The organism is Terrabacter lapilli (assembly GCF_039531305.1).
GTDB lineage: Bacteria > Actinomycetota > Actinomycetes > Actinomycetales > Dermatophilaceae > Terrabacter > Terrabacter lapilli.
On sequence record NZ_BAAAPU010000007.1, the window covers coordinates 697034 to 753728 of the forward strand.

A 56695-nucleotide genomic window follows, 5' to 3' on the forward strand; every position below is an offset into this window, starting at 1 on the left:
CGTCGAGGAGCTCGGACCGCAGAAGGTCAACGTCATCGCGGTCCCGGGGTCGCTCGACCTCTCGACCCTCCAGCGGCTCGGCGTCGCCCGGGTGTCCTACGGTCCGTGGAGCCAGAACGTCGCCCTGACGGCACTGGCCACCCTGGCCGAGGACGTGTATGCCGGCGGCGCCCTGCCGGAGGGCACGCGGAGGCTGAACTGACCTCTCCTGCACACGTCGGACTGCTTAGGGTGGAGGGACGCTGACCGGCGCAGGTGACCGGCGACCAGGAGGGGCCGTGCCCGAAGGAGACACCGTCTGGCGGACGGCCGACCGCCTGCACCAGGCGCTCGCCGGTCGCGAGATCGTCGAGTCCGACCTGCGCTGGCCCGAGATCTCGACCGCCGACCTCACCGGACGGAGCACGGTCGAGGTGGTGAGCCGAGGCAAGCACGTGCTGCACCGGGTGGAGGGCGGGCTCACCCTGCACTCGCACCTGCGGATGGAGGGGCAGTGGCGCATCGAGGCCACACCCGGGCTGCCGTCGCGGTGGCGTCGCAACCCCCAGCTGCGGGCCCTCGTCGCGGCGGCCGACTGGACCGCTCTCGGGCTGCGGCTCGGCATGCTCGACCTCGTCCCGACCGCGCGGGAGCACGAGCTCGTGGGCCACCTCGGGCCCGACGTGCTCGGCCCCGACTGGGACCTCGACGTCGCGGTCTCCAACGTGTGGACCAGCGGTATGCCGATCGGGCAGGCCCTGCTCGACCAGCGCAACCTCGCCGGGGTGGGCACGATGTGGTGTGCCGAGACGCTCTTCCTCGAGCGTGTGCCGCCGTGGACCCCGGCCGACGAGCTGGGCCGCGAGACGGTCGAGCGCATCGTCGCGCGGGCGCACCGGCTCCTCGACAACGGCCGCCGGCACGCCGTCCAGTCGAGCACCGGCAGCTACCGCCTCGACGAGGCGCACTACGTGCACGCCCGCAGCGGGCGGCCCTGTCGTCGCTGCGGGGCGACGGTGCGCGTCGCCATGATCGGCGAGCCGACGAAGGAGCGCACGATGTTCTACTGCCCCGGCTGCCAGGGCGGCCTGGGGCCCACCGACGACGGACGCACCCAGGTGCCCCTCGGCTCGACCCGTGGCGCGGCCCGCTCGCGCCGCTCGTACTGAGCTCCGGCCCGGACCCGCCCGCCGCTCGTGCCGCTCGTACCGGCCTCGTACCGGCCTCGTACCGGCCTCGTACCGGCCTCGTACGCCGATCGCCTGCGGCTGTCGGTGGCCGGTCCTACCGTGGTCTGCACCCAAGTTGGCTCAGAGAGGAGCACCCGATGGGATCCCGACTCAACCCCTACATCGGCTTCAAGGACAACGCGCGGGAGGCGATGGAGTTCTACCGGTCCGTCTTCGGTGGCGAGCTGAACGTGTCGACGTTCCGCGAGTTCGGTGACAGCGGCCCCAACGCCGACGGCGTCATGCACGCCCAGCTCGAGACCCCGAGCGGCTACACGATCATGGCGTCCGACACTCCCGAGGGCATGCCCTACGAGGAGGGCTCGCGCATCACGGTCAGCCTCAGTGGTGACGACAGCGAGGAGCTGCATCGTTTCTGGGACGGGCTCGGCGAGGGGGGCACGGTGACCATGCCGCTCCAGAAGCAGGCGTGGGGCGACGAGTTCGGCATGGTCAACGACAAGTTCGGGGTCGGCTGGCTCGTCAACATCGCCGGCGACCACTCCCAGGACGGCGCCACCGGTTGACGCGCCCGGCGCCGCCTCAGGCCGAGGCGGCGCCGAAGTGCGACCGGAGCTGGCGGGCCAGCTCGTCCGCGTCGATGAGGCTCGAGTGCGTGCCGGCAGTACCGCACGCCCACGCGCCTGCGACGGCTCCGGCCCGCGCCGCGGCGCGGGCGTCGCCGCCGCCGAGCCAGGCGTGCAGGAAGGCGGAGACGTAGGCGTCCCCGGCGCCGTTGGAGTCGACGGGCGGCCGGCCTTCGATGTCGATGGCCGGCACGGCGAAGGAGCCGCCGTCGCGCACGGTGACGCGGCTGCCGCGCGCGCCGTCCATGACGACGACGATCCGGGCGCGGCCCGCGTCGAGCACCTCGGCGACGACGGCGTCCTCGATCCCGTCGAGTCGTGAGCCCGACACGAAGACGAGGTCGGCGGCATGCGCGAACGGGCGGTGGTGCGGGTTGTGCCCGTCCCAGTCGTGCAGGTCGGTCGAGGTGGTGATGCCTGCTGCCCTGGCGTCCTCGAGCGCGTGCACCGTCCACGGCATGATCGAGGCGTGGACGTGGCGGGCCTGCGCGAGCGGCCCGCGCCACAGTGCAGCGTCGGGGACCAGGTCGTAGGGGTGGCGTGGGTCGTAGAGCGACATGCGCCGGCCGGCTGCGTCGACGAGGTTGACGGCTCGGCGGGTGCCGCTCGGGTGGACGACGCTCTCGAAGCGCAGCTCCTCCTCGGCGAAGCGGCGCTGCAGCATGCGGCCCTCGTGGTCGTCGCCGATGACGTCGACGAAGCAGGTACGCAGGCCGAGGCGGTGGCAGCCGAGGGCGACGCCGCTGCCGGTGTGGCCGACGACGGTGTGGATCGGCGGCACGCCGTGCGAGTCGGCGAAGGGCACGGGCAGCGCCTCGACGCGCACGATGGTGTCGACGCCGGCGCCGCCGACGACGAGGACGTCAGTTGGGTCGGTCGCTTTCGCGGTCGTCATCACGCGGCTCATTGTGCCCGGCCGTGACGACGGGGACGGCTCAGGGCCGGGTGACGCTCAGCAGGCCGAGGCACATCTCGTCGGTCGTGCCCTCGCCCCACACGACGTAGCGCTCCGGCAGCCCCTGCAGGTCGGGCAGCCTGTCGCGCCAGGCCTGGTCGTGGGTGCAGGTGATCCGGACCGAGTCGCCCGGCTTGATCGCGGTCGCAGGCACGGGGACCGCTGCCTGGTTGTCGAAGTCCCACACCTTGATGTCGAGGAGCGTCCGGGCCCGGGCCGTCCCGGGGTCCAGCTCGATGCGCAGCGAGGAGCCGAGCAGGTGCATGTGCCCGGCGACGGCGCGGATCGTGGCGGCCTGCTCGACGCGGCGGGTGCACGACTGGGTGGGTCCGGGGGTCGGGATGAGGGTGCCGTCGCACGCCAGGAGCAGGCCGTTGACGATCGGCGCCGACATCGGACCGAAGCGTCTGGTGACGTCGGCGACGGCGGTGGCGCGGTCGCAGAGCGCGCCGGACTTCCCCGGACGGCAGGGCAGCTCGACCGGTGCGGGGTAGAGCATCGTCTCGAGCGCCTTGAGCCGGGTCGAGGACGAGAGGCGCAGCTGCACCTTGGTGCGGTCCGGCGTGGTCCCGTGCCGCAGGTTGTAGTGCACCTGCATCACGAGCAGCGAGCCGCGCTCGAGGGGGATGCCCACGTCGGCCGGGAACACGTTCGCGCGCCCACCCGGCGCCCAGGCGCCGACCCACGGTGCGTCGTCGAGGCCCGCACCCCCGGTGCCCAGTCCGGTGCCGCCGAAGCAGGTCCACCCGTTGCCACCGCTCTCGGCGTCGCGGGCGCGGGCAGAGGCCGCGGCCGACGGAGGGACGCGGAAGAGGATGACGTGGTGCACCTCCTGCGGCTGGCCCGGGACGATGTCGAAGCCGGTGACGAAGGCGTCACGGGAGATCCTCGGGTCGAGCACGAAGCACCGGTAGTCGTCGGTGCCGGTGGTCGGCGCCTTCGGCGTGTAGTCGACCGGCGCCGCGACGGTGCGCATCGACTCCCCGGCGCGCAGGGCGGCGGGGGCGGGCGGCGCCGGCGTCACCGGCCCGGCCCCATGCCCCGCCATGGCACCCGTGCTCGGACCGCCGGTCGGGTGGACCGTCGACCCGGGGGCCGCCGCGTGTCCGGTCGAGTGACCCTCGAGCCGCGCCCGGGCGGTGGGATTCGGCGTGCCGCATCCGGCGACGAGCAGTGCCAGCGCGACGACCGCCGAGGCGAGCGCCGGCGTGGCCCGGGCTGCGCCACGGGCACGTCGAGTCCTCATCCCGTCAGTCTAGGAACCCCGACGCCGTCCCGAAGGGCTTGTCGAGCGTTAGGCGGCCGGCGCACCTCAGGAGCCGTCGGGCGCCCGGCTGACCGGTATGCGCCGGGCGTCGGGAGCGCTCGTCCGCTCGGCGTTGGCCTCGGAGTCGGCCAGCTCCTTCTGCGACTCGCGCTCGGCCTCGACCCGCGCGACGTACCGCGAGACCTCCGACTCGACCCGCTCGGCGTCCCAGCCGAGCACCGGCGCGACGATGTCGGCGACGGCGCGGGCGCTGTCCACGCCCCGGCTCGGCGTCTCGATCGAGATGCGGGTGCGGCGGGCCAGCACGTCGTCGAGGTGCAGCGCCCCCTCGTGCGTGACGGCATACAGCGCCTCGACCTTGAGGTACTCCTCGGCGCCGGGCAGCGGCTCGTAGAGCGAGCGGTCGTCCTCCGCGAGCGCGAAGAGCTCGTGGACGAGCGAGCCGTAGCGCTCGAGCAGGTGGGTGATGCGCCAGACGGGCAGGCCCTGGTGGCGGGCGAGCCGGTCGATCTGGTTGACGAGCGCGACGTAGCCCTCGGCGCCGGAGAGCGGGATGAACTCGGTCACGCTGTCGGACACGTCGCCGCCGATGTCCTGGCGCGCGGCGTCGACGGCGTCGGCTGCCATGACCCGGTAGGTCGTGTACTTCCCGCCGGCGATGGAGACGAGGCCCGGCTGCGGGCGCGCGACGGCGTGCTCGCGCGAGAGCTGGCTCGTGTCCTCGCTCTCGCCGGAGAGCAGCGGCCGCAGGCCGGCGTAGACACCCTGGATGTCGTCGTGGGTCAGCGGCACCTTCAGCACCGAGTTGATGTGCTCGAGGATGTAGTCGATGTCGGCGCGCGTCGCGGCGGGGTGCGCGAGGTCGAGCTCCCAGTCGGTGTCGGTGGTGCCGACGATCCAGTGCGTGCCCCACGGGATGACGAAGAGCACCGACTTCTCGGTGCGCAGGATCAGCCCCGTCTCGGAGTTGATCCGGTCGCGCGGCACGACGATGTGCACGCCCTTGCTCGCCCGGACGTGGAAGCGCCCGCGACCTCCGGCCATCGTCTGGATGTCGTCGGTCCACACGCCGGTGCAGTTGATGACGACGGAGGCGCGGACCTCGACCTGCTCGCCGGTCTCGACGTCCTCGACGACGGCGCCGACGACCCGCTCGCCCGCGCGCAGCAGCTCCACGACCCGGGCCGAGGAGAGCACGGTGGCGCCGTATGCCGCCGCGGTGCGGACCGTGGTCAGCGTGTGCCGGGCGTCGTCCGCCTGGGCGTCGTAGTAGAGGAGGCCGCCGGTCAGGGCCTCGCGCTTGAGGGCAGGGGCGAGCCGCAGCGCGCCGGTGCGGGTCAGCTGCTTGTGACGCGGCACGGAGCGGGCGCCGCCCATCGTGTCGTAGAGGGTCAGGCCGGCGCTGACGTAGGGGCGTTCCCAGCCACGGCCCGTCAGCGGGTAGAGGAACGAGACCGGCTTGACCAGGTGCGGTGCGATGCGGCTCAGCATCAGCTCGCGCTCCTTGAGGGCCTCGCGCACGAGGTCGAAGTTCATCTGCTCGAGGTAGCGCAGGCCGCCGTGGAACAGCTTCGAGGAGCGTGAGGAGGTGCCGGAGCCGAAGTCGCGCTGCTCCACGAGGGCGGTCGACAGGCCGCGGGTCGCGGCGTCGAGGGCCACTCCGCCGCCCGTCACGCCCCCGCCCACGACGAGCACGTCGAACTGCTTGGTGGCCAGGCGATTCCACGCCCGCGCCCGGTACTCCGTGTCCAGCCGCACTGGGCTCGTCATGGGTGTCCCTTCACGTCGCTGCCGAGACAGCCACTCTAACGAGCGGCGAGGTCCTCGCCTCCGCGGCTGTCCAGCCCTTCGGCGCCTCCGCGCGCGCTGATGGACGTGCGCTCGCTCCTGCGGACGCGCCGGTGGCCGAGGCGGCGTGCCGGGGTGCTCGTCCGGGTCTGCCACTAACGACCCTTACGACCCGTGTCAAGCAGGCTTGCCCGACATTTTCCGCGTATTTAGTACTCCCTCCCTTTGCCGGTGTTTTACTGATTGCGGGGCAAAGTCTTAACGACTTTTGGGGGATTCATGAACGTGCTTTTGCGCGCTTCCGCATGCCGTCGGGCGCTTGGGGGGTCCGTCGCGACTCGGGTCTGGATAGCGCTGACGGGCCTGCTCGCCGCGCTGACCATCGGCGTGGCGCCGCCGGCACACGCGGCCCTGACGTGCCAGGACAACGTCGCGCTGAACGTCGCTGCGCACGAGGACGACGACGTGCTCTTCATGAGCCCGGACGTCCACAACGACCTGGCGGCAGGCCGCTGCAGCGTCACGGTGTTCGTCACGGCAGGCGACGCGGGCCTGGACCAGGCGTACTGGCTCGGTCGGGAGGCCGGCGCTCGAGCCGCCACGGCCCACATGTCAGGCGTCTCCGACACCTGGACCAGCGAGACCGTCCAGATCAACGGCCAAGCCCTCCTCGAGGACACCCTGGTGGACCGACCGTCGGTGGCGCTGCTCTTCCTCCGCCTGCCCGACGGGCACGACGGCACGGGCTACCCGAGCACCGGCGGAGAGAGCCTGCAACGCCTGTGGCAGTCCGCCATCCCGGCGATCCACGCGATCGACGGCAGCGCGACGTACTCCCGCGAAGGCCTCGTGGCCACGTTGGCCGCCATCATGACGACCTTCCGTCCGACGGTGATCCGCACGCACGACTACGTGAGTCCCTACGACTCGGGTGACCACAGCGACCACCAGACGGTGGGCTACCTGGTCCGCGCGGCGCACTACCGCTACAGCTACCCGCACCAGCTCACCGGATACCGCGGCTACGGGGTCAGCGACCTGCCGCCGAACCTGAGCCAGTCGGATGCGACCGAGAAGCTGGCCACCTTCCTCGCGTATGCCCCCCACGACCCGGAGGTGTGCCAGTCGGACACCGAGTGCCTGGCCAGCGTGTGCGGCCCGTGGTTCAGCCGCGAGTACACCGTCGGCTCCGAGTTCGGTGGGGTGCAGAACGCGGCGCGCCTCGGCTCGGTCACGGCGTCGTCGCAGAGCAGCGCGACGGGCCAGTCGGCGGCCAAGGCCGTGGACGGCGTCGTCGCCGGCTATCCGGGCGGGGCCACCAACGAGTGGGCCACCCTCGGAGGCCGAGCCGGCAGCTGGCTCCAGGTCGCCTGGTCCAACCCGAACACGCTGCAGAGCGTCGTCCTCTACGACCGGCCCAATCTCGACGACCAGGTCACCGCCGGGACGCTCCTGTTCAGCGACGGCAGCACCGTCCCCATCGGCGCCCTGCCCAACGACGGCAGCGCCATGCAGGTGCGCTTCGCGTCTCGCCGCGTCACCAGCGTGCGGTTCCGGGTCGATGCCGTGAGCGGCAGCACGCACAACATCGGGCTCGCGGAGCTCCAGGCCTTCACCACCAACGTCGCACCCCTGGCTGCCGTGACGGCCTCCTCGGAGAACGCGGCCACGGGCCAGACCGCCCAGAAGGTCATCGACGGCTACGCGCTCGGCTACCCGACGGCGCCCGGACGTGAGTGGGCCACCGTGGGCGGCCGCAGCGGCAGCTGGCTGAACCTGCAGTGGACGGTCCCCGTCGGGGTGAGCCGCGTCGTCCTCTACGACCGCCCCAACAGCGACGACCAGGTCACCGCCGGCGTGCTCCGGTTCAGCGACGGCAGCAGCGTGCCCGTCGGCGTGCTGCCCAACGGCGGAGGGCAGCTGGTCGTGAGCTTCCCGGCCAGGACGGTGACGAGCGTGCGGTTCGAGATCACCGGCGTCAGTGCCACCACCCGCAACGTCGGGCTGACCGAGCTGCAGGTGGAGACCGGCTGACCCGGCCGGCGGCTCCGGTCAGCCGAGCGCGGCGATCGCGGCGTCGTAGTCCGGCTCCTGCCCGATGGCCGGGACCAGCTCGGTGTGCAGCACCGTGCCGTCGGCGTCGACGACCACGACCGCCCGGGCCATGAGTGCCGCGAAGCCGCCGTTCTCCATGCGCACGCCGTAGTCGTAGCCGAAGCCGGACCGGAACGTCGAGGCGGTGACGAGGTTGTCGATGCCCTCGGCGGCACAGAACCGACCGAGCGCGAAGGGCAGGTCGGCCGACACGCAGACGACCGTCGTGTTCTCGAGGCCGGCTGCGATCTCGTTGAAGCGCCGGACGCTCGTGGCGCAGACGCCGGTGTCGACGCTCGGGAAGATGTTGAGCACCACCCGGCTGCCGGCCGGCAGGACGACGTCGTCGCGCAGGTCGGTGCCGGTCAACGTGAACGCCGGTGCGGGCGTGCCCACTGCCGGGAGGTCGCCGACGGTGTGGACGAGGGTGTCTCCGAGGGAGGTCGTGGCCATGGCTGTTTTCTACACCGTCGCGCGACCCCGCCCGTGCGCCCCCGTAGGTTGGGCGCATGAGTGAGTCGCCTGAGCCCGGGGGCGGCACGCGCCTGGTGATCAACCTCGTCGGTCTCATCGGCATCGTCTTCGGCGTGCTGCCGATCGTGCGCTACCTGCTCGACCTGTCGATCTTCGAGCTGACGACGGCGCCCTACGACTGGCTGCGGCTCGAGGGCGCGGCCCGCTACCTCCCGCCCGCCATGGTCCTGGTCGCGTGCATCGTCGTGGCCTACGTCCTGGAGCAGCGCGCCCAACGGGACTGACGGGCCGCCCAGCCTCGACAGGGCAGGACGCTTCCCTCGGCGGCCCGTGATGTGATGTGGGCATGTCGGTCCGGGCCCCCCTCCTCGCCGCGCTGCTGCTCGGCTCGAGCCTGGCGATGGCCCCAGCACCCAGTGCGCAGGCCGCGGACCCCGTCACCCCGCAGGCCACCACGGTGCCGGTCGGCGCCGAGCCCGACGGCACCCCGGTGCGCCTCGACGTGTCGGTGTGGCCGCAGACGGGCGGGAAGCACCCGGTGGTCCTGCTCGCCCACGGCTTCGGCGGCACCAAGGACTCGGTCGCGAGCGAGGCGAACGACCTGCACGACCGCGGCTACGTCGTCATCGCGTGGAGCGCCCGCGGGCACGGCGCGTCGGGGGGACGCATCCACCTCAACGACCCGGCATACGAGATCGCCGACGCGAGAACGCTGCTCGACTTGGCCGCCAAGCGCAGCGACGTCGAGCTCGACGCGCCCGGCGACCCGCGGGCCGGCGTCATGGGCGCCTCCTACGGCGGGGCGCTCGGGCTCATGCTCGCCGGCGCCGACCGCCGCATAGACGGCGTCGTGTCGGCCATCACGTGGAACGACCTCGCCGCCGCGTTCTTCCCGCAGGCAGCCGTCACCCGACCGCCGACGACGGCAGCCGGGCGCGCCTCGATCGACGTCCCGGGGCCGTTCAAGCAGGTCTGGGCCACCAACTTCTTCCTGTCGGCGCTGCGCGGCAGCCAGGGCGCCGGTGCCGGGGCGGGGCAGTGCGGCCGGTTCGACCCGAGCATCTGCCGCCTCTTCGTGCAGGCCTCCGAGACCGGCGGGGCCTCGCCGCAGCTGACCGCGCTGCTGCGCGCCCACAGCCCCAAGCCGACGATGAACCGGGTCACCGCCCCCACGTTCCTCGTGCAGGGCATCGCCGACTCGCTCTTCGGCCTCGACCAGGCCGACGCCAACGCCTCGGCGCTCGCCGCGACGGGGACGCCGTATGCCGTCCGCTGGAGCGACGGGGGCCACGACGCCCCCAGCTCCCACCAGGACGAGGAGCTCGAGGCGTCCTACACCTGGCTCGACCACTACGTGCGCGACAGGGCGCCCAAGGACTCGGCCCTGCCCACCGCGGCCTTCACGTACCCGACGCCCGCCCCCCGACCGGGCCAGCCGACGACGCTGCACACGCTCCCGGCATACCCCGGGCTCTCGGGCGCGGCGCTCCAGACCCGCTCGCTGCCGCTGGCCACCGGCTCCGGGGCGCTCGTGCACCCGCCCGGCGGGCAGCCGGCCTCGCTCATCGCGGTGCCGGGGCTGGCCTCCCTCGGGGTGAGCCTCTCGACGTACCAGATCGCCGCGCTGCCGGGGCAGTCCACCGCGCTCGACACCGCCCCGATCACCGAGCCGACGACCGTCGTCGGCTCCCCGACGATGCGGTTGACCGTCACCTCCGACGCGCCCGAGGTCACGCTCTTCGCGTCGGTGTGGCGCGTCACCGGGGGCTCGACGACGCTGACCAACCCGCTCGTGGCGCCGTTCCGGGTCCCGGTGACGCCGGGTCGGCCCACCCCGGTGACCATCTCGCTGCCGGCGGCGACCTACGAGCTGCCGGCCGGCACCCGGTGGCGCGTGCTCCTGACGAGCACCGAGTCGACCTACGCCAACTCGCGCGTGCCGAGCACCATCCGCGTCACCGACGCCTCCGCGCTCGTGCTGCCCGTCGCGGTCGGCGCGACGGCCGGCGGGACCGCGGCCGGAGGCCTCGACACCGAGACCCTCCTGGCGTCCGGCGCCCTCGTGCTGCTCCTGGCGGCCGGGCTGGCCGGCTGGCTCGTGCGCCGGCGGCGCCGCAGGCACCTCCCGGCGCGGCCCGACCTCGCCGACGTCCCGCTCGTCGTCGAGGGGCTCGTCAAGACGTACGCCGACGGGCACCGCGCCGTCGACGACGTCTCCTGGCGGGCCGAGAAGGGCCAGGTCGTCGGGCTGCTCGGCCCCAACGGCGCGGGCAAGACGACGACCATGCGGATGGTCATGGGCCTCATCTCGGCCGACGCCGGCTCCGTCCACGTGCTCGGCCAGCAGGTCACGGCCGGCTCGCCGGTTCTCGGCCGCGTCGGTGCGCTCATCGAGGGCCCCGGCTTCCTGCCGCACCTGACCGGCCGGCAGAACCTCGAGGCGTACTGGTCCGCCACCGGCCGCGCGCCCGAGGACGCCCACGTCGAGGAGGCGCTCGACGTCGCGGCGCTCGGCGGCGCCGTCGACCGCCCGGTGAAGTCCTACAGCCAGGGCATGCGCCAGCGCCTCGGCATCGCCCAGGCGATGCTCGGCCTGCCGGAGCTGCTCATCCTCGACGAGCCGACCAACGGCCTCGACCCGCCGCAGATCGCGGCGATGCGCCCGATCCTGCGGCGCTACGCCGAGAGCGGTCGCACCGTCGTCGTCTCCAGCCACCTGCTGGCCGAGGTCGAGCTGACGTGCACCCACGTCGTGGTCATGCACGCGGGGCGGGTCGTCACCTCCGGCCCGGTCGCCGAGCTCGTCGACAGCGACGACACGACGATCCTCGACCTGCCGGAGGACGTGGACCACGACGTCGTACGCGCCGGCGTCCACGCTCTCGAGGACTCCGACGGCGTCCTCGAGGTGCGCGTCGACACCCCGAGCCGGCTGGTCGTGGTCGCGTCCCGTGGCCGGGCCGAGGTCGTCGCCGCTGCCGTTGCGGCCCGGCTCCCGGTCGTGGGCGTCAGCAGCCGCCGGCACCTGGAGGAGGTCTTCCTGGGGGTCATCTCGTCGGCCAGCGCACCGGGACCCGAGGGCGCCGACGGCGAATCCGGTGACGAGGCCTCCCTCGTCGAGCGACTGAGGCAGGTGAGGGTGCGATGAGCGGGACGGTCGTCTCTGGCGAGACCTCGAGCACGATGCCCACCGGGGTCCGGCAGGTGCGCGAGCCGCTGTCGTGGCGGTCCGAGCTCCGGCGGCAGTGGGGACGGCGGCGGACGCTGTGGGCCTTCGGACTGCTCCTCGCGCTGCCGCTGGTCCTCGTCGGCTCCTTCGCCTTCGGGCAGCGCTCGAGCAACAGCCGCGGCAGCGCCACGAGCCGCATCTTCGACCTGGCCCAGAGCGGCGCCGCCAACTTCAGCCTCGTGCTCGTCTTCCTCGCCTCGGAGCTGCTCCTCGTGCTCCTCGCCGCCCTCTTCTGCGGCGACGCCGTCCCCGCCGAGGCGTCCTGGTCGTCGCTGCGCTACCTGCTCATCGCGCCCGTGCAGCGGGCGCGGCTGCTGACGAGCAAGCTCGTCATCGGGGTGGCCTCCACGCTGCTGGCCACCGTGCTGCTGCCTGCCTGGGGGCTGGTCGTCGGGGGCATCGCCTACGGCTGGGACCCGCTGACCAACCCGTTGGGCGAGAACCTCACCTGGGGCCAGTTCCTGCCGCGCCTGGCGCTGGCGATGGCCTACATCTTCGTCACGCTCCTGCCGATCGCGGCCATCGCCTTCTGGATCGGCACCCGCTCGGACGCGCCGCTGGCGGCCGTCGGCGGAGCCGTGCTCGTCAACATCCTCTTCAGCATCCTCGACCAGCTCGACGCGCTCGATCCCTACCGCAACGCCTTCCCCGGCCACTACTCGCGGTCGTGGCAGGACGCCCTGGCCGTCTCACCGGACTGGACCGACCTGCTGCACGGCACGCTGTGGTCGCTCGTGTGGGCGGTGGCCTTCACGATGCTCGCCTACCGCCGGTTCCGCCGGTCCGACATCCTGAGCTGAGCTGAGCTGAGCTGAGCTGAGCTGAGCACGGAGCCCGGCCACCCGGCGACTCGTTCCCACGGCGAGGTGACGTCGACCACACCCGCTGCGCAGGGGACCGCCGAAGTCCGCCCATCTCGCCGAAGTCGTTGACTGGGTCGAGGGGCCCGGCGAGGCTTGCAGCAAGGCCTCCCTGAAGGGCAGGGAGGTGCTCGGTCGGCCCACGCCAGACCGACCGGGCGACCTTCAACACGGAGATCGTGATGTCGAAGGCTGGGCCCTCGGGCCTCGGTGCGGAGCCAAGCGATCCGATGCCGTCGCAGGGTCCTCTGATGACGGTCCTGCGTGCCTTCGCCGCCGCCCCGGCGGACGAGGAGACACCGCGCCTGGCGATCTCGCAAGCGGTGGCCGCGCTGCACGCCGCCGGCGGCGTCGTTGCTCTCGTGCACGGGGACCGGGTCGAGCCGTTGGCCAGCCAGGGTTTCACCTGGTTGCAGCAGGCGGCGTGCGGACCGTTGCGGGTGGGCGACCTGTCGCTGCCGCTGACCCGGGCAGCGACGACCGGGGAGCCGGTGTGGCTGGCCTCGCGGGCCGAGGCCGAACGGCAGTTTCCGCGCCTCCTGGAGCTGGTGTCCCGCGACGAGCGGGCGTGTGCGGTGGTCCCGTTGCGAGCCGCGGGAGCCCTGCTCGGCGTGCTCGGAATCAGCTGGGACGAGCCGCACGAGTTCAGCGCGTCCGACCGTGAGCTGCTGCTGGCGTTGGCCGACATCTGCGCCCTGCACCTGCGGCACTGGCGGTTCGACGTCGGTGTCGACACCGGCGAGGGAGCTCCCCGGGGGGCTCCCGGGGCAACCCCCGAAGGGGCATCCGCTGCCCAGCTGCCTCCATCGGCGGTCGCACTGGCCCCGCTCGTCCAGGCGTTGACCGGCTCGGACTCCATCGAGGACCTGGCCCGGGCCATCGCCGAGCAGGGCGCCGCTGCCGTCGGAGCGGCGTTCTCCAACATCGCAGTGCTGGAGCCGGGCGCAGCCGGCGGCACGGCTCGGCTGTACCACCTGTCCAGCCTGGTGCCGCAGGTCGCCGAGCGGTACCAGACCATCTCGGTCGACGGTTCCACGCCCCTGGGCGCGGCCATGTCCGGGCGCGGCGAGGTGTGGCTGGGCGACCTGACGCAGATCGGGGCGCAGTTCCCGGCTCTGCTGGCCGACACCGCGGCCGCGGGGCTGGCCGCGACGGCGTCACTGGCGCTGGTCGGCCGGGGAGGCCAGGTGATCGGCGCGCTCGGCCTGGGCTGGGAGAGCCCACAGGCCTTCCCGGCCGCGCAGCGTGACGAGCTGCGGGCGGTCGCCCAGCTCGTCGCGGACGCGCTCGTGCGAGCGCAGCTGCTGGCGACCGAACGGGCAGCGCTGGAGCGGTCCGAGCGGCTGCACCGCATCCTCACCGCACTGGTCGCCTCGGCGTCGCTCAGCGAGGTGACCAGTGCGGTGCTCGTCGACGGCACGGCTCCCTACGACGCGGCCGCCGCACGCCTGGCCCTCGTCGACGACCAGCACCCCGACGCGCTCGTGACCATCGCCGCCGTCGGAATGCCCGACGAGCTCGAGTCCGTCTGGCGGCCCGCCCCGGGCGCGGCCCCCTCGCCGCTGTCCGACGCACGCCTCAGCGTGAGCACGGTGTACCTGCCCTCTCTGACCGACCGCGTCGTGCCCGACCCGGACGCGCGGGCAGCGCTGGCACGAGCCGGATTGCGCTGTTGGATCGGGCTGCCGCTGCGCAGCGGGTCACGCACGCTCGGGGCCCTCGTGCTGGCCTTCTCGGAGGAGGACGCCCTCGGCCCCACCGACCTGACGGCGCTGTCCGACCTGGGCGCCGCGCTCTCGGAGGCCATCAGCCGCGCCGTCGAGCGCGACAGCGACCACGACCTGGCGGTGCTGGTGCAGCGCAGCCTCCTGGCCGAGCCCCTGCCCGAGCTCTCCGGGCTGCAGGTGAGCGCGCGGTACCTGCCTGCCGACGCCCGCTACGGCATCGGCGGCGACTGGTACGACGCCATCCCGCTCACCGACGGCCGCACCCTGCTGATGATCGGGGACGTCGCCGGTCATGACGCGAGTGCGGCCGTGGCCATGGGCCAGATCCGCGCCGCGGCCCGGGCGCTCGCACCCACCCACGGTCCGGCGAGACTGCTCGAGGGGCTGGACCGGTTCGTCACAGCGACCTCCGCCCAGGCGATGGTGACGGTCGCGGCCGTGCTCCTGCACCCGCGAGCGGGCAGCCTGACCTACTCGCTCGCAGGTCATCCGCCCCCGCTGCTGCGCAGACCCGGCTCACCGGCGACCCCGTTGGACCGTGTGGACCCGCCCTTGGGTGTCCTGGTCGCCACCCGCGCGCAGCACACGGTCAAGCTGGCACCGGGCAGCACCCTGGTCCTCTACACCGACGGCCTGATCGAACGACGCGGTGAGTCCATCGACGCCGGGCTGCAACGCCTGGCCGCCGTCGTGGACGACAGCCCCGCGGCCACTGCCGACCACCTGTGCGCCTCGCTGCTCAACAGGTGCCTGCGCAACGTCCCGCGGCGGGACGACACGGCCGTCATCTGCGCCGTCATGCAGCCGACCGGGGCACGCGTGCAGCGGTCTAGAACTTCGCCGCCTCCGGGATGATGCGCTCGCCGATGAGCTCGAGCCAGTCGGTGCGCGAACCGTCGGCGACCCGCATCTGCACGTGCGTCACGCCGAGGCCGGCCAGCTCGCGCAGGTGCTCGAGGGTGGCGTCGACGTTCTCGCCGTCCGGGCCCGGGTCGACCGGACCCATGACCGTCTTCTCGATCTCGTCGTAGTCGCGGCCCAGGGCCTCGCAGTGGCCGCGGAGCACGTCGAGCTTGTGGGCCAGGTCGGGGCTGTCGAAGAGGTTGCAGGCCTGCGCGTACTGCGCCACCATGCGCAGCGTCTTCTTCTCGCCGCCACCGCCGATGAGGATCGGCGGGTGCGGGCGCTGCACCGACTGCGGGGAGTTGAGGGTGCGTCCGAGCGAGTAGTGCTTGCCGGCATACGGCTCCTCGCTGTCGCTCCACATCTGGAGGCAGATCTGCAGCGTCTCCTCGAGGCGCTCGAAACGCTCGGCGGTGGGCGGGAACGGCAGGCCCAGACCGACGCACTCCTCCTCGTTCCACGCGGCGCCGATGCCGAGCATCGCGCGCCCCTTGGACAGCACGTCGAGGGTCGTCACCTCCTTGGCGAGCAGGCCCGGCTCGCGGTAGATCGCCGCCGTCACCCACGCGAGCAGCTGGACGCGTTCGGTCACCGCCGCGAGGAAGCCGAGCGCCGTGTAGGCCTCGAGCATCTCGTTCTCCCGCGGGCCGACCGGTCCGATCTGCCACACGTGGTCCATGACCGAGAGCTTGGTGAAGCCGACGTCCTCAGCGGTCTTCGCGGTGCGGACGAGGTCGTCGACGAAGGTGCTGGAGCCACCGCTCCAGGTGAAGTCAGCCAGGTGCAGTCCGAGGTCCATGCCCTGCACACTACGTCCGCCGCCCGGGGCCCCGGCACCCCCTGTCCATGCTTCCGGCACACTGGCCGGGTGACCCCGCAGCCCCGCCCGCTCCACCCGTCCCGGCGCTCGCAGGTGCCGCCGTTCGAGGTCATGGACGTGCTCGACCGGGTGGCGGTGCTGCGCGCCGAGGGCCGCGACGTCGTCTCGCTGTGCGCCGGCGAGCCGTCGGGCGGTGCGCCCGCCCTCGTCTCCGAGGCCGCGGCCCGCATCCACACCTCCGGTCGGGCCCTCACCTACACCTCGGCCCTCGGGATCCGCGAGCTGCGCTCCGAGATCGCGATGCACTACGGGCGGTGGTACGGCGTCGACGTCGACCCCGCACGCGTCGCGATCACCACGGGGTCCTCGGGCGGCTTCGTGCTGGCCTTCCTCGCCGCCTTCGACGCCGGTGACCGGGTCGCCCTCGCCCGCCCCGGCTACCCGGCCTACCGCAACATCCTCACCTCGCTCGGGTGCGAGGTCGTCGAGATCGACTGCGGTCCCGAGACGCGCTACCAGCCGACGCCGGCGCTGCTCGACGCCGCGCACGAGGGCGGCCCGCTGGCCGGGCTCATCGTCGCCTCGCCCGCCAACCCGACCGGCACGATGGTCGACCGCGCGGAGCTGGGCGCCATCACCGCGTGGTGCGCCGCCAACGGCGTGCGTCTCGTCAGCGACGAGATCTACCACGGCGTGACCTACCCGGAGCCGGGCGCCCTCGACCCGCGCGGGGTGTGCGCGTGGGAGCTCGCGGACACCTCGGTCGTCATCTCGTCGTTCAGCAAGTACTGGGGGATGACCGGGTGGCGCCTCGGCTGGATGCTGCTGCCCGAGGACCTCGTGCGCCCCGTCGACGCGCTCGCCGGCAACGTCGCGCTGTGCCCTCCCGCTCCGGCGCAGTATGCCGCCGTGTCGGCCTTCGCCGAGGAGTCCTACCGCGAGTGCGACGAGGCCGTCGCCGAGTTCGCGCGGACGCGGAAGCTGCTGCTGGACAACACCGCTCGCCTCGGCTGGGGCGAGTCGGCGCCGCCCGACGGCGCGTTCTACTACTGGGCAGACCTCGGGCTGCAGCTGGAGCGCTGGGGTAGCTCGGCGGCATACGCCCGCGCCCTGCTCGACGACGCGGGCGTCGCGATCACGCCCGGGGGAGACTTCGACGACCGGTCCGGTCGCCGTTCGGTGCGGCTCAGCTTCGCCGCGGGCACGACAGCCGTCGCCGAGGCCCTCGACCGCATCGAGGCGTTCAACGCGCGCTGAGGCCGCCGGACCTCACACCCTGCCGGGCCCGCGCGTCTACCCGGTGTGAGCGACCACGTCACCATCGACCCGGCCATCCTCTACCTGGGCACGCCCGTCGTGCTCGTCTCGACGACCAACGAGGACGGCAGCGCGAACCTCGCCCCCTTCTCCTCCGCCTTCTGGCTCGGCCACACGATGGCCCTCGGGATCGGGCTTGCCTCGCAGACCCTCGCGAACCTGCGGCGCACCCGGGAGCTCGTCGTCAACCTGCCGAGCGCTGCGGACCCGGCGCAGGTCGACGCCGTCGACCGCCTCGCCCTGACGACCGGCGCCGAGCGCCTGAGCCCGTGGAAGGCAGCGGCGGGCTACCGGCACCACCGGGACAAGTTCGGCCTCGCGGGCCTCACGCCGGTGGCCTCCGACGTCGTCACCGCGCCGCGCACCGCGCAGTGCCCGGTCGCGCTCGAGGCGTGCGTCGAGTCGGTGCACGAGACCGACCACGCGCTCGTCGTCGCCCAGGTCGTACGCGTGCACGTCCACCCCGGGATCCGGGCCGTGGGGCACCCCGACCGCATCGATCCCGACCGGTGGCGTCCGCTCCTGATGAGCTTCCAGCGCTTCTACGGCCTGGGGGGTGAGCTGCGACCGTCGCGCCTGGCGACCGTCGACGAGGAGCACTACCGCTGACGCCCGATGAGGCCACCGGGCGCGCGCGGAGCCCCCGGCCTCCCGGGGGCTCCGGTCTCACCCTCACCTCTTCTCACCTGGCTAGATGATGAGCGCTACCGCTGCGACCACGGCCCCAGCGAGGCTCAGCGAGCCGAGCAGGAAGCTCACCACGGCACCGGCCGTCCAGACGCCGGAACGGTCGCGGATGCTGGCGCCCAGCAGGCCGAACCCGACGGCGAGCAGGACGCCGCCCACGATCCAGCTGCCGAGGTACCAGCCTGCGGCCAGGCCTGCCCACAGCCAGGCGGACGACACGAAGTACGTGTAGGCGCCGAACGCTGCGACCAGGGCCCCGATGACGATGAGCGTGTAGTCCACCGTGCGGTTGCGGTACAACCGGGGAAGACCGTGCTCGGTCTGCGTGCTCTGCTTCTGAAGGAGCTGCGACATCGTCTTCACCTCCTTCCTTCTCACTTCCAGTCTCGTCCTCCCAGCGCTCGGCACCAGAGGCTTTGGTCCCGATTCGGGCGGGAAAAGGGCGGTGCCGAAGCCACGGTCTCGTGGCTTCGGCACCGCCCCCGGGGAGGACGCCCGCGGCGCGTGCGGCTCAGGCTGCGGCGGTCACCACGGCCTCGTCCGTGGCCGGCGCGCCGGCGGGTGCGGGGACGGTGTCGCCGGTCCGCTCCACGACGGGCCGGGCGCGCAGCACCTTGTGCAGGCGCCAGGCGCCGTAGGTCGCCACCAGGCTGATGGCCAGGTGCAGGCCGAGGAACCCGCCCGCGAAGCCGAGGCCGAGCAGGGCGCCGGCGACGAGCGGCCCGAGGGCCGAGAAGGTCGTCTGGATCGCCGTGAACGTGCCGAGCGTCGTGCCCACGAGGCCCTTGGGGGCCAGGCTCGCCGTGAGCGGGTTGAGCACCGGCGCGTACATCGTCTCGCCGACGGCGAAGATGCCGAACGTCGTGACGAAGAGTGCCGACGCCACACCCGGCGACACGAGCTGGGCGGTCGAGAGCACGACCCACGACAGCGTCCAGATGCCGCCGACGACCATGAGCAGCGCGCCGGCCGGGCGGTGCGCGGTCAGCCGGACGACGACGACCTGCAGCAGGACGATGACGACGCAGTTGACGGCGGCCGCGAGGCCGATGGCCGACGCCGGGGCGTCGAGCACGGTGAGGGCGTATGCCGGCAGGCCCGACTCGAACTGGGCGTAGAAGCCCAGGGCGAGGGTGACCGTCACGACGGCGGCCCACCGCAGCGCGGGAACGGCGAAGACGCGGCGCAGCGCCTCGACCGTGCTGACGCGCGGCTCCGCCTCGCCGGCGGCGACCTCCAGCTCTTCGTCGGCGGGTGCGCCGATGCCGGCGACCCGGATGATCCCGGCGGACAGGGCGAACCCGACACCGGCGGCGACGAACGCGAGCGTCATGCCGTCGACGCGCGAGAGGTCGATGAGCTGGCCGGCGACGAAGGCACCGACCGCCATGCCGATGGACTCGGCCGTGAACTTGTAGGCGAAGACCTTGCGGCGGTCCGCGTGCCCCGCCCAGCGCAGGACGAGGACGGAGGCCGCCGGGGTGGAGGCCGTCAGGCCGAAGCCGAAGACGAACATGCCGACGAGGAAGGTCGAGGCGTCGTCGGCCCAGACGAGGCTCGCGACGCCGGCGGCGGCGAGCAGCTTGGCGAGGACGGCGACGGTCACGGGGTTGAAGCGGTCGCTGAGGCGCCCGGCGAAGGGCGCGGCGACGAGCGCACCGACGGAGAACAGGCTGCTGGCCAGTGCGGCAGCGAACGCGCCCCACCCGCGGGTGTCGGCCGCGTACGCGTACTGGTAGGGCAGCACGGTGCCCCAGCCGAGCATGCCGATGGACGACGCCAGGATGAGCAGCTTGGTGCGCATGGTTTTCACACCCTTTCTCAGGGTTGGGTTGCTTGGGGACGTCGGAGTCAACACGCCTTCGATCTCGAATATTTCGGATTCGAAGTTCGACTTCGAAAGAGTAGCACTCGCCCCGATCGGTGCCACAATGCGTTTCCATGGCAGCGAAGCGACGACGGACCGCACAGCAGGAGCACGCGGCAGACGTCGCCACCTACGTGGCCGCCGGCGGCGAGGAGTCCGTGCAGCGCGTCATCACGGCGCTGTTCTCCGTGACCAAGAAGCTCGACCAGTGGTACGTCCGGCAGTTCGCCGACCTCGACCTCACCCAGGGGGAGTGGGCGGTCCTCGCGGCCCTGGCCCGCGCCGGCGACACGTGCCTGACCCCCAGCCAGCTCGCCGACCTCTCCAACGTCGCGCCGTCGTCGATGACCCACCGCCTCGACAAGATGGCCGCCCGCGGCCTGCTCCAGCGCCGTCCCGACGAGTCCAACCGCACCCGCACCCTCGTCTCCCTCACCCAGGACGGGTGGGCCCTGTTCAGCGCCGCCGTCCGCGAGTCCAACGTCGTCGAGAGCGACACCCTGCGCGGCCTCTCCGACGCCGAGCGGCACGAGCTCGCCCGGCTGCTCGAGATCGTCATCGCCGGGCTGGACGACATCGACGCCTGAGCATCCCGGGCGTAGCGTCCCGGGCATGGACAGCCACCCCTCCACCCGCCCGAACGGGCGACCCGTCGCCCTCGTCACCGGCACGTCGTCCGGCATGGGCCTGCACACCGCCGTCGAGCTCGCCCGGCGCGGCCACACCGTCGTCGCCACCATGCGTGACACCGGCCGGGACGCCGCGCTGCGGCAGGCTGCGAGCGAGGCAGGCGTCGAGCTCGACGTGCGCCCGCTCGACGTGACCGACCACGAGGCCGCCCGGGCCTGCGTCGACGGCGTGCTCGCCGACCACGGCCGCATCGACGTCCTGGTCAACAACGCCGGCCGCGGCGCCGTCGGGACGGCCGAGCAGCTGACCCTCGACGAGGTCCGCGACCAGCTCGAGGTGAACTACCTCGGCCCCGTCGCCCTGACCAAGCTCGTCCTGCCGCACATGCGCACCGCGGGCGCGGGCCGCGTGCTCACCGTCACGAGCGTCGGCGGCGCCGTCGGCCAGCCCTTCGCCGACGCCTACTGCGGCGCGAAGTTCGCCGTCGAGGGCTTCATGCAGTCCCTCGCCGTCGTCGTGCTCCCGCACGGCGTGCGCGTCTCGGTCGTCGAGCCGGCCGCCGTCGCGAGCGACTTCGTCGCCAACGTCGCGCGCCCCGAGGACGCCTCGACAGGCGCCGACACCGACGACCCGTATGCCGCCCAGCTCGCCGCGTACCTGGCGCGGTCCGCGGGCGCGTTCGCCAACGCCCAGTCCTCGGGGGACGCCGCGGCCGCCATCGCCGGCGCGGCGACGGCGGAGGACTACCGCTTCCGCTGGCAGACGTCGGAGGGGGCGACGGCCTTCGTCGGGATGTCGCTCGCCGACACCGACGGCAGCCGGGTACTGGGCGCCACGCGGTCCTGGATCGAGCAGCCCGCGAACTAGAGTCGGGCGGATGAGCTTCCCCAGGCCCGTGCCGCGGATCGGCGACCCGACCTCGGCGGCCGAGAGGGCCACGGCACCGGACGCCTGGGCCCTTCGCGACGACATCGCCTCGCTCGAGCGGGTCGTCGGCGCGCGCCGCGACATCCGCCGCTTCCGGCCCGACCCGGTCCCCGACGAGGTCCTCACCGCAGTGCTCACGGCCGGGCACCGCGGCCCCTCCGTCGGGCACTCGCAGCCCTGGCGCTTCGTCGTCGTGACCGAGGCCGCCACCCGGGACGCGGCAGCGCTCATGGCCGACCGCTGCCGGCTGCGCCAGGCGGCCGGCATGGCGGAGGAGTCGGCGCGCGGGCTGCTGGACCTGCGCCTGGAGGGCATCCGCGAGGCCCCCGTCGGCGTCGTCGTCGCCTGCGACCGCCGTACGCCGGCCGCCGGGGTGCTGGGCCGCGCCACGTTCCCCGACGCCGACCTGTGGTCGTGCGCGGCGGCCATCGAGAACATGTGGCTGACCGCCCGCGCCCACGGGCTCGGGCTGGGCTGGGTCACGCTGTTCGAGCCCGCGGAGCTCGCGGCGCTGCTCGGCCTGCCCGAGGGCGTCGAGACCCTCGGCTGGCTCTGCCTCGGCTGGCCCGACGAGCGGCCGCCCGAGCCCGGCCTCGAGCGCGCCGGCTGGAGCAGGCGCCTCCCGCTCGAGGAGGTCGTCATGCGCGAGCGCTGGACCGAGCGGGACGCCCCGACCTCCCACCTGCGGGCCCCGGCACCGGCCCGGCTCGTGGCCGCCCGTGACCGCTCCGACGAGCTGCTCACCGTGCCCGGCTCGCTGGGGGTGCTCGACACGGTCCTCGACCGCATCACCGCGCTGCCCGCCGTGGACGGGCGGGGCACCCTGCTCGTCGCGGCCGCGGACCACGCCGTGACGGCATACGGCATCTCCGCCTTCGACCCGTCGGTCACCACCGACGTGGCCCGCGCGACGCGGGAGGGCACGTCGATGGGCGCCGTCGCCGCGCGCGCCGCCGGCCTCGAGGTGGAGCTCGTCGACGCCGGGATCGGCTGCGCCAGAGGCGATCTCGTCACCACGGACGCACTCGACGAGCCGACGTATGCCGCCCTGCTCGCCCACGGGCGCGAGCGCGGTCACGCGCTCGCGGGCGACGGCCCCGTGGCCCTCGGCGAGGTGGGCGTCGGGAACACCACGGTGGCGGCTGCCGTCGCCGCAGCCCTGCTGGGACTGCCTGCCGAGGACGTCGTCGGCCGCGGCTCCTCGGCCGACGCGGCCATGGTGGAGCGCAAGCGTGAGGTCGTGGCACGGGCGCTGGCGCGGGTGGGCCGGGTCGACGGCGCGGAGGCGCTGCGGCGCCTCGGCGGGGGAGAGCTCGCGACCCTCACCGGCGTGGTGCTCGGAGTCGCCGAGGCGGGAGGGGTCGTGGTGCTCGACGGGCTCGCGACGTCGGTGTGCGCGCTCGTGGCGACCCGCCTCGAGCCGGCGGTGGCGGCCCACCTCGTCGCCGGCCAGCGATCGCGTGAGAAGGGCCACGCCGTCGTGCTGCAGGAGCTCGGGCTCGAGCCGCTGCTCGACCTGCGCATCCGCGCAGGTGAGGGCGTCGGGGCGGCGCTCGCGACCGGTCTGGTCAAGGACGCCCTGGCCCTGCGGAACGGCGTCGCGCGCACGTCCTGATTTTGGATCTGCTCGGCGACTTCCCTAGTTTGGGACGGTTGTCTGTCACCCGACACTGCCCTCACGAGGGGCTGGGAGAAACACATGTCCACTCAGACCCAGGACCGCCCGCCGACCCCGCCGGCGGGCTCGAGCGCTGACGACCGGGCCTTCCTCGGGCACCCCCGAGGCCTGTCGACCCTCTTCTTCGTCGAGCTGTGGGAGCGGTTCTCCTACTACGGGATGCGCGCCATCCTGCTCTACTTCCTCATCGACACCGCGGCCAAGGGCGGCCTCGGCATCGACGAGACCACCGGCACCGCCGTCGTCGCGATCTACGGCGCGTCGGTCTACCTGCTCTCGATCATCGGCGGCTTCACGGCCGACCGCCTCTTCGGGGCCCGGCGCTCGACCCTCTACGGCGCCGTCGTCATCATGGCTGGCCACGTGTGCCTGGCCATCCCGTCGTCCGGCAGCGCCTGGCTCGGCATCGCGCTCGTCGCCCTCGGCACCGGGCTGCTCAAGCCGAACGTCTCGGCCATGGTCGGCACGCTCTACAAGCCGGAAGACGCCCGCCGCGACGGCGGCTTCTCGATCTTCTACATGTCGATCAACATCGGCTCGTTCTTCTCGCCGCTCGTCGTCGGCTGGCTCCGGGAGCACTACGGCTACCACGCCGGCTTCTCCGCAGCAGCGGTCGGCATGGCCATCGCCATCACGTGGTTCGTCCTCGGCCGCAGGAACCTCTCGCCCGTCGTCGACGACGTGCCCAACCCGCTCTCGCCGCAGGAGCGCGGCCGGGTCGCCGGCCTGGCCGTCGGGGCCGTCGCCGCGTTCGTCGTGCTGGTGCTGCTCGCCGGCCTGTGGCGCGACGCGCTCCTCGACCAGGTCATCGACGCCATCTCGATCGTGGCCGTGCTGACGCCGGCCGCGTACTTCGTGATGATGTTCCGCAGCCCGAAGGTGGAGCGCCAGGAGAAGTCGCACCTCGCGGCCTACCTGCCGCTGTGGATCGGCGCGATGCTCTTCTGGATGATCTTCGAGCAGGCTGCGGGCAAGATGGCCCTCTTCGCCGCCGAGAACACCGTCAAGGAGGCCGGCGGCATCACGGTCAACCCGGAGTGGTTCCAGTCGATCAACCCGCTCGCCATCGTCCTGCTCGCGCCCCTCTTCGGCTGGATCTGGACCAGGCGCGCCGGCCGCTTCCCGTCGACCCCGATGAAGTTCGTCCTCGGCGTCGCGCTCATCGGCCTCTCGGCGCTCGCCATGGCGTGGGCCTTCGCCACCTTCTCGGGCAACGCCGCGCCGGTCTACGTCCTCGGCTCGATCTTCGTGCTCCAGACCGTCGCCGAGCTCTGCCTCTCGCCGGTCGGGCTGTCCGCCACGACGCGCCTCGCGCCTCGCGCCTCGCGCCTTCGCCAGCCAGGCCATGGCGCTGTGGTTCCTCGGCAGTGCTGCCGGCCAGGCCATCGCGGCGCAGCTCATCCAGGCGATGGGCGGCCTCGGCAACGCGGCGTACTACGTCGTCAACGGCGTCATCACGCTCGTCGTCGCCGGCGTCCTGTTCGCGCTCGTGCCGTGGATCCGCCGCCGGATGGCGACGGCCGAGCTGCACTCCACCGAGCGCGAGTTGGTGCACGCGTGATCATCAGCCTCGGGGGCGCCACCCCGTCGGTCGACGAGACCGCCTGGGTGGCGCCCGGCGCCGACCTCGTCGGGGCCGTCGAGCTCCGTGCCGGCTCCAGCGTCTGGTACACCGCCGTGCTGCGCGCCGACTTCGACCCGATCGTCCTCGGCGAGCGCAGCAACCTGCAGGACGGCGTCGTCGTGCACACCGACGCCGGGCACCCGACGACGATCGGCGCCGGCGTCTCGGTCGGCCACCGTGCGGTCCTGCACGGCTGCACGGTCGAGGACGACTGCCTCATCGGCATGGGCTCGGTCGTGCTCAACGGAGCGCACATCGGGGCCGGGAGCCTGGTCGCCGCCGGCGCGGTCGTGCCCGAGGGCGCGGTCATCCCGCCCCGGTCGCTCGTCGCCGGGGTGCCGGGGAAGGTCCGCCGCGACATCGACGACGCGGGCCTCGACCGCATCCGGGCCAACGCCGACGTCTACGTCGACCTCGCCCGCCGCCACCGCGAGGCCACGGGCGGCGCGGGGCGCGGCTGACGGCATACGCCCTCGGGTCGCCCTCGGGGCGCCTGGGGTCAGGGCCCCTCGCGCAGGACCGCGACGTCGCTGACCATGACGACGTGGGCGTGCATGGCGGCGGCAGCCGCCTCGGGGTCGCCGGCGCGGATGGCGTCGGCGACGGCGCGGTGGCCGGCCAGTGAGTCGCTGGGCCGGCCGGGCTGGGAGAGCGACTCGATGCGCGTCTCGCGGATGAGGTCTCGGATCTCGTCCATGAGCCGGGCGAGCAGCAGGGAGTGTGCGGCCGCCGTGACGGCGCCGTGGAAGCGCTCGTCGCCCTCGACGCCGCGTCCGCCGGCCTCGACCTCGGTCGCCATCGCCGTCAGCGCCTCCTCGATGCGGGCGAGGTCCTCGGGCGTGCGGCGCTGGGCGGCGAGGGCGGCGATCTTGGTCTCGAGGGCGTCGCGGGTGTCGATGATCTCCGGCAGCCGGTTCGCGTGCGCCCGGATGGCCTCGACGATGCGCCGGGGCCCGGGGGCATCCGACAGGACCGTGCCGTCGCCGTGCCGCACGCTGACGACGCCGATCACCTCGAGGGCCACGAGCGCCTGGCTCAGGGTCGCGCGGCTCACGCCGAGGCGCTGGGCCAGCTCGCGCTCGGGCGGCAGCCGGTCGCCGGCCTGCAGGCCGTTGGCATGGATCCACGTCGTGATCTGTTCGGCGACCTGCTCGTAGAGGCGGGTCCGCGTGAGGCGAGGGAGCCCGGTGGCGGTCATGCGCACATGCTATTGACAGTCGACGGATTGACCTATTGGCTAGGCCACTGAGCCAGCGTCGCCGGCTCGGCGGCGAGACACGGCCCGCGCGGCGGCGTCCTGCTGACAGATCCCCGACCTTCCCGCGATGGTGACCGTATGACCGCTGAACCGACTGCCGCCCCCGGTGCCCTGCCTCGCACCGGACCGCTCTCCGACGTCCTCGTCGTCGACCTCTCGCGGGCCCTCGCCGGGCCGCACGCGACGATGATGCTCGCCGACCAGGGCGCGCGCGTCATCAAGGTCGAGGCGCCGGGACGTGGCGACGACACCCGCGGCTGGGGACCGCCGTTCGTGGGGGAGCAGGGGCGGCAGGAGTCGACGTACTTCCTCTCGGCCAACCGCAATAAGGAGTCGATCACGCTCGACCTCAAGGACGAGGCGGACCGCGACGTGCTCCTGGCCCTGGTCGACCGGGCCGACGTGCTCGTCGAGAACTTCCGCACCGGGGTGCTCGAGCGGCTCGGCCTCGGCATCGAGTCGCTGATGCAGCGCAACCCGCGCCTGGTCGTCCTGTCGATCACCGGGTTCGGCCACGACGGTCCCGAGGGCGGACGCGCCGGCTACGACCAGATCGCCCAGGGCGAGGCGGGGCTCATGTCGCTGACCGGCTCCGGACCGGATGACCCCCAGCGCGTCGGGGTGCCGATCGCCGACCTGCTCTCGGGGATGTACGGCGCCTACGGCGTGGTGGCCGCGCTCAACGAGCGCCACCGCACCGGGGTCGGGACGGTGGTGCGCACCTCGTTGCTCGCCTCGGTCGTCGGCGTGCACGCCTTCCAGGGCACCCGGTGGACCGTTGCCGGCGAGGTCGGCCGATCGGCCGGCAACCACCACCCGTCGATCGTCCCCTACGGCCTGTTTCACTGCCGCGACGGCTCGGTGCAGATCGCGGTCGGCAGCGAGGGGCTGTGGCAGCGGCTGTGCGCGGCCTTCGGCCTCGACCCGGCTGCCGAGGGCATGGCCACCAACCCCGAGCGTGTCGCCAACCGCGAGCGGGTCATCGCGGCCGTCCAGGCGGTCTTCGCCGACTGGGACGCCGAGCCGCTGCTCGCCCGCCTCGCCGAGGTCGGGGTGCCCGCCGGCAAGGTGCGCACGCTGGACGAGGTGTACGCGTGGGACCAGACGGCGAGCCAGGGACTGCTCGTGGGCGTGGAGCACCCGACCCTCGGGCACCTGACGCTGCCCGGACCGCCGCTGCGCTTCTTCGCCGGCGACGGCACGGAGGTCACCCGACGCGACCACGAGGCCCCGCCGACCCTCGACGAGGACGGCGCCGCCATCCGCGCCTGGCTGAAGGAGGAGTGATGGCCCGGCGACCGTGGACCGCCCACGAGCTGCTCGACCTCGTCCTCGACGCCGGTTCGTTCGAGTCGTGGGACGAACCGATCGACATCAGCGGGCAGCCGGAGGCCTACCGGCTCCAGCTCGAGGCCGCTGCCGCGAGGGCCGGCACGGACGAGTCGGTGCTGACCGGGCGAGGGCTCGTGCGCGGACGCCCGGTGGCCGTCGTCGTCAACGAGTTCCGCTTCCTGGCCGGGTCGATCGGGCGGGCGGCCGCCCAGCGGATCACCGCGGCGGTCCGGCGGGCGACGGCCGAGGGACTGCCGGTGCTCGCGTCGACGGCGTCCGGCGGCACGCGCATGCAGGAGGGCACGCCCGCGTTCGTCGAGATGGTCGAGATCTCGCGGGCGCTCATGGCGCACCGGGCCGCGCGCCTGCCCTATCTGGTGCAGCTGCGGCACCCGACGACCGGTGGCGTGTACGCCTCGTGGGGCTCCCTCGGGCACGTGACCGTCGCCGAACCGGGCGCCCTCGTGGGCTTCCTCGGGCCGAAGGTCTACGAAGCGCTCAACGGGGAGCCGTTCCCCGCCGGCGTCCAGACCGCCGAGAACCTCGCGGCCAAGGGGGTGCTCGACGCCGTCGTGGCCGCCGAGGACCTGCCGATGCTCGTGGACCGCGCGCTGGGGGTGCTCGTCGACGGCCCGACGCTGCCGCGGCTCGACCGCCGGGACGGCGAGCCCAGCCGGCACCTGACGGCCTGGGAGTCCATCGAGGTGACGCGCCGTCCGGACCGTCCCGGGGTGCGCGAGCTGCTGCGTCACGGCGCGAGCAGCACGTTGCGTCTCAACGGCACCGACGAGGGCGAGCGCGACGCGACGATGCTCGTGGCCCTGACCCGGCTCGACGGGCAGCCGTGCGTGCTCGTCGGCCAGGACCGGTCGCGCCAGTCACCGACGACCCCGATGGGTCCGGGCGCGCTGCGCGAGGCACGCCGCGCCATGCGGCTCGCCGAGGAGCTCGGCCTGCCGCTGGTCACCGTCATCGACACCCCCGGAGCCGAGCTCTCACAGCACGCGGAGGAGGGCGCCATCGCCGGTGAGATCGCCCGCTGCATCGCGACGCTGACGACGATGACCGTGCCGACCGTCTCGGTCGTGCTCGGGCAGGGCTGCGGCGGAGGGGCGCTCGCGCTCCTGCCCGCGCGTGAGGTCATCGCGGCCGAGCACGCGTGGCTCTCTCCGCTGCCGCCAGAGGGGGCCAGCGCCATCGTGCACGGCGACGTGGCGCACGCCGCGGAGATGGCCGAGCTGCAGCAGGTGGGGGTGCTCGACCTCGCTGCACGCGGGATCGTCAGCCGCATCGTGCCGGAGCCCGCCGACGACACCGCCGTCGGCCTCGCGCTCGCCGTCGTCGCCGAGTGCGCGGCGGCCCTGCGCCGGCAGACGCACCCCGAGGAGCAGGAGCGGGGCGTCCTGGCCGCGGGAGGTCCCTTCTCGCGCTCCCCACGACACTGAGTCGCGTGGCGGGTCACTGACGTGGCGAGCGCCGGGCCGCTCGGGGTCAGCGGAAGCGGGAGGCGAACTCTCCGGGCGTCATTCCCGTCGCGGCCCTGAAGTCGCGAGTGAAGTGCGCCTGGTCGGCGTACCCGAGCTCGGCCGCGATGCCGGACAGCCCGGACACGGAGTCGCGCAGCCGGTCGGCGGCCTCCTGCAGCCGGCGGCGACGGATCAGCCACTTGGGCCCCAGACCGATCCGCTTGTGCAGCAGGCGTTGCAGCGTCCGCTCGCTGATGTCGAAGCGGTCGCACAGCTCGTCGACGCGCAAGAGCTCGGGTGAGCTCTCGACGTGGTCCACGATCGCGTTGACGAGGAGTCCCTCGTCGTCGACCGGCAGCAGCCTCCGCAGCGCCTCCTCGAGGGCCTCGCGAGCGCAGGCCTGCGCGTCGGGGGAGTGCGGGTCGGGGCCCATCGCACCGCGGATGCCTCGCGTCACGGCCGGGCCGTCCAGCGTCGGGAGCACGCCCAGGTCGACGAAGCGGTCGGTCATGCGGCGCACCGGCTCGCCGGTCACCAGCCACCCGGCCGCGGGCTGGAGCATCAGCCCGACGGCCCAGCCGCGCCCGGTGAGCATCGTGTGCGACAGCCCGGACACGACACCGTAGAAGCGGGCGTAGGTGTCGGAGACGACCACGAGGCACACGGGATACTGCAGGACCCGCTGCACGGAGTCGCGCCCCTCGGGCACGTCCCAGACCGGGATCCAGAAGCGTCGCGCCAGGTCGGTGAGGTCCGGGGAGACGTGCGCACGGGCGATCGACCACGTGCGGTCGGCGGGGTCGACGAGGTGGGCACGCTCGATGTCGTCACGGGCCGCCGTGCGGCGCGGCCCCGGGGACGTCGTCACCTGTCGGAAAGTATCAAGACCGACCCACAGGAGGGTCCCTAACGTCGAGGCCATGACCACGTCCACCACCACCGACGTCCTCGCCACCTACGCCCGACTCGCCGACGCCTTCGGCTCCGTCGTCGACCGCGTCCCCACCGATCGCTGGAGCTCCCCGAGCCCCTGCGAGGGCTGGAGCGCCCGCGACGTCGTCGCCCACGTCGTCACGAGCCAGCGCGGCTTCCTCGCCCAGCGCGGGGTCGACGCCACCACGTCCCACCCCCTCGACGTCGACGAACCGACCGACACCGAAGCAGACCCCCGTGTCGCCTGGCACGCCCACGACGACCGGATGCGTGAGCTGCTCGCCGACCCGGCAGTCGCAGGTCTGGAGTACGACGGCGCCTTCGGCCGCACCACGGTCGGCCGGACCGTCGTCGCCTTCCACGGCTTCGACCTCGTCGTCCACCGCTGGGACGTCGCCGTGGCCGCCGGCCTCGACGAGCGCCTCACCGACGACGAGCTCGACATGCTCGAGCGGTCGGCCGACGGCTTCGGCGACCACCTCTACGACGACGGCGTGTGCCAGCCCGCCCTGCCCGTTCCCGAGGATGCCGACCGGCAGGAGCGCCTGCTCGCCCGCCTCGGCCGGCGGACGCCCGGGAGGGGGTGACCCGTCACCTCGCCCAGAGGTACTCGACCTCGGGACGACCCGCGCCGGCATACCTCGACCGGCGCACCGCGACCCGGCTCTCGCAGAGGTACTCGGCGTAACGGCGGGCCGTCACCCGGCTGACCCCGAGCGCCTCGCCGAGCTCGGTGGCCGAGCGGCCCCCGTCGGCCTCGCGAAGCACCCGCGACACCCTGGCGAGCAGCTCCTCGCCCATGCCCTTGGGCAGCCGCGCCTCCCCGGCCACCCGCGCCCCGGCGAACACCTCGTCGACCTCGGCCTGCGTGCCGACCTGGGTGCCGCCGGTGAGCTGGTCGCGGTAGGACCGGTACGCGAGCAGCCGGTCACGCAGCGTCGCGAAGACGAATGGCTTCAGGAGGTACTGCACGATCCCGAGCGACACGGCGGCGCGGACGATCTCGAGGTCGCGCGCCGAGGTGACGGCGATGACGTCGGCCCGGTGTCCCGCCGCCCGCATGGCGCGGACGACGTCGAGACCGTGCCGGTCGGGGAGGTTCATGTCGAGCAGGACGACGTCGATCTGCTTGTCCTGCAAAGTCTTCAGCGCTGCCTGCGAGGTGCCGACCGTCGCGACCACCTCGAACCCGCCGACGCGGCCGACGTATGCCGTGTGCGCCTCCGCCGCGACCGGCTCGTCCTCGACGACGAGGACCCGCAGCACCCCGGCGCCCGGTGCGTCAGTCATCGGCGGACCCGACCGCGCCGCTGCCCACCGTGCTGACCGGGCCGACCGGCAGCCGCACCGTGAACGTGGCCCCGGGCGGCCCTGACACCTCGAGCTCCCCGCCGAGCCGCTCGACGGTCTGGGCCACCAGGGCGAGGCCGATGCCGCGCCGTCCCGCGCTGCCCTGCTCCTTCGTCGACCAGCCTCGCCGGAAGGCGTCCGCGACACCGCCCGGCGGGAGTCCCGGCCCGTCGTCGGCGACTTGGAGGACGGCATACGCCCCCTCGACGCGGGCGTCGAAGCAGACGTGCCGGTCGTGCCCGAGTGCGCCGGGCCCGCCGGCCACCGCGTCGAGCGCGTTGTCGATGAGGTTGCCCACGATCGTGACGAGGTCGCGCGTGGGTGCCACACCCTGCGGCCAGTGCGCGCCCGGCTCGATCTCGAACCCGATGCCGCGCTCGTGCGCCTCGGCGGCCTTCCCCAGCAGCAGCGCGGTGAGCGCCGGTTCGTCGACCGACCCGACGACCCGGTCGGTGAGCAGCTGGGAGACCTGCAGCTCCTCGGTCGCGAAGTCGAGCGCGCGGTCGGTGTGGCCCAGCTCGATGAGGCTGACGATGGTGTGCAGGCGGTTCGCGGACTCGTGCGCCTGCGAGCGCAGGGCCTCGGTGAGGCCGCGCGCCGAGTCGAGCTCGCCTGTCAGGGCCTCGAGGTCGGTGCGGTCACGCAGCGTCGCCACGTGCCCGAGGAGGCGCCCCTCCCACCGAGCCGGACCGCGGTTGAGCACGAGGACGCGGGCGTCGGTCACGTGCAGCTCGTCCTCGTGGACGGCGTCGTCGGTCAGCGCCGACGTCAGGGCCGGCCCCAGGCCCAGGTCGGCGACGCGCCGGCCCACCGCGTCGGGAGGCAGGGCGAGCAGCCGCGTCGCCTCGTCGTTGGCCAGCCGCAGCCGGCCGTCGAGATCGGTGATGACCAGCCCCTCCGACACGCCGTGCAGCACGGCGTCGTAGTACTCGTACATCTCGCGCAGCTGGCGCTCGCCCAGCCCGTGCGTCTGGCGGCGGATGCGCCGGGCCACGAGCGCGGTGCCGAGCCCCGACAGCAGCGCCGCCACGAGCCCCGCGAGCAGCAGCCCCGGCAGCTGCGCGCGGACCCGCTCGCCGACGGCCGCCTTGCGGATGCCGACCGACACAAGAGCGACCACCTTGCCACGGTCGGTCACGGGCACCACGACGCGCGACGACGGCCCGAGCGTGCCGGTGTAGTCCTCCTCGACGACGCCACCGGCCAGCGCCTCCTCGGTGTGGCCGATGAACGTCCTGCCGATCTGGGCCGGGTCGGGGTGCGTGTAGCGGATCGCCGAGGGGCTCATGACGACCACGAAGTCGGTGCCGGACTCGACCCGGACGCGTTCGGCATACGGCTGCAGCACCGCGGAGGGGTCCGGGCCCTCGACGGCCGTGACGACGCTCGGCGTCGCCGCCACGGTCCTCGCCACCGCGAGGGCCCGCGCCATCGCCTGCTCGTCGCCGGCGCGCTGCGCCTGGCCGTAGGCCCCGACGAGGCCGGCCCCCACGACGAGCACGGCCACGAGCACCTGCAGGGCGAACGTCTGTCCCGCCACGCTCCAGCGCGCCGGTGCCCCGAGCACCCGCCCCGCGGCACCGCGCGTACGCGAGGGCGAGCTCAACGGCCCGGAACCGGCCGCGAGAACTCAATGAACACAAAGGTGACCCTAGTCACCGTGGGCGGCAGTCTCGTCACGTTCCCCGGTCCCGTCCATGACGACGCGGACCCAGCCAACGGAGGTCACCGTGAGTTCCACCGCCGACAGCGCCGTCGACGCCCGCCCGGGCACGACCCCGAAGCGCGACCGCACCCATTTCCTCTACATCGCCGTCATCGTCGCGATGGTCGCCGGCATCCTCGTCGGCTGGGCCTTCCCCGACGTGGGCAAGAGCCTCAAGCCCCTCGGGACCGGCTTCGTCGCCCTCATCAAGATGATGATCACACCGATCATCTTCTGCACCATCGTCCTGGGCATCGGCTCCGTGCGCCGCGCCGCCCAGGTCGGCAAGGTCGGCGGCCTGGCCCTCGGCTACTTCCTCACGATGTCGACCGTGGCCCTCGCCATCGGTCTCGTCGTCGGCAATCTCGTCAAGCCCGGTGCCGGACTCCACCTCACCGACGCCATCGCGAAGTCCGGCCAGGCGCAACTCGGGACCAAGTCCGAAGGTGCCGTCGACTTCGTCCTCGGCCTCATCCCCGACACGCTGGTCTCGGCCCTGACCTCCGGCTCCGTGCTCCAGGCCCTGCTCATCGCGCTGCTGGTCGGCTTCGCCCTGCAGAGCATGGGCCGCGCGGGCGAGCCGATCCTCGTCGGCATCAAGCACCTCGAGCGCCTCGTCTTCCGGCTCATGGCGATGGTGATGTGGGTCGCCCCGATCGGCGCCTTCGGCGCCATGGCGGCCCTCGTCGGCGCCACCGGCATCGGCTCGCTCAAGAGCCTCGGCCTGCTCATGCTCGCCTTCTACGCGACCTGCGCGATCTTCGTCTTCGCCTTCCTCGGCAGCATCCTCAAGGTCGTCACGGGCATGAACGTCTTCTCGCTCTTCCGCTACCTCGGTCGCGAGTTCCTCCTCATCCTCTCGACGTCCTCGTCCGAGTCGGCCCTGCCGCGCCTCATCGCCAAGATGGAGCACCTCGGCGTCTCGCGCCCGGTCGTGGGCATCACCGTGCCGACCGGCTACTCGTTCAACCTCGACGGCACCGCGATCTACCTCACGATGGCGAGCCTGTTCATCGCCGAGGCGATGGACAAGCCGTTCAGCATCGGCCAGCAGATCGGCCTGCTCGTCTTCATGATCATCGCCAGCAAGGGCGCGGCCGGTGTCAGCGGGGCCGGCCTGGCGACCCTCGCCGGTGGCCTGCAGTCGCACCGCCCCGACCTCGTGCCCGGCGTCGGCTTCATCGTCGGCATCGACCGCCTCATGAGCGAGGCACGCGCGCTGACGAACTTCGCCGGTAACGCGATCGCCACGGTCCTCATCGGCACGTGGGTCGGCGAGATCGACCGCGACAAGGCCGCGCGCGTCCTCTCCGGCCAGGACCGTTTCGACGAGTCGAGCATGCTCGACTCCGAGAACGGCCCCGAGCCCGCCGCGGTGCCCGCTACGCAGACCAGTGGAGGCGCCGGCAAGGAGCCGGAGCTCGCCGGGGTCCGCTGACCCACCCGCACCACCGCTCCTTCGAAGGGCCACGGACCGTATGCGGTCCGTGGCCCTTCGCCGTGGCCCTTCGCCGTGGTCCGTCGCCGTGTGCAGTCCGTCACTCCCAGCCTGCTCCCGGCCTGCTCTCGTTTTGCACTCGACCGCCGACCTTCGACACAGTGGTTGCTTCCGCAACTGTGAGTGACACGTAACGTGAGGAGACGGACGGCGCCTTCGTCGGGTGCCGTCCATGACGTATGAGTGAACTGACCAAGAGTCCCGACGACACCCTGCACCCCGCTCTCGAGCCACCACCGGTGAACCACGAGGACGCCCCGCCCTCCCGGGTCGACAAGGTCGTCTTCGGTGTCGCGGCCGGCGTGGCCATCGCCTTCGTCCTGTGGGGAGCGCTCAGCACCGAGACCCTCAGCGCCAGCGCCTCCGCCGGCCTCGACTTCGTCGTGCACAACACCGGCTGGCTCTTCTCGCTCGTCGCGTCGGGCTTCGTCGTCTTCGTGGTGTGGCTCGCGGCCAGCAAGTACGGCAACATCCCGCTCGGCGGCGACGGCGAGGCTCCCGAGTTCCGCACGTCGTCCTGGGTGGCGATGATGTTCTCCGCCGGCATGGGCATCGGCCTGATGTTCTACGGCGTCACCGAGCCGCTGACCCATCTGGTGAAGCCGCCGCCCGGCACCGGCGCCCCCGGCAACCCGGCGGCCGTGCAGACCGCCATGGCCACCACGATGTTCCACTGGTCGCTGCACCCGTGGGCCATCTACGCCGTCGTCGGCCTCGCCGTCGCGTACGGCGTCTTCCGCAAGGGCCGTTCGCTGCTGATCAGCTCGGCGTTCGCCCCGCTCTTCGGTGAGCGCCGTGCCAACGGCCCGGCCGGCCGCGTCATCGACATCTTCGCGATCTTCGCGACGCTCTTCGGGTCGGCGACCTCGCTCGGGCTCGGCGCGCTGCAGATCGGCTCCGGCCTGCAGCTCGTCACCGGCATCGGGAAGATCGGCAACGCGGTGCTCATCGCGATCATCGTCGTGCTGACGATCTGCTTCATCCTCTCGGCCGTCTCGGGCGTCGCCAAGGGCATCCAGTGGCTCTCCAACGTCAACATGGTCCTCGCCCTCGCCCTGGCGCTCTTCGTCTTCGTCGTCGGCCCGACCGTCTTCATCCTCAACCTCGTCCCGACCACCATCGGCTCCTACTTCAAGGACCTCGCGATGATGTCGGCGCGCACCGACGCCGCGGGCGGCGACGGGATGAAGGACTGGCTGGCCGGCTGGACCATCTTCTACTGGGCCTGGTGGGTCAGCTGGACGCCCTTCGTCGGCATGTTCATCGCGCGGATCTCGCGCGGCCGCACCATCCGCCAGTTCGTCTCGGGCGTGCTGCTCGTGCCCTCGGTCGTCTCGCTCATCTGGTTCGCCATCTTCGGCGGCGCCGGCATCTCGCAGCAGCAGAGCGGCAAGGACATCGCCGCCCAGTCGACGCCGGAGGGCTCGCTCTTCGCGATGCTCGGCAACCTGCCCTGGCCGACGCTGACGGCGGTCATCGTCATGGTGCTCGTCGCGATCTTCTTCGTGTCGGGCGCCGACGCGGCGTCGATCGTCATGGGCACGCTGTCGGAGAAGGGCACGCTCGAGCCGTCGAAGAAGACCGTGATCTTCTGGGGCGCCGCCACCGGTGCGGTCGCCGCGATCATGCTGCTCATCGGTGGTGAGGACGCCCTCTCGGGCCTGCAGAACGTCACGATCGTCGCGGCGCTGCCCTTCCTCGTCATCATGGTCGGGCTGGCGGTCGCGCTCGTGAAGGACCTCTCGCGGGACCCGCAGATCGTGCGGCGGCAGTATGCCGTCGCGGCCGTCGAGCACGCCGTCGTCGCGGGCGTCAGCGAGCACGGCGACGACTTCGCCCTGACGTTCGAGGAGACCGCTCCGGGCGAGGGCGTCGGCGAGCTCGTCCCGACCGAGCCCGTCGAGGCCAAGGACGTGGAGACCGACGACGTCGAGACCACGCACGACCACCAGACCGTGGCCGACGTCGTCGACGACGAGACCTCCAAGGTCGGCGCGTCCATGCGGCTCTGACCGCACCCGGCTGCAGTCGAGCGCCGCGCCATCCGCCCCGGCGGACGGCGCGGCGCTTCGTCGTTCAGGCGTCCGGGCCCTTCGCCGGGGCGACCAACGTGACCCAGCGCTCGTCCACCCGGAAGCCCAGCGTCTCGTTGGCCGCGATGATGCCGCGGTTCTCGTCGGAGCCGCCGGTGCGCACGTCGGTGACCCCGCGCTCCATGAGGCCGAGCAGCGAGGCGGCCTTCAGGGCCGTGGCCAGTCCCTGTCGACGCCGGTGCGGGGCGACGACGGTGAAGTCGACCTCCGCCCACGTCGGGTCGGCCTCGATGTCGACGAAGGTGATGGCCACGAGGTCACCCTTGTCGTCGAGGACGCCGAAGGCGGGCCGTCGCACCGTCGGCGTCGCGGTGTGCGGCGTGAGTGCCTCGTGGGCGGTCGCGACGCTGCCCGGGTAGTCGCCGGCGGTGGCCGCGTCGAGCGCCAGGACGGCGGGGACGTCGTCGGCCGTGAGCTCGCGGCAGGTGTCCGTGCTCGCCAGGCGAGCCATCGCGTCCCGCCAGCCCTGCGTATGCCGTGGCGTCAGCTCCACGTGAGCCGCCCAGGACCGCGCGGTCACCGTCCACCCATCGTCAGCGAGCCGTTCGCATCGCGGGTCGTCGGCACGGAGGACGGTCACGTCGCTGGGCACCGGTGCAGCCTGCCACAGCAGGTCCGGACCACGGGTGCCCCGTGAAAACGCGCTGAGCCTGATACGACCGCCCGCGGCTGCCCAGCCGTCTCGACCGCAGCCTGGTTCCGACCGTTCCAGGAAGGGGACTGGGAGAAGCATGCGAGCGAGTAGGCGTCGATGGGTCGCCAGCGAGTGGGGAATTATTTGCCTTGACGGTTAATTAACTCTCTGGTTCAGTAAGACCATGACTGCGATGACCGCCGAGCGACTGGACGCAGCGTTCATGGCGTTGGCCGATCCGACCCGCAGAGCGATCGTGGCTCGGCTGGCCCGCGGCGACGCCACGGTCACCGAGCTGGCCGAGCCGTTCTCGATCTCTATGCCGGCGATCTCGAAGCACCTGAAGGTCCTGGAGCGCTGCGGCCTGATCACCAGGTCTCGGCAGGCCCAGACCCGTCCGTGCCACCTCGAGCGTGAGCCCCTCGATGCGGCCATCGACTGGATCGAGACCTCACGTCAGCTGTGGAACGCCCGCTTCGACAAGCTCGAGGCCCACCTTCGCACCGTCCAGGCCACTCCACCCACGAAGGGCACTTCCCGATGAACGATGGCACCGTCACCCACACCCGAGTCTTCTCCGCACCCCGTGAGCTGGTGTTCCGGTGCTTGCTCACCCCCGAACACCTCACGCGCTTCTGGGGACCGGCCGGCATGAGCGCCCCGCTGGACGGGATCACCGTCGACCCTCGACCGGGCGGCGTCTTCGAGACCGTCATGGTCGCCGACGACGGCACCAGCCACTACACCATGCGGGCGATCTTCGACGAGATCCTCGAGCCCGAGCGGATCGCCTGGACCGAGCTCGGGAGCGGCCTACGTTCCGTCTCGACCTTCACCGACCTCGGCGACGGCCGCACGGAGGTCACCATCGTGCAGAGCAACATGCCGAAGGCCTTCCTGACCCCCAAGGCGCAGGCCGGCTTCCGGACGTCACTCGACAAGCTGGAGACCTACCTTCGAGCCGTGCCCGCGGCCCCGGCATGAGCGCCGCCGCGACCGAGGTCGCCGACGAGGTCGCCGCAGAGCTGTCCGAGCTGGCGGACCTGCTCGCGGACCTGCCTGCCGCCGCATGGGACGAGCCCTCGCTGTGCCCCGGGTGGCGCGTTCGAGAGGTCGTGGCCCACATGACCCTGCCGATGCACGCGTCAGCGCCGGTGGTCGTTCTCGGACTGCTCAGAGCCCGCATGCGGTGGGACGTACTTGCGGACCGACGTGCCCGGCTCGATGCCCGACAGACCCCTGAGCAGCTCCTCGATGCCCTGCGCGCCCCGCGCATGCAGGCCTGGACCCCGCCCGGCGGCGGTGCCACCGGCGCCCTCGTCCACGCGGTGATCCACGGACTCGACATCACCGAGGCTCTGGGCCTTCGACGCCGCCCACCGGTGGCCCGCACCCGCCTGGTCCTCGACGGGCTCACCGCGCCACGGAGCCTTTCTCACTTCGGCGTGGCTCTCCACGGGCTGCAGCTGCGGGCCCAAGACCTCGACTGGTCCTACGGGACCGGGCGCGTCGTCCGCGCCCCGGCAGTCGACCTCGCGCTGGTCCTCTCCGGTCGCCGGTCCGCGAGCCCCTGAGCCTTCCGGTCGGCTGCACAGTCGGAGACGGGTCCGCGAATGCACCTGTCGACGCAGGTGCCACCCGGGCCTCGGAGGCTCCGAAGGCTCAGTCCGGTAGGCCCCAGAACGCACCGGAGAGCCCGACCCCCTGCAGATATTCGGCCGCTGCAGTCGGGTCGCGCCGCACATATCCGCGCTCGAGGCGACCGGCGTACCAGCCCGAAGCCAGGCGCCACAAGGTGGGCAGATCCATCACGTACCCTCGCTCGCTTCCCGAACGGCTCAGCCAGGCGGTGACGCAGTCCTCGGAGCAGAAGATCCGCTGATGTCCGCATGTGTAGATGACGTCGTCCCACATGTGGGTTGTCGGAACCAGGAAGTGCGCGACCTGATCGCCGGGAGGTGGCTGCTCGTTGTCGACTCGCCAGGCATGGGCGCGACCGCATGCAGGACAGGTCGTGGCCACCACCATCGGACCTTGCTCGGGCAACAGGTGCGGCAGCGCGAACGAGTCCCAGGCGCAGCCGCCCCAAACCCGGGGCGGTCAGCGACGTCTGGACGCGTGGGGTCACGACAGCAGGATCTTCCTGACGTGCGGCTCGGCGGCGTGCGCGCCGGCGCCGATGAAGGCCTGTTGGACGATCTCGTCCACCCGGTCCTTGGCCATCAGGTCATTGCCCATGACCTCGTGCTCAGCCGGCCCGGGACGAAAGACCACGACCTTGGTCCCCGTCCGGCGGAGGGCGTTGACCTCCTGGCGCGCGATGCGGCCGGCGTGCCACCTGGACGCACCGTACAGGTCCCACGGGAGACCCGAAGGCCCGGACATGGGGGAGACCACCACGACCAGGTCGAGCTGGAGCTCGCGCAGGATGGCGGCGTTGGTCGGGGAGTGCGAACCGCCGTCGATGTAGCTGTCCCTGCCGATGGTCACCGGCGCGAAGTACCCCGGGAGGGCACACGAGGCGGCGATGGCCAGATGAAGCGGTGCCTCGGGGCTGCCGGGTCGGCCGAAAACCACCCGTCTGGCGTCATCCCGGCGGACGGCGCACACCCAGAGGGGCTGCTCCGGCCAGGACCGGCCCTCGGCCTCCTGAAGCATCCTCAGCTGCTCGACGATGTCGTGATCCCCGGGTGCGAGGAGAGCAAGGGCGGCGACCCGGGGGCGAAAACGCGTCGGGCGGACGGCCGCACGGAGCAGCATCCTCCAACCGGGCAGGTCCGGACGGCGGCGAAGGACGTCCAGCGGGCGGAACGGCGGGAACTCCGGGAGGTCCGTCCCGGCGATGTGGTGCAGCACCCGGCCCTCGGCGGACAGGGGGGCGCGGACCGTCCACGCGGCCAGCTCCGCGGCCGGGATGCCGGCTCGCAGCAGCATGCCTGTGATGGACCCGGCCGAGGTCCCCACGATCACGTCGGCCTTCCGGGGGTCCCAGCCGAGGTCGTGCTCCAGCATGGCGAGGACGCCTGCGTGGTACGCCTGCCCGACGACGCCCCCTGCGCCCAGGACGAGGCCGATGCCGCCCATGCCCTCAATCTTGACCGGTATGCCGACTGAGGGACAGGGGTATGGGGGACTCTGTGCCCACCCCCCCGCGGGCCACCGCCGCTCGGGCTGCCCAGACGTCATCGGTGACTCGAGGTGCCTTGGCACATCCCGCCGGGTTCCGCCCGTCCGCGGAGTCGGCCGATCACGCACCTCTCTTCGTCGGAGCGCTGCTCTCGTACCGCGGAGTGGCCTCGGCGAGCAGGGCGGGGCTGACCTGCGCCAGAACCGCATAGGCGCGCTCGACGGGAACGTCGACGATGTCGTAGTGCTGTTCGCCGGCAGCGGTCGTGGCGACGAGCGTGGCGAGGCCGGCACGGCGCTGGAAGAAGGACCGCCGCACGGTCCAGCCGATGATCCCGTCCCGGTCGAGCACGACGCGCTGCCGGTCGAGCGAGCCGTGTCGGGTCACGAGGTGGTCGGCCGTGACCGCGTGGCCGAGCGACCGGTAGCGGTCCCGCCCGAGGGCCACCGCACCGATCAGCAGCAGCGGGACGACGACGAGGAGCGAGCCGTGCCAGTCCCAGAGGAGGCGGGCCGCCACGAGGCCGGCGGAGGCCAGCGTCGCGGGCACGAGCGTACGCGTGAGGCGGCGACGCGCTGCCGCGTGGCCGTGCGCGGTGAGCGCGCCCTCGACGGCCTCCCTGTCGGGCCGTATGCGCAGGGCGACGGAAGTCACGACGTCCGCTGGAGCCGGCGGGCACAGCCAGTCCGAGCCGCCGCGCTCGCGCAGCAGGCCGGTGGTGACCACCTTGAGGCGGCGCGCTCCGGCCAGGCGCAGCCCCAACGGCTCGTCGATCCGGATGCCGCGCACGCGGGCGGCGTCGATGGTGGTCTCCCGGCGGGTGAGGAGGCCTCGGCGGGTGTGCATCGTGCCGAGCCGGTTGCGGGTCAGGCGGAAGCCCCAGAAGGTCAACAGGTAGGCCGCGACCGCCAGGGCGGACACCGCGCCGAGCAGGAGCAGCACGTCGGCCCACCAAACCAACCCTGCGACCCACCCGGCACCCGCGCGGAAGACCGAGCGCTCCTGCGCGTACCGGGAGAACCCCTGCGAGGCGAAACCCACGATCGCCGCAGCGCTCGCGAGGCCGGTCAAAGTCAGTGGTGCGTAGCGCAGCCAGGCCGGGTCGAGACGCACCAGCAGCTCGTCGCCGACCGGTGCCGACGCCTCGACCGGGGCGTCGGCTGCGGGAGCGTCGACGCGGTGGAGCAGCTCCGCGCGGAGTCGGCGGCCGTGCTCGGCGCTCAGCGAGTCGAGGACGAGCCGCTCACGGCCGCCCCCGGCTGTCGAGATCTCCACCTTCGCGAGGCCGAGGAGCTGGTGGTACGGCCGGGCCGTCAGGTCGACGGTGCGGACCCGGTCCAGGCGTGCCGTCGTCGTCTGCCTCGTGAGGACGCCCCGCCGCAGCTCGACCTGCCCGTCGGCGATCCGGTACCGCGTCGTGAGCCAGCGCAGGACGCCGTAGGCGACGATCACCGGCACGGCGTACAGCTCCCACCGGTCGTTGTCGTCCGAGCCCGACCGGAAGAGGAGGACGGCGAGCAGCGCCGGGAGGAAGCGGACCAGCGTCTCCAGCGGGTGCACGAGCAGCATGCGGGCATCGAGTCGTCGCCAGGGGTCGGCGGTCCCATCCGCCTCCGAGGGGGCGATCTCCTCCAGGCTCTCGCGTGCGTCCGCTCCGTCGCTCACGTCGCGTCGTCCCGCTCGGCGACGGCGGCTGCCGTCAGGGCCTCGACGAGCTGCTCGGCGACCGGGAGGTCGAGCCCGTGGATGCGGATCGGCCCGGCGGCCGAGGCGGTCGTGACGGTGACCGACGCGAGGCCGAGCAGCTGCGCGACAGGACCCCGTTCGAGGTCGACGGTCTGCGCCCGGTTGAGCGGGGCGATCCGACGCTCCTGGCGCAGCCAGCCGCTCTGCGTGTAGACCGCGCGAGGCGTCGCCTCCCAGCGGTGCACGCGGTAGCGCCACTGCGGCATCCCGACGGCGTAGGCGGCGCCCGCGACGAGCCAGACCAGGGCGACGAGCCAGTGCGCGGTGCGCGACGGTGGGTCGTCCACGACCCACCAGACGACCTGCGCCACCAGGAGCACCGCGAGCACGCCCACCGCCTGGATCGTCCACAGCGCCAGGGCGCGTCGGCTGACGCGGTGGGCGGGGTCCCGGAGGACGGGGCTGGCGGGGTGGGGCACGACGAGGGGTTCCACGAGGCAACGGTGACACACCCGCGCCCGAGGAGACCTCGGAGCGCGGGGGCGGGAGGGCGGCATACGGTGTCTCCCGTGAACGGACTGGTCATGGTGGAGGGACTCCCGGGCTCGGGCAAGAGCACGACGGCGCACGGCATCGCGACGTGGCTCGCCGGGCAGCAGGTGCCGGTCGAGCACTGGGCCGAGGGGCGCGTCGACCACCCCGTCGACTTCGAGCAGGTGGCCGTCCTCGGCACCGACCAGCTGGTGGTGATGGCCGCGGAGCTGGCGCAGGAGTCGCCCGGCACCGAGCAGCTGCTGCTCGGTGCCGCCGAGCGCCTCGGCGACGTCTGGGTCGTGCGCCACCAGCTGCACGCCGCCCTGCCGGCAGCGGTGGTCGACCGGCTACGGGCCCACGACGCCTACGACGGCGACGTCAAGGCCGACGTGCACGCGCACGTCCTCACGGAGAGCTGGCGCCGCTTCGGGCGTGAGTTCCCGGGCACGGAAAGCGCGCCGGTGCAGGTGTGGGAGTGCGTGCTGGTCCAGAACCCGGTCTGCGCGCTCGTCGCCCGGGCCGACCAGTCCGTCGACGTCCTGGCCCGGCACGTGGCCGGTCTCGTCGAGGCCGTCCGTGACCATGCGCCCGCACTCGTCTACCTCGACACGGGCGACCCGCGGGCCGCGCTGGAGCGTGCCGCCGCCGAGCGCCCGGTCGAGTGGCTCGACAGCGTCATCGACTACCACACGAGCCAGGGCCTCGGACTCCGTTGCGGCTACGTGGGATTCGACGGCTACGTCGAGTTCATGCGCCGACGCCGGGAGATGGAGCTCGAGGTGCTCGAGGTCCTCGACCTGCCGACGCTGGTCGTCCCGGTCGGCGACGTTCGCTGGGACCAGCACACCGCGGCGATCCGCGCGTTCGTCGCCGAGCACCTCGGGGTCGCCGGTGACCCGAGCCGGCCGGGCGCGCACCAGGTCGCCTGACCGTGGCGCTGCACTCGGTCGAGGGGCTGCTCGACGACACGACGGACGCGGAGGTCCGCCGTGAGTGGGCGGTCCTGGCCGAGGCGCAGCTGCCGAGCCAGGCCGGGCACGCGGGGCCGACGAACGCCCCGCACGTGACCCTGTCGGCTGCCGGCAGCGTCCCCGAGGAGGTGGAGGCCCGGCTGGGTCGGGCACTCTCCGCCCTGCCGCCGGTGCCCGTGCGCCTGGGGCCGCTCGTCGTCATGGGCTCCCGCCGGCACGTGCTCGCCCGTCTCGTCGTCCCGAGCGCCGCGCTGCTGGCCCTGCACCGGACCGTGGCGCAGGCCATGGACGGTGCGGCCGACGTCTCCGAGCTCGTGCGCGTCGACCGGTGGACCCCGCACGTCACGCTCGCGCACGGCCTCACCGCGGAGCAGGTCGGTGAGGCGCTCGCCGTCCTCGGGCCGCTGCGTGGGGTGGACGGCTCGATCGAGAGGGTGCGGCGCTGGGACCCCGTCGCTCGGCGCACGTGGTCCGTCGGCGGCATACCTACGATGGGCCCATGAGCCTCGAACTCGGCCTCGACACGTTCGGTGACATCGCCGACGGCCCCGACGGCGCCCCGCTCCACCCGGCGACGGTCATCCGGGAGGTGCTGGCCGAGGGTGAGCTCGCCGACCGGCTCGGCCTCGACTTCTTCGGCATCGGCGAGCACCACCGCGACGACTACGCCGTCAGTGCCCCGGACGTCGTCCTCGCCGCGCTCGCCGGCCGCACCGAGCGCATCCGGCTCGGCACGTCCGTCACCGTCCTGTCGAGCGACGACCCGATCCGCGTCTTCCAGCGCTTCTCGACCCTCGACGCCATCAGCCGCGGCCGCGCCGAGGTCACCGTCGGCCGTGGCTCGTTCATCGAGTCCTTCCCGCTCTTCGGCCTCGACCTGGCCGACTACGAGACGCTCTTCGAGGAGAAGCTGGACCTGCTCGCGGCCGTCGTGTCGGAGGAGCCGTTCCGGTGGGAGGGCTCGATCCGGCCGCCGCTGCAGGTCGAGAAGGTCATGCCGTCGACGGAGTCCGGCCGGCTGCCGGTCTGGGTCGGCGTCGGCGGCACGCCGCAGTCCGTCGTGCGCGCCGCGCACTACGGCTTCCCGGTCGTCATCGCGATCATCGGTGGGTCCGCGCGCCAGTTCGCGCCGCTCGCCGACCTCTACCGCCGGGCGCTGTCCGAGATGGGAAAGCCCGAGCTCCCCGTCGGCGTGCACTCGCCCGGCTACGTGGCGGCCACCGACGAGCAGGCCCGCGAGGAGTTCCTGCCGCACTTCCTGCCCTACATGAACAAGCTCGGCCGCGAGCGGCGCTGGGCGCCGATGGGCAGGGAGCAGGCGCTCCAGCAGCTCGGACCCGGCGGCGCCGTCTACTGCGGCTCGCCCGACACGGTGGCGGCCAAGATCGTCGACACGGTGCAGGTCCTCGGGCTCTCGCGCTTCCAGCTGAAGTACTCCTTCGGCACCCTCCCGCACGACCAGCGGATGGAGTGCATCCGGCTCTACGCCGAGGAGGTCGTCCCGCGCGTGCGCGCGAAGCTCGGCGAGGGCTGACGTGCGAGTCCTCTTGCTGGGCATGGGCTCCCGCGGTGACGTGCAGCCTCTGGTCGCGCTCGGCCAGCGCCTCCGAAGGCTCGGGTATGCCGTCTCGCTCGCCGCGCCCGGCGACCTCGCGCACGTCGTGGCGGGCAGTGGTGTCGACTTCGAGCCGCTGTCATTCGACCTCGAGGGGCCGCTGCGCGAGGGGTCGGGGCGCGAGGCGCTGCGCGGGTCGGCGTGGACCCAGGTGGCCGAGGCGAGGCTCATGCGGCAGGTCATGGCGCAGACCGCCGGGGCGCTCGCGAGCGACGTCTCCTGCCTGGTGGACGAGGCCGACGCGGTGGTGTCGGGGGCGCTGACCTTCGACCTCGTGGACGCGCTGCTGGCCGGTGCGGGCGGACGAGGGAGGCGCGCGCGACCTCGGGACCGGTCGAAGCCGCACCTCTATGCCGTCTTCGCGCCGGTGTGGCCGAGCGCGCACGGGAGCTCGGTGGCGCTGGCGCTGCGGCCCCGCTCGACGTCGTGGGCCAACCTGGCCTGGAGCAGCCTGGCCGGGCGGGTGGCGCTCGACCTCTTCCGGCCTGCCGGCGACCTCGTCCGCGCCCGAAGAGGCCTGCCGCGACAGCACTTCCGCGACTGCGCCGCTGCAGCCGAGCGCACGCCCACGCTGCTCGCGGCGAGCCCCAGCGTGGTGCCGCGGGCGGCCGACTGGCCGCCCGCCCTGCGCCAGACCGGCTACTGGGTGCGTGACGACGCGGGGCGGGAGGCCTTGGACCCGGACCTCGAGGCGTTCCTCTCCGCGGGTGACGCCCCGGTGTTCGTCGGGTTCGGGTCCATGCCGACCCCGGACCCCGGTGGGGCGGTGCGCGACGTCGTGGCCGTGCTCGGGCGGCTCGGGCTGCGCGGCGCCGTCAGCGAGGGGGTCGCCGGCCTGACGGTCGGTGACCGGTCCGGTGGCGCCGCTGCCGAGGTGCGCGGCATCGGGCCGGCGCCGCACGACGTGCTCTTCCCACGCTGCTCCGTCGTCGTGCACCACGGCGGAGCCGGCACCACCGCTGCTGCAGTGCGGGCGGGAGTGCCGCAGGTGGTCGTGCCGCACGCCGCGGACCAGCCCTACTGGGGCCGGCGGATGGCCGACCTCGGGGTCGCCGCACCGCCGATCGCCCGCAAGGACCTGACGCCGGACCGGCTGCAGCGGGCCCTCGAGGTGGCACTGTCCCCGGGAGCCCGCGAGGCGGCATACGCCCTCGGGGAGCGGGTCCGCGCCGAGGACGGCGCCGGCGACGCTGCCCGCATGGTGGACGCCTATCTCAGCAGGCGATCGTCGGGACCCACCACGTCGGACTGAGGACCGCCCGACCAACCATCCCCAATGACGCCGACCCGGCGCGTCGCCCGCCGTAGCATCGCGGCATGGGGGCGCCCGACGTGCTCAGTCCGCCGCGAACCGGCACCAGAGGGGCCGTCGTCCGCATTCTCGAGCGCCTCGGCGAGATCGGGTCCAGGCCCGGCACGCCGCCCGAGGTGGCGCTGCGGCACGGGACGCTGGTCTTCGCCTCGGTGCTCATCGCGCTGCTCGCCTCCGTCTGGGTGGGCACCTACCTCGCATACGGCCACCCGGTGTCCGCGGCGATCCCGGCGGCATACCAGGTGGAGACCGCGGTCGGGCTCGTCGTGCTCTCGCGCACCCGGCGCTTCGCGCTCTTCCGCGGCACGCAGCTCGCGGTGTTCCTCGTGCTCCCGGCCCTGCTGCAGGCCTCGCTCGGCGGGTTCGTGGCCTCGAGCGGCATGGTGCTGTGGGCGAGCTTCGTCCCGTTCGCGGCGCTGGCGCTGCTCGGAGCGCGCCGATCGGCCCCGTGGCTCGTGGCCTTCTTCGCGGAGGTGCTGGCGCTCGCTCTGCTCGACCCCTGGCTGGCCCAGCGGCCGGCGGGCCTGCCGACCGGGCTCGTCGTCACGTTCTTCGTGCTCAACGTCACGGGTCTCACCCTCTGTGGCTGGGCGGTGCTCGGCTACTTCGTGGAGCAGAGCGAACGGGCCCGCATTGCCCTCGAGGCCGAGCAGGAGCGGTCCGAGCGGCTGCTGCTCAACGTCCTGCCCGCCCCGATCGCCGCCCGGCTCAAGCGGGAGACGGGCGTCATCGCCGAGCACCACGACGCCGTCACCGTGCTCTTCGCCGACCTCGTCGGCTTCACCGCGCGCACCGAGGTGATGCCGCCCGGGCAGCTGGTCGCGCTCCTCGACCGCATCTTCAGCGCCTTCGACCGACGGGCCGACGCCGAGTCCCTCGAGAAGATCAAGACCATCGGCGACGCCTACATGGTGGCCGGCGGCGTGCCGGAGTCGCGCCCCGACCACCTCCAGGCAGTGGCCCGCGTGGCGCTCGCCATGCGCGCCGACATCGCGGCCATCGCGCAGGAGCCGGGCTGCGAGTGGCTGGCCGTGCGCATCGGCATGGACACCGGACCGGCCGTGGCGGGCGTCATCGGCCGGCGGAAGTTCATCTACGACCTCTGGGGCGACACGGTCAACACGGCGAGCCGCATGGAGTCGCACGGGCTGCCCGGGCAGATCCAGGTGACCCAGCGGGTGGCGGCGGCCCTCGGGCCGGGCTTCAGGGTCCGGTGCCGCGGGACGCTCCTCGTCAAGAGCAAGGGGCCGATGACGACCTTCCTGCTCGAGGGCCACGACGAGAGCGAGTGAGGCGCCCCACCGGCCGGGTCAGAGACGCGCCGCGAGCTCGGTGGCCTGGCGGATGGCCCGTTTGGCGTCGAGCTCAGCGGCGACGTCCGCGCCGCCGACCACGTGCACCCGGAGGCCGCGGGCGGCGAGCTCGGGGCCCAGCGTGTTGACCGACTCCTGGCCGGTGCAGACCACGACGGTGTCGACGTCGAGGACCTGCGGGTCGGTGCGGTCCTCGCCGTGGGAGATGTGCAGGCCGGCATCGTCGATGCGCTCGTAGTTCACGCCGACGTGGTGGTGGACTCCCTTGGCCTTCAGCGTTGCCCGGTGCACCCACCCGGTCGTCCTGCCGAGCCCCTTGCCGATCGGCGTGGCCTTGCGCTGCAGCAGGTGCACCTCGCGGGGGGACGGTGCGGGGTGCGGCTCGACCAGGCCGCCGCGGGAGGCGTCGGGCGCGCCGACGCCCCACTCCGCCATCCACTGCTCCACCGTGAGCGGCGACTCGACGTGGGTGAGCAGCTCGGAGACGTCGATGCCGATGCCGCCGGCTCCCATGACGGCCACGCGCCGGCCGAGCGGCGCCTCGCCGCGGATCGCGGCGGCATACGTGACGACCTTGGGGTGCTCGATCCCGGGGACCGAGGGGATGCGCGGCTCGACGCCGGTGGCGACGACGACCTCGTCGAAGTCCGTGAGGTCCTCGACCTCGGCGCGGCGGCCGAGGTGGACCTTGACGCCGGTCAGCTCGAGCCGCCGCCGGAAGTAGCGGATCGTCTCGGCGAACTCCTCCTTGCCGGGGATGCGCATGGCCAGGGCGAACTGGCCGCCGAGGTCGTCGCCGGCCTCGAACAGCTCGACGCGGTGGCCGCGCTCGGCCAGGGCCGTGGCGGCAGCGAGCCCGGCCGGGCCGGCGCCCACGACCGCGACGTGCTTCGAGCGCCGCGTCGGTGCGAGGACGAGGGCCGTCTCCCGCACGGCGCGCGGGTTGACGAGGCAGGTCGCGGTCCTCCTCGCGAAGGTGTGGTCGAGGCAGGCCTGGTTGCACGCGATGCAGGTGTTGATCTCGTCGGCGCGGTCGCGCGCCGCCTTGGCCACCCAGTCGGGGTCGGCGAGGAACGGCCGCGCCATCGACACGAGATCCGCGCTGCCGTCGGCGATGACCCGCTCGGCCAGGTCGGGCATCGAGATGCGGTTGGACGTGACGACGGGGATCGAGACCTCCGGCCGCAGCTTCGCGGTGACACGCGTGAAGGCGCCGCGCGGCACCGACGTGACGATCGTCGGGACGCGCGCCTCGTGCCAGCCGATGCCGGTGTTGAGGATCGTCGCCCCGGCGGCCTCCACCTCGCGGGCCAGCGCGACGACCTCCTCCCAGGTCTGCCCGTCGGGGACGAGGTCGAGCATGGAGAGGCGGTAGACGACGACGAAGTCAGGACCGGCCGCCTCGCGCACGGCCCGGACGACCTCGACGGCCAGGCGTCGGCGGTTCTCGGCGGAGCCGCCCCACTCGTCGGTGCGCCGGTTGGTGCGCGGCGCGAGGAACTGGTTGATGAGGTAGCCCTCCGAGCCCATGATCTCGACGCCGTCGTAGCCGGCCTCGCGCGCCAGGCGCGCACAGCGGGCGTACGCCGCGATCGTCCTGCGGATGCCGCGCGGGCTGAGCGCCCGTGGGGCGAAGGGCGAGATCGGGGACTTCTGGGCCGACGCCGAGACGGCGAGCGGGGAGTAGGCGTAACGGCCCGCATGGAGGATCTGCAGCGCGATCGTGCCGCCCTCGCGGTGCACCGCGTTGGTGATGACGCGGTGCCGGCGGGCCTGGCGGGAGGTGACGAGGACGGAGCTTCCCGGGTAGAGGGCGCCGGCGAGGTTGGGCGCGAAGCCGCCCGTGACGATGAGGCCGACCCCGCCACGCGCCCGCTCGGCGTAGTAGGCGGCGAGCCGGTCGAAGTCCCGGGCGTGGTCCTCGAGCCCGGTGTGCATCGAGCCCATGACGACGCGGTTGCGCAGCGTCGTGAAGCCGAGGTCGAGCGGTTCGAGCAGGGAGGGGTATGCCGTCGTCACCCGCCCGAGGGTAGCCGCTGGTTACCGCTCGGTAGCCGACGGCGCGGCGCTCGTCACAGTGGGTGAGAATGACGAGGTGAGCGATCTCGAGCACCTGGACGTCCTCGTCGTCGGAGCCGGCCTGTCCGGCGTCGGCGCCGGCTACCGCCTGTCCACCATGAGCCCCACCCGCACCTGGGCGGTCCTCGAGGCTCGCGACTCGATCGGCGGCACGTGGGACCTCTTCCGCTACCCGGGCGTGCGGTCCGACTCCGACATGATGACGCTCGGCTTCCCCTTCGAGCCGTGGACCGACCCCGACGCCATCGCCGACGGGCCGAAGATCCTCGACTACCTCAGGGCGACGGCCGACAAGTACGGCATCACCGAGCGGATCCGCTTCGGGCACAAGGTCGTCGCCGCCGACTGGTCGAGCGAGGAGGCGCGCTGGACCGTGACGGTCGAGCGCGGGGGAGCCGGCGAGGAGAGGCAGGAGCAGCTGACGTGCTCGTTCCTCTACCTGTGCAGCGGCTACTACGACTACGAGCGGCCGCACGACCCGCAGCTCCCGGGGGTCGGCGGGTTCGAGGGGCAGGTCGTGCACCCGCAGTTCTGGCCCGAGGACCTCGACGTCACCGGCCGGAAGGTGGTCGTCATCGGCTCGGGCGCCACCGCCGTCACCCTGGTCCCGGCCCTCGCCGAGCGCGGGGCCGACGTGACGATGCTCCAGCGCACACCGACGTGGATCGCCTCGCTGCCCCGCCAGGACCGCGCTCGCGACGTGCTCCAGAAGGTGCTGCCCGGGCGCATCGCCGGCACGGCCGCCCGCTACAAGAACGTCCTGGGCACGATGGGCGTCTACGAGCTGAGCCGCCGCCGCCCCGCCGTGATGCGCTCCCTGCTGGCCAAGGGCGCCGCGAAGTCGCTCGGGTCCACCGACCTCGTCGCCGACCACTTCACCCCGACCTACGACCCCTGGGACCAGCGCCTGTGCGTCGTGCCCGACGGCGACCTCTTCGCCGCCGTCCGCAGTGGACGCGCGCACGTCGTGACCGACACGATCGAGACGTTCGTGCCACACGGCATACGACTCGGCTCGGGGCGCGAGCTCGACGCCGACGTCGTCGTCACGGCGACGGGCCTGCGCATCAAGCTCGCCGGCGGCATCGCGATCCGCGTCGACCGGGAGCCTCGGCCGACCGGGGAGCTCACGGTCTACCGCGGGCTCATGTTCGCCGACGTGCCCAACCTCGCCGTGTGCGTCGGCTACGTCAACGCCTCGTGGACCCTCCGCGCCGACCTCGCCAGCCGCTACGTGTGCCGGCTGCTGAACCACATGGAGCAGCACGACTGGCGGGTGGCGACGCCTCGGGCGCCCGGTGGGATGGAGGGACGGCCGCTGCTGCCGCTGGCGTCCGGCTACGTGCAGCGGGCCGCCGCCGAGCTGCCCCAGCAGGGTGACGGCGCGCCATGGCTGATGCGGCAGAACTACCTGCTCGACCGGCGCGACATGCTGCGCGGCGACGTCACCGAGGCCATGGCGTTCGCCCGCTGAGCCATGGGACGTCTGCCGGCCGCGAGGGCCGTCCGCGGGAAGGGGGCAGCAACCCCACGCTCCGGTCTGTTCGCGGCTGCCGTCGCCGTCGCCGTCGCCCTCGGCACCGCCGGCTGCACCGGCACGGCGGCCCGACCGGCCCCGCCCACCTCGGCGCCCGGACCGACCTCGGTGGCCGGCCCGGGAACGGCCGCGAGCCCCCTGGGACGACAGGGTCCGCAGGCGCCGCAGATGACGCCCGTCGACGCGCAGAAGTGCTCCACGACGACGGTCCGTGGCTCGGGGTCCGGCCCGCTGCGCATCGACGGCCGGTGGAGGCCGGATCCCGACGCGCTGCCGGACGAGACCGTCACCGTGACGCGTGGCCCCGACGCGGGCTCCTGCCCGGGCGACCTGCCGCCCAAGCCGGACTGCTCACAGGCCATCCCGTGGACCGGCCTGTCGGTCGATGCGCTCGTCCATGCCTCGGGCGTCCAGAGATGGGTGAGCTCGTCCGTGCCCGGCCCCGACGACCGTCGTCCCGGCGTGGCACCTGGCCCTGACCGGGCCGCGCGCACGCTGACCTACACCGTCATGACACCGCCACCGGGCGGCCGGCTCGCGATCGGACCCGCCCTGGTGGCCGGCGCTGCCGCCTGCGCGAGCACCACCGAGAGCACGGCTGCCGGTGCGACTCTGCTGCGCGGCACCGTCGTCGACCGCTGGGCCCCGGCCACGGGCGGTGCTCCCAGAACGGCCGGGTTCCTGGCGGTCCTCAGTCCCGAAGGGATCGCCTGGGCCCTGCTGGGCGGACCGCCGTGGCAGGGAAGGGACGTCGACTCCGCTGAAGCCGCCCTCCAGGCCGCGCTCGCCCGCTTCGCGTCGAGTCGCGCCGGGTGACGCCTGTGCGCTCGCGCGGGCCAGTGGGTACGAGCCAGCCATGAGCGAGTCGAACACACCTTCGACCAACCAGGCCACCGACGGCAGCGACGACGTCATCGGCGGCACCGCCGGCGACACCACCATCAAGGACCCCGAGGACTGGGTGACCGGTGACGAGGCCATGACCGGCGCCCAGCGCAGCTACCTCGAGACGCTGGCCCGTGAGGCCGGCGAGACGCTGCCGGCCGACCTCACCAAGGCGCAGGCGTCGGAGCACATCGACCGCCTCCAGGCCCGGACCGGCCGCGGCATCAGCGAGGGCCGCACGGAGGGCCACGGCAGCGAGGTCTGACGCGACGGCCGTCCGCGCGACGCCCGGCGGGCATGAGACAGTCGCGGGATGCACGTCGGCGTGGACATCGGGGGCACGAAGATGCTCTGCCGGGCGACCGGCCCGGATGGTGTCGTGGTCGACCAGCGTCGCGTCCCGACCGGGCGCGACTGCGGCCCGGCCGAGCTGGACGCCGCCATCGCCGACTTCGTCGACGCGGTCCCGGACGTGCGGGGCATCGGCATCGCCTGCCCGGGCCTGATCAGCCCCGGCGGCCGGCGAGTCGTGGTCGCCGACGTCCTGCCGGCAGTGTCCGGGTGGCGCCCGCGGGTCCTCGACGGCGACGTCCCCGCGTGCCTGCTCAACGACGTACGGGCCGCCCTGCTGGCCGTGACCGAGGCGTACCCGCACGAGCGCGACGTGGCCGTCGTCGTCTCGGGGACGGGGATCGCCGCCGGGTTCACGACCGGGGACCGCGTGCACGGGGGTGCCGACGGCTGGGCCGGTGAGCTCGGCAGCATCCCCGTCCGGGACGGCACCGGGACGACCACCCTCGACGGCGTCGCCTCAGGCGCCGCGATCCTCCGGCGGCTCGGTCTGCCGGCCGACGAGGTCGCGGCCCGAGCCGCTCGGGGCGACGCGGACGTCCTGGCCGTCGTCGAGGCTGCCGGCCGCGCGCTCGGTGAGGGCGTGGCGACTCTCGTCAACCTCGTCAACCCCCGACTGCTCGTCCTGGCCGGGGGCACGCTGGCGTATCCCGGATACCTCGAGGCGGCGCAGGCGTCGGCCCGGACCCACGCCCTCGCGGAGCATGCAGCGGCCTGCACCGTCGTGCCGGACGGCGACCCCTCGACGCTGGTGCTGCGCGGCGCCGTGCAGGCAGCGCGGGTCGCCGCCGACGCCGACGCCGACACCGACGCCGATGCGGCCGGCGTCAGGCCACGGTGACGCGGGCCGACACCCGTCCCTCGGCGGCCAGGGCCCGCAGCCTCGCGACCGTCCGGTCACGGACGGTCCAGGGGTCGATGGTGTTGACGTAGATCTTCGTCCCGCCCTCGAACCCGGCCGGTGTCGAGACGCGCCACTTCAAAAGCGCGCGCAGCGGGATCGGCAGCTCGAGGGAGGGCGGCCCGTGGTGCCATTCCTCGTTGGTCGGCACGTCGCTCCCGGTCGCCGCGTGGCAGGCGTGCAGCAGGTCGGAGAAGTCGCGGACCTCGTCGTCGGACAGCTCCCACGGCAGCGCCGTCATGTTCGAGGTGTGCACGGCGAGGGTGGGGTACTGGTGCCCGATCCCGGCGAACGCCACCGCGGTCGGCGTGCGTGCGACGACGAGCCCGCGGGCCTCGGCGAAGTCGGCTCCCCACCGCGTGAACAGCTCCGGCTCCTGCTGCAGCCGGGCCGCCTCGCGCTCGACGTCGGTGCCGAGCTCGTCGATGGCGACGAGCTGTTTGTGCAGGTGCTCGAACGACGCTCCGGCGGGCCGGAGCCAGTTCTGGAACGCCGACACGTACCGCGCGTGCGGGTTCCCGCGGTAGAGGTCACGGATCGCCCCGATCGTGAACCGCGTGTACTCGCAGTGCTCCTCGGGCGTCAGGGACCCCGACCCGGCGTTCTGCGAGTCGTCCACCGCGCCGTCGACGAAGTGCCGTCGGGCGACGACGACCTGGTGGTTGCCGGCGAAGAGCGCGACCGACTCGCGCTCGAAGTCCTCCTCGTCGAACGGCTCGGCGTGGGCCCCCGTGGCACCGCGCGTCCGCATCCGGACGCGCGCGAGCGCCGTCACGTGATCGCGTCCGAGCGGGGTCGCGAGGTAGGCCGCCCGATGCGCCTGCGACTCGGGCGTCGGGTCGAAGCCGTGGGCCAGGTGCCAGTAGTCGTAGCTGAGGATCTCGAAGAGGTTGGGGAAGAGCCGGAACTCCGCCGTCGTCTCGCCCAGCTGCTCGGCCAGCAGGCCGCGCAGCTCGCGCCACCGCGAGCCCTCGGTCGAGCCCTCGGTCGAGCCCTCCGTCGAGCCCTCCGTGTCCCCGCCTACCGAGCACTCCCGCACGACGCGGGCGATCTCGGGCGGCGTCTCGAGCATGCGACCCCAGCAGAAGGCGCAGTGACGGTCGTGGTCCGCGGGGTGGAGGGGGACGGGGGTGGGGCGCACCACGCCGAGCGGTCGGGCCCCGCGGCCCGGAAGCGTCCACACCTTGGTGCCGCTGATCGGGTTGACCTGCTTGACGGTTCCGTCCGGGAGTCGCACCAGGGGGTCGATCACGCTTTCAGCCTAGGTCTCGGGCGGATCGGCCGCGGTCGACTAGCGTCGTGGCGTGCCTGACGACACCACGACCGCCCTGCCGTACCGCGACGCCTCCCTGCCCGTCGAGCAGCGCCTCGACGACCTGCTGGGTCGGATGACCCTGCCCGAGAAGGTCGGCCAGATGCTGCAGCTCGACGCCCGCGGTGACCTCACCGACATCGTCCACGGCAGGCTGGCCGGCTCGATCCTGCACACCTCGCCCGAGCGCATGCACGAGGCGATCGCCCTGGCGCGGCAGACGCGCCTCGGGATCCCGCTCCTCACGGCCGACGACTGCATCCACGGCCACTCCTTCTGGCCGGGCGCGACGATCTTCCCGACCCAGCTCTCGATGGCCTGCTCGTGGGACCCCGACCTCGTCGAGCAGGCTGCACGTGTCACCGCCGTCGAGGTCGCCGCGACCGGCGTGCACTGGACCTTCTCGCCGGTGCTGTGCATCACCCGCGACCTGCGGTGGGGCCGGGTCGGCGAGACCTTCGGCGAGGACCCGCACCTCATCGGCGAGCTCGGCGCCGCGATGGTCCGCGGCTACCAGGGCGACGGGCTCACCGACCCGACGGCGGTCCTCGCCTGCGCCAAGCACTTCGCCGGCTACTCCGAGACCCAGGGCGGCCGCGACGCGAGCGAGGCCGACCTCAGCCGCCGCAAGCTGGCGTCGTGGTTCCTGCCGCCGTTCGAGCGGGCAGTGCAGGAGGGCTGCCGCACCTTCATGCTCGGCTACCAGGCCATCGACGGCGTGCCGGTGACGGCCAACGGCTGGCTGCTCGACGAGGTGCTCAAGGGCCAGTGGGGCTTCACCGGCACGCTCGTCACCGACTGGGACAACGTCGGCCGCATGGTCTGGGAGCAGAAGGTCTGCGCCGACGACGTCGAGGCCGCCACGGTCGCCGTCCGCGCCGGCAACGACCTCGTCATGACGACGCCCGCCTTCTTCGAGGCCGCGCAGGAGGCCGTCGCCCGGGGACTGCTCGAGGAGAGCCAGATCGACGAAGCGGCCCGCCGCGTGCTCCGGCTCAAGCTCGAGCTCGGCCTCTTCGAGAACCCGCGGCCGCCGGACCCCGAGCGCCAGCGCCTCGTCATCGGCTCCACCGAGCACGCCGCCACCAACCTCGAGGTCGCCCGGCGCTCGCTCGTGCTGCTCACCAACGACGGCTCCCTGCCGTATGCCGTCACGGACGTCCCGCGCACCGTGGCCGTCCTCGGGCCCAACGCCGACGACCCGCAGGCCAACCTCGGCGACTGGGCCGGCGCGTCGGGCCAGGTGGACTGGATGCCCGACGGGCATCCGCGCGAGACGGTCGAGACGGTGCTCGACGGCTTCCGGCGCGTCGTCCCCGGCACGTGGGCCGTCACCCACGCCCGGGGCGCGGAGATCGAGACGCTCGTGCCCGACCCCGACGGCCCGCTCCTTCCCGACGGCCAGCCCCGCCCGCCGGTCTCCGCCTCGGCGCCGGTCGACCCCGACCAGCTCGCGGAGGCCGTCGCCACCGCCCGCGCCGCCGACCTCGCCGTCGTCGTGCTCGGTGACACGGTGGCCCTGACGGGCGAGGGCTGCTCGACCGCGACCCTCGACCTGCAGGGCGGCCAGGTCGCCCTGCTCGACGCCGTCGTCGACGCGCTCGAGGGCACCGACACCCCGGTCGTCCTCGTGCTGCTCCACTCCAAGCCCAACGTGCTGCCACCGAGCGCGCTGCGGGCCTCGGCGATCGTCGAGGCCTTCAACCCCGGCATGCGGGGCGGGCGCGCCGTCGCCGAGCTCGTCCTCGGCCACATCGAGCCCGCGGGGCGGCTGCCGGTCTCGGTGCCGCGGCACGTCGGGCAGCAGCCGACCTACTACAACCAGGTCCGGGGCCAGCACGGCCACCGCTACGCCGACCTCACCCAGGAGCCCCAGTTCGTCTTCGGCGAGGGCCTGACCTACACGACGGTCGAGTGGTCCGGCCTCACCCTCGAGGCCACCGACCTCGGCGCCGACGACGTCGTGCGCGCGGAGGTCACGCTGACCAACACGGGCGAGCGGACGGCATACGAGGTCGTGCAGGCGTACGTCACCGACGTCGTCACGAGCGTCACGTGGGCAGCCAAGGAGCTCAAGGCGTTCCGCCGCGTCACGGTGCCACCGGGCGAGGCGGTCACGGCGCGCGTCGAGGTGCCTGCGTCGGCCTGCTCGATCGTCGAC

Annotated in this window: 48 protein-coding genes and 2 pseudogenes (1 of these 50 only partly in view); 32 read left to right on the top strand and 18 right to left on the bottom strand. The window is 73.1% G+C overall.

Translation table 11 applies throughout. From position 1 onward, the window contains the following. From ABD241_RS11170 to ABD241_RS11180, 3 genes and pseudogenes are all read left to right on the top strand, one after another. Positions 1–202 (top strand): annotated as a pseudogene (locus tag ABD241_RS11170) (isocitrate lyase/phosphoenolpyruvate mutase family protein); the annotation flags it as partial. Positions 203–278: 76 nt separating this feature from the next. After that, positions 279–1148, top strand: coding sequence for a DNA-formamidopyrimidine glycosylase family protein (locus ABD241_RS11175; RefSeq protein ID WP_344062068.1), 870 nt, complete (start codon positions 279–281; stop codon positions 1146–1148). Between the two features lie 158 nt (positions 1149–1306). Next, positions 1307–1735, top strand: coding sequence for a VOC family protein (locus ABD241_RS11180; protein WP_344062071.1), 429 nt, complete (start codon positions 1307–1309; stop codon positions 1733–1735). 16 nt (positions 1736–1751) lie between these two features. Here the strand turns inward: ABD241_RS11180 and ABD241_RS11185 are convergent, their stop codons facing one another. From ABD241_RS11185 to ABD241_RS11195, 3 genes are all read right to left on the bottom strand, one after another. After that, on the bottom strand, positions 1752–2690 hold the full coding sequence (locus tag ABD241_RS11185; protein WP_344062074.1) for a carbohydrate kinase family protein: 939 nt from the start codon (positions 2688–2690) through the stop codon (positions 1752–1754). A gap of 40 nt (positions 2691–2730) precedes the next feature. Further along, positions 2731–3996 (bottom strand): hypothetical protein, encoded by a 1266-nt coding sequence (locus tag ABD241_RS11190; protein WP_344062077.1) that lies wholly within the window; start codon positions 3994–3996, stop codon positions 2731–2733. Between the two features lie 66 nt (positions 3997–4062). Beyond that, complete coding sequence (locus tag ABD241_RS11195; RefSeq protein WP_344062080.1) at positions 4063–5787, bottom strand: glycerol-3-phosphate dehydrogenase/oxidase; 1725 nt, start codon at positions 5785–5787, stop codon at positions 4063–4065. A gap of 297 nt (positions 5788–6084) precedes the next feature. On the opposite strand from ABD241_RS11195, the gene ABD241_RS11200 reads away from it, so the two are divergent. After that, entirely contained in the window at positions 6085–7839 is a 1755-nt protein-coding gene (locus ABD241_RS11200) for a DUF7402 domain-containing protein (protein ID WP_344062083.1), read from the top strand. An 18-nt stretch (positions 7840–7857) separates the two neighbouring features. Here ABD241_RS11200 and tpx read toward each other — a convergent pair whose 3' ends face one another. Next, on the bottom strand, positions 7858–8352 hold the full coding sequence (gene tpx, locus ABD241_RS11205; RefSeq protein WP_344062086.1) for a thiol peroxidase: 495 nt from the start codon (positions 8350–8352) through the stop codon (positions 7858–7860). A 56-nt stretch (positions 8353–8408) separates the two neighbouring features. Between tpx and ABD241_RS11210 the strand changes: the two genes are divergently transcribed. From ABD241_RS11210 to ABD241_RS11225, 4 genes are all read left to right on the top strand, one after another. Beyond that, a complete protein-coding gene (locus ABD241_RS11210; RefSeq protein ID WP_344062089.1) occupies positions 8409–8657 on the top strand; it encodes a hypothetical protein in 249 nt (82 codons plus the stop codon). Positions 8658–8719: 62 nt separating this feature from the next. After that, positions 8720–11521, top strand: coding sequence for an alpha/beta fold hydrolase (locus ABD241_RS11215; protein ID WP_344062092.1), 2802 nt, complete (start codon positions 8720–8722; stop codon positions 11519–11521). Next, complete coding sequence (locus tag ABD241_RS11220; RefSeq protein ID WP_344062094.1) at positions 11518–12402, top strand: ABC transporter permease subunit; 885 nt, start codon at positions 11518–11520, stop codon at positions 12400–12402. Before ABD241_RS11215 ends, ABD241_RS11220 begins: the two co-directional genes overlap by 4 nt. Before the next feature lie 311 nt (positions 12403–12713). Then, the gene (locus tag ABD241_RS11225; RefSeq protein ID WP_344062097.1) at positions 12714–15044 is read left to right on the top strand and encodes a SpoIIE family protein phosphatase; all 2331 of its coding nucleotides are present in this window, start codon (positions 12714–12716) and stop codon (positions 15042–15044) included. On the opposite strand, the gene ABD241_RS11230 is transcribed toward ABD241_RS11225, so the two are convergent. Next, the gene (locus ABD241_RS11230; RefSeq protein WP_344062100.1) at positions 15019–15891 is read right to left on the bottom strand and encodes an LLM class F420-dependent oxidoreductase; all 873 of its coding nucleotides are present in this window, start codon (positions 15889–15891) and stop codon (positions 15019–15021) included. The two genes, ABD241_RS11225 and ABD241_RS11230, sit on opposite strands and share 26 nt — an antisense overlap. 132 nt (positions 15892–16023) lie before the next feature. On the opposite strand from ABD241_RS11230, the gene ABD241_RS11235 reads away from it, so the two are divergent. Both ABD241_RS11235 and ABD241_RS11240 read left to right on the top strand, forming a co-directional pair. Beyond that, positions 16024–17169, top strand: a complete 1146-nt coding sequence (locus ABD241_RS11235; RefSeq protein WP_344063494.1) for a pyridoxal phosphate-dependent aminotransferase — start codon at positions 16024–16026, stop codon at positions 17167–17169. Positions 17170–17214: 45 nt separating this feature from the next. Then, positions 17215–17838 (top strand): flavin reductase family protein, encoded by a 624-nt coding sequence (locus ABD241_RS11240; protein ID WP_344062103.1) that lies wholly within the window; start codon positions 17215–17217, stop codon positions 17836–17838. An 81-nt stretch (positions 17839–17919) separates the two neighbouring features. Here ABD241_RS11240 and ABD241_RS11245 read toward each other — a convergent pair whose 3' ends face one another. Together ABD241_RS11245 and ABD241_RS11250 are read right to left on the bottom strand one after the other, a co-directional pair. After that, positions 17920–18270 carry a hypothetical protein gene (locus ABD241_RS11245; protein WP_344062106.1) on the bottom strand — a complete coding sequence of 117 codons (351 nt, stop codon included), beginning with the start codon at positions 18268–18270 and terminating at the stop codon, positions 17920–17922. 157 nt (positions 18271–18427) lie between these two features. Continuing rightward, complete coding sequence (locus ABD241_RS11250; RefSeq protein ID WP_344062109.1) at positions 18428–19720, bottom strand: MFS transporter; 1293 nt, start codon at positions 19718–19720, stop codon at positions 18428–18430. 137 nt (positions 19721–19857) lie between these two features. On the opposite strand from ABD241_RS11250, the gene ABD241_RS11255 reads away from it, so the two are divergent. The 4 genes from ABD241_RS11255 (at position 19858) to ABD241_RS11270 (ending at position 25103) form a co-directional block, all read left to right on the top strand. Further along, positions 19858–20370: a MarR family winged helix-turn-helix transcriptional regulator gene (locus ABD241_RS11255; RefSeq protein WP_344062112.1), complete on the top strand. Its 513-nt coding sequence runs from the start codon at positions 19858–19860 to the stop codon at positions 20368–20370. Positions 20371–20395: 25 nt separating this feature from the next. Continuing rightward, positions 20396–21280: an SDR family oxidoreductase gene (locus tag ABD241_RS11260; RefSeq protein ID WP_344062115.1), complete on the top strand. Its 885-nt coding sequence runs from the start codon at positions 20396–20398 to the stop codon at positions 21278–21280. 10 nt (positions 21281–21290) lie between these two features. Beyond that, positions 21291–22955: a 5,6-dimethylbenzimidazole synthase gene (gene bluB, locus ABD241_RS11265; RefSeq protein WP_344062118.1), complete on the top strand. Its 1665-nt coding sequence runs from the start codon at positions 21291–21293 to the stop codon at positions 22953–22955. An 84-nt stretch (positions 22956–23039) separates the two neighbouring features. Continuing rightward, a complete protein-coding gene (locus tag ABD241_RS11270; protein WP_344062121.1) occupies positions 23040–25103 on the top strand; it encodes an oligopeptide:H+ symporter in 2064 nt (687 codons plus the stop codon). Between the two features lie 38 nt (positions 25104–25141). Here the strand turns inward: ABD241_RS11270 and ABD241_RS11275 are convergent, their stop codons facing one another. Beyond that, the gene (locus ABD241_RS11275) at positions 25142–25840 is read right to left on the bottom strand and encodes a FadR/GntR family transcriptional regulator (protein ID WP_344062123.1); all 699 of its coding nucleotides are present in this window, start codon (positions 25838–25840) and stop codon (positions 25142–25144) included. A 138-nt stretch (positions 25841–25978) separates the two neighbouring features. Between ABD241_RS11275 and ABD241_RS11280 the strand changes: the two genes are divergently transcribed. Together ABD241_RS11280 and ABD241_RS11285 are read left to right on the top strand one after the other, a co-directional pair. Continuing rightward, on the top strand, positions 25979–27187 hold the full coding sequence (locus ABD241_RS11280; RefSeq protein ID WP_344062126.1) for a CaiB/BaiF CoA transferase family protein: 1209 nt from the start codon (positions 25979–25981) through the stop codon (positions 27185–27187). After that, on the top strand, positions 27187–28677 hold the full coding sequence (locus tag ABD241_RS11285; protein ID WP_344062129.1) for a carboxyl transferase domain-containing protein: 1491 nt from the start codon (positions 27187–27189) through the stop codon (positions 28675–28677). Before ABD241_RS11280 ends, ABD241_RS11285 begins: the two co-directional genes overlap by 1 nt. Before the next feature lie 46 nt (positions 28678–28723). Here ABD241_RS11285 and ABD241_RS11290 read toward each other — a convergent pair whose 3' ends face one another. Continuing rightward, positions 28724–29566, bottom strand: a complete 843-nt coding sequence (locus ABD241_RS11290) for a helix-turn-helix domain-containing protein (protein WP_344062132.1) — start codon at positions 29564–29566, stop codon at positions 28724–28726. A gap of 52 nt (positions 29567–29618) precedes the next feature. On the opposite strand from ABD241_RS11290, the gene ABD241_RS11295 reads away from it, so the two are divergent. Then, entirely contained in the window at positions 29619–30218 is a 600-nt protein-coding gene (locus ABD241_RS11295) for a TIGR03086 family metal-binding protein (protein WP_344062135.1), read from the top strand. Between the two features lie 4 nt (positions 30219–30222). On the opposite strand, the gene ABD241_RS11300 is transcribed toward ABD241_RS11295, so the two are convergent. Next, positions 30223–30921, bottom strand: a complete 699-nt coding sequence (locus ABD241_RS11300; protein ID WP_344062138.1) for a response regulator — start codon at positions 30919–30921, stop codon at positions 30223–30225. Then, complete coding sequence (locus ABD241_RS11305) at positions 30914–32521, bottom strand: sensor histidine kinase (protein ID WP_344062143.1); 1608 nt, start codon at positions 32519–32521, stop codon at positions 30914–30916. The genes ABD241_RS11300 and ABD241_RS11305 overlap by 8 nt, the downstream gene beginning before the upstream one ends. A 190-nt stretch (positions 32522–32711) precedes the next feature. On the opposite strand from ABD241_RS11305, the gene ABD241_RS11310 reads away from it, so the two are divergent. Continuing rightward, positions 32712–34124: a cation:dicarboxylate symporter family transporter gene (locus ABD241_RS11310; protein WP_344062146.1), complete on the top strand. Its 1413-nt coding sequence runs from the start codon at positions 32712–32714 to the stop codon at positions 34122–34124. Positions 34125–34363: 239 nt separating this feature from the next. After that, a complete protein-coding gene (locus ABD241_RS11315; RefSeq protein ID WP_344062149.1) occupies positions 34364–36196 on the top strand; it encodes a BCCT family transporter in 1833 nt (610 codons plus the stop codon). 64 nt (positions 36197–36260) lie between these two features. On the opposite strand, the gene ABD241_RS11320 is transcribed toward ABD241_RS11315, so the two are convergent. After that, positions 36261–36869 (bottom strand): GNAT family N-acetyltransferase, encoded by a 609-nt coding sequence (locus ABD241_RS11320; RefSeq protein ID WP_344062152.1) that lies wholly within the window; start codon positions 36867–36869, stop codon positions 36261–36263. 235 nt (positions 36870–37104) lie between these two features. Between ABD241_RS11320 and ABD241_RS11325 the strand changes: the two genes are divergently transcribed. Genes ABD241_RS11325 through ABD241_RS11335 form a run of 3 tightly spaced genes read left to right on the top strand, consistent with a single transcriptional unit; the run spans position 37105 to position 38485 of the window. Next, positions 37105–37455, top strand: coding sequence for an ArsR/SmtB family transcription factor (locus ABD241_RS11325; protein ID WP_425580771.1), 351 nt, complete (start codon positions 37105–37107; stop codon positions 37453–37455). Further along, positions 37452–37895: an SRPBCC family protein gene (locus ABD241_RS11330; protein ID WP_344062158.1), complete on the top strand. Its 444-nt coding sequence runs from the start codon at positions 37452–37454 to the stop codon at positions 37893–37895. Before ABD241_RS11325 ends, ABD241_RS11330 begins: the two co-directional genes overlap by 4 nt. Beyond that, positions 37892–38485 carry a maleylpyruvate isomerase family mycothiol-dependent enzyme gene (locus ABD241_RS11335; RefSeq protein ID WP_344062161.1) on the top strand — a complete coding sequence of 198 codons (594 nt, stop codon included), beginning with the start codon at positions 37892–37894 and terminating at the stop codon, positions 38483–38485. The genes ABD241_RS11330 and ABD241_RS11335 overlap by 4 nt, the downstream gene beginning before the upstream one ends. A gap of 88 nt (positions 38486–38573) precedes the next feature. Here ABD241_RS11335 and merB read toward each other — a convergent pair. The 4 genes and pseudogenes from merB to ABD241_RS11355 all read right to left on the bottom strand — a co-directional run. Continuing rightward, positions 38574–38993, bottom strand: a pseudogene (gene merB / locus ABD241_RS11340) (organomercurial lyase); the annotation flags it as partial. Between the two features lie 42 nt (positions 38994–39035). Continuing rightward, positions 39036–39995, bottom strand: coding sequence for a patatin-like phospholipase family protein (locus tag ABD241_RS11345; protein ID WP_344062164.1), 960 nt, complete (start codon positions 39993–39995; stop codon positions 39036–39038). A gap of 163 nt (positions 39996–40158) precedes the next feature. Further along, a complete protein-coding gene (locus ABD241_RS11350) occupies positions 40159–41703 on the bottom strand; it encodes a PH domain-containing protein (RefSeq protein WP_344062167.1) in 1545 nt (514 codons plus the stop codon). Then, complete coding sequence (locus ABD241_RS11355) at positions 41700–42218, bottom strand: PH domain-containing protein (RefSeq protein ID WP_344062170.1); 519 nt, start codon at positions 42216–42218, stop codon at positions 41700–41702. The genes ABD241_RS11350 and ABD241_RS11355 overlap by 4 nt, the downstream gene beginning before the upstream one ends. 75 nt (positions 42219–42293) lie before the next feature. Here ABD241_RS11355 and ABD241_RS11360 point away from each other — a divergent pair, with 75 nt between their 5' ends. The 5 genes from ABD241_RS11360 (at position 42294) to ABD241_RS11380 (ending at position 47448) form a co-directional block, all read left to right on the top strand. Further along, on the top strand, positions 42294–43187 hold the full coding sequence (locus ABD241_RS11360; protein WP_344062173.1) for a P-loop NTPase family protein: 894 nt from the start codon (positions 42294–42296) through the stop codon (positions 43185–43187). Positions 43188–43189: 2 nt separating this feature from the next. Beyond that, positions 43190–43732: a 2'-5' RNA ligase family protein gene (locus tag ABD241_RS11365; protein ID WP_344062176.1), complete on the top strand. Its 543-nt coding sequence runs from the start codon at positions 43190–43192 to the stop codon at positions 43730–43732. Further along, on the top strand, positions 43729–44763 hold the full coding sequence (locus ABD241_RS11370) for an LLM class flavin-dependent oxidoreductase (RefSeq protein WP_344062179.1): 1035 nt from the start codon (positions 43729–43731) through the stop codon (positions 44761–44763). The genes ABD241_RS11365 and ABD241_RS11370 overlap by 4 nt, the downstream gene beginning before the upstream one ends. Position 44764: 1 nt before the next feature. Beyond that, a complete protein-coding gene (locus tag ABD241_RS11375; protein WP_344062182.1) occupies positions 44765–46096 on the top strand; it encodes a glycosyltransferase in 1332 nt (443 codons plus the stop codon). Between the two features lie 65 nt (positions 46097–46161). Further along, on the top strand, positions 46162–47448 hold the full coding sequence (locus tag ABD241_RS11380) for an adenylate/guanylate cyclase domain-containing protein (RefSeq protein ID WP_344062185.1): 1287 nt from the start codon (positions 46162–46164) through the stop codon (positions 47446–47448). 18 nt (positions 47449–47466) lie between these two features. Here the strand turns inward: ABD241_RS11380 and ABD241_RS11385 are convergent, their stop codons facing one another. Continuing rightward, on the bottom strand, positions 47467–49488 hold the full coding sequence (locus ABD241_RS11385) for an FAD-dependent oxidoreductase (protein ID WP_344062187.1): 2022 nt from the start codon (positions 49486–49488) through the stop codon (positions 47467–47469). Between the two features lie 76 nt (positions 49489–49564). On the opposite strand from ABD241_RS11385, the gene ABD241_RS11390 reads away from it, so the two are divergent. Genes ABD241_RS11390 through ABD241_RS11405 form a run of 4 tightly spaced genes read left to right on the top strand, consistent with a single transcriptional unit; the run spans position 49565 to position 53162 of the window. Next, positions 49565–51022: a flavin-containing monooxygenase gene (locus ABD241_RS11390; RefSeq protein WP_344062189.1), complete on the top strand. Its 1458-nt coding sequence runs from the start codon at positions 49565–49567 to the stop codon at positions 51020–51022. A 3-nt stretch (positions 51023–51025) separates the two neighbouring features. Next, the gene (locus ABD241_RS11395) at positions 51026–51901 is read left to right on the top strand and encodes a hypothetical protein (protein ID WP_344062192.1); all 876 of its coding nucleotides are present in this window, start codon (positions 51026–51028) and stop codon (positions 51899–51901) included. 40 nt (positions 51902–51941) lie between these two features. Beyond that, positions 51942–52235, top strand: a complete 294-nt coding sequence (locus tag ABD241_RS11400) for a DUF3072 domain-containing protein (protein WP_344062195.1) — start codon at positions 51942–51944, stop codon at positions 52233–52235. 48 nt (positions 52236–52283) lie between these two features. Continuing rightward, positions 52284–53162: an ROK family protein gene (locus ABD241_RS11405; protein WP_344062198.1), complete on the top strand. Its 879-nt coding sequence runs from the start codon at positions 52284–52286 to the stop codon at positions 53160–53162. Here ABD241_RS11405 and ABD241_RS11410 read toward each other — a convergent pair. Then, entirely contained in the window at positions 53149–54474 is a 1326-nt protein-coding gene (locus ABD241_RS11410) for a DUF4921 family protein (RefSeq protein WP_344062201.1), read from the bottom strand. The two genes, ABD241_RS11405 and ABD241_RS11410, sit on opposite strands and share 14 nt — an antisense overlap. 52 nt (positions 54475–54526) lie before the next feature. Between ABD241_RS11410 and ABD241_RS11415 the strand changes: the two genes are divergently transcribed. After that, positions 54527–56695, top strand: partial view of an exo-beta-d-1,3/1,6-glucosidase gene (locus tag ABD241_RS11415; RefSeq protein WP_344062204.1) — the 5' portion only. It continues 120 nt past the right edge of the window; only the first 2169 of its 2289 coding nucleotides appear in the window; it begins with the start codon at positions 54527–54529; its stop codon lies beyond the right edge, outside the window.

What these genes read in the sequence shown, in the direction of transcription:
- ABD241_RS11200 (WP_344062083.1), top strand. Translation starts at nt 6,085, where the DNA reads ATGAACGTGCTTTTGCGCGCTTCCGCATGCCGTCGGGCGCTTGGGGGG.
- ABD241_RS11235 (WP_344063494.1), top strand. Translation starts at nt 16,024, where the DNA reads ATGGACGTGCTCGACCGGGTGGCGGTGCTGCGCGCCGAGGGCCGCGAC.
- ABD241_RS11220 (WP_344062094.1), top strand. Translation starts at nt 11,518, where the DNA reads ATGAGCGGGACGGTCGTCTCTGGCGAGACCTCGAGCACGATGCCCACC.
- ABD241_RS11345 (WP_344062164.1), bottom strand. Translation starts at nt 39,995, where the DNA reads ATGGGCGGCATCGGCCTCGTCCTGGGCGCAGGGGGCGTCGTCGGGCAG.
- ABD241_RS11335 (WP_344062161.1), top strand. Translation starts at nt 37,892, where the DNA reads ATGAGCGCCGCCGCGACCGAGGTCGCCGACGAGGTCGCCGCAGAGCTG.
- ABD241_RS11300 (WP_344062138.1), bottom strand. Translation starts at nt 30,921, where the DNA reads ATGACTGACGCACCGGGCGCCGGGGTGCTGCGGGTCCTCGTCGTCGAG.
- ABD241_RS11225 (WP_344062097.1), top strand. Translation starts at nt 12,714, where the DNA reads ATGACGGTCCTGCGTGCCTTCGCCGCCGCCCCGGCGGACGAGGAGACA.
- ABD241_RS11195 (WP_344062080.1), bottom strand. Translation starts at nt 5,787, where the DNA reads ATGACGAGCCCAGTGCGGCTGGACACGGAGTACCGGGCGCGGGCGTGG.
- ABD241_RS11210 (WP_344062089.1), top strand. Translation starts at nt 8,409, where the DNA reads ATGAGTGAGTCGCCTGAGCCCGGGGGCGGCACGCGCCTGGTGATCAAC.
- ABD241_RS11185 (WP_344062074.1), bottom strand. Translation starts at nt 2,690, where the DNA reads ATGACGACCGCGAAAGCGACCGACCCAACTGACGTCCTCGTCGTCGGC.
- ABD241_RS11255 (WP_344062112.1), top strand. Translation starts at nt 19,858, where the DNA reads ATGGCAGCGAAGCGACGACGGACCGCACAGCAGGAGCACGCGGCAGAC.
- ABD241_RS11325 (WP_425580771.1), top strand. Translation starts at nt 37,105, where the DNA reads ATGACCGCCGAGCGACTGGACGCAGCGTTCATGGCGTTGGCCGATCCG.
- ABD241_RS11250 (WP_344062109.1), bottom strand. Translation starts at nt 19,720, where the DNA reads ATGCGCACCAAGCTGCTCATCCTGGCGTCGTCCATCGGCATGCTCGGC.
- ABD241_RS11215 (WP_344062092.1), top strand. Translation starts at nt 8,720, where the DNA reads ATGTCGGTCCGGGCCCCCCTCCTCGCCGCGCTGCTGCTCGGCTCGAGC.
- ABD241_RS11330 (WP_344062158.1), top strand. Translation starts at nt 37,452, where the DNA reads ATGAACGATGGCACCGTCACCCACACCCGAGTCTTCTCCGCACCCCGT.
- bluB (WP_344062118.1), top strand. Translation starts at nt 21,291, where the DNA reads ATGAGCTTCCCCAGGCCCGTGCCGCGGATCGGCGACCCGACCTCGGCG.
- ABD241_RS11190 (WP_344062077.1), bottom strand. Translation starts at nt 3,996, where the DNA reads ATGAGGACTCGACGTGCCCGTGGCGCAGCCCGGGCCACGCCGGCGCTC.
- ABD241_RS11370 (WP_344062179.1), top strand. Translation starts at nt 43,729, where the DNA reads ATGAGCCTCGAACTCGGCCTCGACACGTTCGGTGACATCGCCGACGGC.
- ABD241_RS11400 (WP_344062195.1), top strand. Translation starts at nt 51,942, where the DNA reads ATGAGCGAGTCGAACACACCTTCGACCAACCAGGCCACCGACGGCAGC.
- ABD241_RS11270 (WP_344062121.1), top strand. Translation starts at nt 23,040, where the DNA reads ATGTCCACTCAGACCCAGGACCGCCCGCCGACCCCGCCGGCGGGCTCG.
- ABD241_RS11260 (WP_344062115.1), top strand. Translation starts at nt 20,396, where the DNA reads ATGGACAGCCACCCCTCCACCCGCCCGAACGGGCGACCCGTCGCCCTC.
- ABD241_RS11245 (WP_344062106.1), bottom strand. Translation starts at nt 18,270, where the DNA reads ATGTCGCAGCTCCTTCAGAAGCAGAGCACGCAGACCGAGCACGGTCTT.
- ABD241_RS11380 (WP_344062185.1), top strand. Translation starts at nt 46,162, where the DNA reads ATGGGGGCGCCCGACGTGCTCAGTCCGCCGCGAACCGGCACCAGAGGG.
- ABD241_RS11275 (WP_344062123.1), bottom strand. Translation starts at nt 25,840, where the DNA reads ATGACCGCCACCGGGCTCCCTCGCCTCACGCGGACCCGCCTCTACGAG.
- ABD241_RS11230 (WP_344062100.1), bottom strand. Translation starts at nt 15,891, where the DNA reads ATGGACCTCGGACTGCACCTGGCTGACTTCACCTGGAGCGGTGGCTCC.
- tpx (WP_344062086.1), bottom strand. Translation starts at nt 8,352, where the DNA reads ATGGCCACGACCTCCCTCGGAGACACCCTCGTCCACACCGTCGGCGAC.
- ABD241_RS11405 (WP_344062198.1), top strand. Translation starts at nt 52,284, where the DNA reads ATGCACGTCGGCGTGGACATCGGGGGCACGAAGATGCTCTGCCGGGCG.
- ABD241_RS11285 (WP_344062129.1), top strand. Translation starts at nt 27,187, where the DNA reads ATGGCCCGGCGACCGTGGACCGCCCACGAGCTGCTCGACCTCGTCCTC.
- ABD241_RS11295 (WP_344062135.1), top strand. Translation starts at nt 29,619, where the DNA reads ATGACCACGTCCACCACCACCGACGTCCTCGCCACCTACGCCCGACTC.
- ABD241_RS11180 (WP_344062071.1), top strand. Translation starts at nt 1,307, where the DNA reads ATGGGATCCCGACTCAACCCCTACATCGGCTTCAAGGACAACGCGCGG.
- ABD241_RS11395 (WP_344062192.1), top strand. Translation starts at nt 51,026, where the DNA reads ATGGGACGTCTGCCGGCCGCGAGGGCCGTCCGCGGGAAGGGGGCAGCA.
- ABD241_RS11315 (WP_344062149.1), top strand. Translation starts at nt 34,364, where the DNA reads ATGAGTGAACTGACCAAGAGTCCCGACGACACCCTGCACCCCGCTCTC.
- ABD241_RS11280 (WP_344062126.1), top strand. Translation starts at nt 25,979, where the DNA reads ATGACCGCTGAACCGACTGCCGCCCCCGGTGCCCTGCCTCGCACCGGA.